Here is a 57671-nt window from a genome sequence, read left to right as displayed (position 1 = left end):
GCACAAGGCCTACAGCAAAACCCGCCACACCAAACAACAGGCTTTTGCCGCTGCCGCCCTTATTCAGCCGGAGTTGTTCGTCTCTGATTTTCAACTGTTTTTCAGTCAGCAGCAGCGTTTCTCCATAAAGCTTGTTTTGTTGTGCCATATAGCTGATCAATACGTCTTTTTCTTTTTGGATTCCGATACAGTCCTCCAGATTCGTTTCTACTTTATTTTCCCTGAGCCGATCATAATCCGCCAGGTCAATCAGCACTTTTCTGGCCACTTCTTTCGAGATCACGACACTATCTTTCGGAATAGCGGTTTGTGAGCTGGCGTGCCAGGCTGTCAGCATCATCAGTATTACCAATGTTAATTTTGATTTGTTCATAACGCATATTGTTTTCTTTTGCCTTAGCAACCTGATCATAAAGCGATTTTTCTTTTTCAGCTATCACGGCGATTTTCTTTTCTTTCAAAAACGCTATGCTGTCTAATCGCATTAAGTGCTGTTCCTTCAGCAGTTCCAATTCCTCCATCTGTTCATCGAGAACGGCATTGAGTTCTTTTTTCAAAAAATACATTCGAATGTTCAGTACTAAGATTATAACAACCAGAACACCCAAAGCATAGCATAGCACCTTATCTCTCATTTTCCTTGTTTTTTATATCCATTCCTTACGCTAACGATTTCAGAATCGCGATGAGTTCTTGCTGAGGATGCACATCAGACTTGTCCGGCCTGAAAGAAACATGTCCCCATATTCCGCTTTCGCCGCTCAATGCTCTTTTGTTACATTCAAACATAACATCGCCTTTATAGTCCAGCGGGATTTCATATCGTTTGCCCCAATATTCCAGAAGTTCCTTTAAAGAGTCGAGCTGCGCCGGCGTGTATTTCTCAAAATACTGATAGCCCCGAAATCCTTTTTCATAATACACCACGTTTTCTTTCTTTACTTCCTGGCCTGAAAAGGAATAATACCGGGCATTTTTACTGGTCAATCCGCCCCAACTGTCAAGCTCCACTCCTATAAATTCTTTATTTCGCTGGGTATTTGAGGCCGGAAGACCGAATAGTTTAAAATGTTCTTGCTTTATTCCCAAGTGATGTGCCCAATATTGAGAAGAATATAACTGGTGTATCCCGCCATCTCTAGCGATGATTATAGGTGTGGCAACACGTTCCGCAGTGGATTTCCACCATTCGATATCGCCCGCGACCGAGTCGCCAGAGACGGTATGATGCAGCACAATTCCTTTTTTTTTTGTCATTTCCCTGTAATATTGATTTTCAGGGAAATCATGACTTATTGTTTTCATCTGTTTTGCCTTTTTAAGTTATTTTTCATCCTCCTCTTCTTTCTCTTTTGGTGCCTTGTCCGTATTGATCCCGTATGTCTTTTCGATATAAGCTTTTACCGCTTTGTCAATCCAGCTTGGGAGATTTGTTGTGATCATTTTCAAGAATTTATCATAGCCATAGCCAAGGACAAAAAGCATCCCGGTGGAATACCATTTGTCATTGACATTCGCTTTATGCATCACATAACTCATTGTAAAGCCTACGATTATCACAATCAATAAGGTTACGATATGTTCCCAAGGCTGTTTTTTTTCTTTATTCTGAATCGAAATCAATACCCTCAACAGTCCTCCTGAGAATGCGACTGCCGTTCCTATAAATAAGATCTTGAAGTTTTCTAAATTCATTATTCTTTATTTATCAGGTACATATTGTCTAAAAAGCTTTTGCTTTTTTTAATGTTTTGACTCTCATCCAGATAAGCGATATCATCAATAAGATCATCAATATCTTTTTCCGGTTCATCAAATACCCCTTTCTTTCTCTTTGTTGCTTTCTTTTTTCTTTTCATAATTATTAGTATTATACTTGTAGTTAGTGGTTTATCTGGATGCTAATCTGAAAGGGAATGCTTCCGAATGAAGACAAAAAGGTCTCCTGCCCTTTAAGTCAATGCTTAAAAAGCCTGTCATTTTTTGCTTTATTTTTTATTCTCTGAAGACGCCACTATACAATAGTCATTGCATCAGGTTTCTTTAAATACTGGCTTACGGGCCTGTTTCCCAGATATTAATGTGTGGCGTTGTTTCTTTTTTTAGAAAAGTTCTTAACTGTTTACGATATCCGATGCATAACGGCATGGTAATCTTTTATACTGACAGTTGCATTTAAATAGTCTTTTACCGTAGTTCCGGGCTTTATTCCCAACCTAACTCGGGAAAATCCGGTTCGTTTTTGTCCTGATAGAACCAGAACAGGTTCCATCCTTTATCAAGGCTTACAATCCTAGTAATCATTTTCATCATCAGTAAGGATATTATATATGGTACGTTCTGACAGAAACAGCATCTCTGTCAATTCAGTCACAATCACCTTCATCTGCTTGCTCTGGTTATGCGTTACGTAGTTCGTAACAAATTCTTTTCGCTTTTCAATTAATTCTTTACTTCTTCTCATCGGTTTGTTTTAAAAATTGGTTGTTTTAAAAATTGATTAAAAAATAAATCCAGCATTTGTTGTAGCTTTTCTTTACGCAAATAGTTCTGCAAAAAAAATAAAAAACGCACAATACCGCACTATGTTCGTATTTTTATTTTGTATTTTTGCAGTTTCCAAAAAGGAAATAAAACACTGTAATATAAGAGCGTCACTTGATTATACCAATACTAGCAACACTGTTAAATGTTGCATATATTTCGTATATTTGCATTAATCTCGATACGCTACACGACAAATATGCGAATTATGTTCGTGTTTACAAAACAAAAAAGAGTACAATTTGCGTTTTATTTTGTTTAATATTTATAAAAATCTCATTATGAATTATTTAGAGTTTAAAGAAATTCGAAAAAACTTAAACATGAAGCAATCTGAGCTGTCAAAATCTATTGGAGTTGGAATTAGAGCGATACAGTATTGGGAAAAAGGCGAACGAAAAATTCCTGAAACGACTGCCTTTTTCATGAAAAGCCTGTTAGCTAAAAAACAGAAACCAACTAATGAAAATGGATCTCCGGTTATTTTTTCCGAATTAAAGGTCATGAATGTGCCGCTTGTAAACCAATATGCACAAGCCGGTTACCTTAACGGTTTTGCCGATGAAGAATACACGGAAAGCCTTCCTACCATTCCCTTCACTGACGACGTAGAACACCGGGGCGAGTACATGTGCTTCGAAGTTAAAGGCGACAGTATGGATAACGGATCCTACGAGAGCTACCTGGAAGGCGACATTTTATTATGCAGGAATATCAGACAGGATTTCTGGATGAGCAAACTGCATTATAACAAGTGGGACTTTGTGATTATCCACAAGGAAAAAGGTATTTTGGTAAAACGGATCATCAATCACGATGTGGAAAACGGAATTATTACGCTGCATTCCTTAAATGACTATTACAATGATTTTGAAATCCATCTTAAGGATGTTGCCAAACTGTTTAACATCATTAGTACAAGACGCAAAAACAACCGGCGATAACAACAATCGCTTCCTGACCATTTGATCATGGTTTCTTTAAATTCTCAAAAAAACAAACAGAAACGTAGGGCCGGAAGGCCCGACGTTTTCTTGCCACTAAACAACCTCAACCTGCTTATCACGCTCGATTACTTTAACCGATTAAGCATTTAGCCTATGCCTGTGGCATTATTTCACTATGTACAGAATAGCCATTAGCAAAATAATCCAAAGTTCCGTTTACTTCCAGATTATACACTGTAAAATTCCCGCTTATAAAGTCGTCCGTTTGTAATGGTTCCGTTAGATCTCCAGCTTTCATAAGCATAATGTCTCCACTCAGCTGGCCAATCTGAAATGACGGCAGAATCGCTCTGGTCTTTTCCGGTTCATACGATCGCCAGCCAGATGTTGTTCGTACCGGATGTGCCCCCGTTATAAAGTGTACCTCCTCATTCAATCGGTACAGATTAACCTCCGCCTTATAATTAACAGATCTGATAACCGTCACGGAGCCCTTATAGGATTTTAACCGATCCCCTTTTTTGATTTCTTCAATATTTTTCAAGCTTCCATTTTCCATGGTTATCTTGGTTCCCGGCAAGAAGGAAGTCCCTCCCCGCGGTGATACCGGCTCCTGAACCTGCACTATAACGGTATGCACTTCCGTTGAATGATACCAACCCGCACTGCTGCTCAAAAGCACATCAATCTTTCTTTCCCCGGCATCAAGCGGCCCGAAATCCATCTCATTTACAGATGTAGTATTGACCCGCTCACCATCCAGGTACCACTCATATTGTAAGTCCTGAATATTGCTTGGATTATTCGTCACAGCCCTAACATTCACAATATCATTGGTACTTGGTTCCGATGGCGTTACAATCAAATTTGTAATACTCACCTGCGTTTTCACATCAAACACAAGGGTAGCGGACCCTTCTAAATTATTAGAATCTTTAACCGTTAACTTCACCGTAAAGACTCCGGCATAAGGGAAAGTTGCTCCAACCGGATTGCTGGTACCTGAGATAATCACATTAGGATCATCGCACGACCATATATAACCGGAATCCGGAATTGTACCTGTTCCAGGCGTTACTTCTCTGTAAATTTTTGACTGGTGCCTCCCCGGTACATACAAGTCCGTAGGTATAGCACTAAGCGCCACCGTTGGAGGAGTATTATTATTTGTTGGTTGCGACACATACCAATTGGTAAGCGTTACCATCTGAGAACAGCCGTTTCCTGCTGTAACCAGGACATTTACCGGGTTTCTTCTAACTTTACCTTTAGCAAAGTATATATTTTTAACATTACCCGCATCATCCGGTTTAACAGAAACATAGCTTCCATTACCCAGGAAATCCCATTTATAATCATATTCCACTCCATTCTGATTCGAAACCTTAAACGTCACAACTGTTTGCGTTGAATCGCCTTCAGGATAATCAAATTTGACCGCATTGATTGTTACGGCAGGTATTGGTAAAACTCTGACCTTACAATTGGTTGGTTTTCCGTTTACTGTAAAACTGATCTCCTGATTCAGTAATGCCGGTTCAACCAAGTCCGGATCAAACAAATATTGTCCGTTGATCTTTGTAACACCTGCAAGGAGTACATTGCCAGCAGCTGCTTTTACTTCTCCATTTGGCGGATTTACGGTAAAAACCATCGGTTTTCCATTTTTACAAACGGTCTGAGACGGAAGGCTTAACGAAATAGGTGTTTTTGGTGTACAACAAATGTAAGGCAGGGCAAAATCGGCAATTACATAAGGATCACTTTCCGATTTGTAAACCACGACAAAAGTACCTCCTTTATGAACTCCATGTTTATGTTCCAATGCCGGGTTTTTCCCAACATAATCGGCAAAATCAGCCTTATAGAAATCCTTATTATTAAGTAGTTGTGTCAGAGATACCGACATTACTTCAAAGCCTAACTGCTTCGCGTTTTTTATTGTCTGAATCGCATCGATCACTTCATGATAATCACCTCCCTGATGTCCTTCGATAAGATAATAAGGCATTTTATCGATGTTGTAATCGAGCGGCATTTGCACGTTAAGCGCTGTTGAAAGATTCGATTTATTATAATTTAAATTCGTATCGAAAGCCCTGTTACTTGTTTTATCAAAATTCCAAAGGCGTAAAAATTCTTCCGAAGTTTCATAATAAAACGGAATGGATCGGTCTCCTAACGAACTTTTATTCATTGACGGCGTAATGACAACTCCGGTACCAATATTGGTCGGATTTCTAAACGCAAGGATCAATTGATTAAAGCGTTCGATTAATGTTCTAACCCTTAATGTCTTTTTTTCGCTGTCTAAAACAGGCGAATTATAAAAGTTATGTCTGGTATAATCGTATCCGGCTATTGGCAGCAATTTCCCAAGTATGACATGCTTTGGAAAAGAAGCTACATCGGGCAGCGATTTCGTAAAGGAACCCGGTAGTAATTTGACGATTTCGGCAAACGTTTCCACTAAGTCTTTAAGGACATCATAGGCATACTGAAAATTATTACTCTGATTGGCAAGCTGGTTTAGCGTACTCACAAAGTTGGCCCGATTGATCAACGGGATGTTCATTTTTTCCGAAATAAAATCAATATTCGAAAACATCCAACCGTAATCATTTTCCGTTACAATATTTTTATATGCCTGTTTTAATTGTTCCGGTGTTCCCAGTTGTGGTGTTAAAATAACACGTTTTAATTTTCTGGCTGTGGTTACGTTACCCGAGATCATACGTTCCGGAAAAACGTTATCCTTAGCCAGAATCCGGTCGGCACTACTATGTGTCGTAACCAACACTTTCAGGTTTCGAATTTGCTGGATTCCGTGATTATCACAATCCACACCGCGACATGGTTTTACTTCTTTTTCATAACTTTCAAGATAAAGCAGTAAGTATTTGTCATCAAAATCGCCAAGTGTTGCCAACGGCTGAAAATTTGTTGTAGCTTCTTCGGCTGTTGCCAGTTCCCAAAGTTGTACGTTCTGCACTCCTAAATTGGTATGAAAAGGCGGATACATTGCTTTACTATTGTCATAAACCCTCCAATGTGTGTATTCTTTATCGGATATGTTTATGTTTTTTAGTTCGCCCATATAGGCGTCGCCACTTAAATCCTGGATTTTGCTTTTCTTGTTTAACGTAAGCAAATCTCCATCTGTAGTGATTGCAACACCTTGCGAAAGCTTTATTTTGGTAAGCAGGTTATTTTCGTAAATCGGTTGTGGTTCTAAACCACACACAATCCCTACGCCTTCCAGCATAACCCGGGACAAGCGGTCCTGATCTTCAAAAAAATCCAGGAACTCGTTGAATTGCAAATCCTCTACTCTTTGCCCTTTACTAAATTTTCGGTATTGGGTTGCTATGTTATTTAATTGATAATTGTAATTCATTTTTAATAATTTAAATGGTTTAGCAGCTTTTCACAGGAAGCCATACTGCGGTTATTTTGCATTCCGTTACCGTATCAAGTCCCGCAGTATCTGTCCTGATTGTGTTCAAGCATGACGCGTTTTATAAATCCTTTAAAGATGTCATTACTTACAACTTTTGCATCCACACCCCGTATCTACATGAGCTGTTTTTTTCTCCAACGTTCCCAAATAGTCCTTGTATTTTGCTATAAAAGCATCGGCAGATTCAGTCATAATAATCCTATCTTCTACGGTATCAAAACAAAAAAGAACCTCTTCATTATTCATTACCATGATTTGTTTTATATCGATAACGGCATCGCTTGTAGTAAGCAAACTATCAACTTCAATGACAGTTCCGTCTTTTTCATATCGTTCGATCAGTTTCATATTATTTCTTTATTTCTCCTGTACAAGGGTTAATAGTCAAGAAGTTATTTTTCGGACAACCATTATAAATTACCGCACCATCTAATTTTAATGTAGTCCATGCTACACCGCTGTGACAAGAACTGTCTGCACAAACCAATGAGAACGAAATGAATCCGTCGTTAGGCTGGTTTGCCGCAACAATGGCCTGTGCCTCTGTTGCCGAAATGCTATAGGTCCACTTACGCGATCTTCCGGAAGTTTCTCCATCGCCATAAGCCTGTCCCGGCTGAAGTGCTGCACTACCATTATTTAAGTTCACAATGTTACTACCATTAGTGGCATTGCCAAGTGGTATCGAATTTGCCAATAACTTGAATCGGGCCGAGTTACAAGCGTGTCCACCCGGACAAGGTCCTTTGGTATCGTGATACTGAATCGTGACTTCCAGACCGGATAAACATTTCACGGTTGTTTGTCCTGTTATTACAATCGGTTTAAGATCATATTTTTTAGAACAACTGTTCGTGTTCGAAATTGTAATCGTTGGTCTGAAAGTATCTTCCTGACCTGCAACAAGCTTGTACGTATTCTTGATTTTACCATCTAATGGCACTGTACCCGAAGCTTTTTTACCATCGCCAAAATCCATCATATAGGTCAGATTTGCAAGCGCTCCGGTAACTGTAAATGTTACCTCTGCATCCGGAAGATCCGGAACTTCACCGTGAATCGGTTCAGAAGCGGTTACCGTTACATTTGGCAGTGCATGCACGATCATTTTTGCATCCACAGGATCGTCGTTAACGGTAAAGGTGATTGTTTTACCTAAATCGGCCGCTGCCACAAGGCCCGGATCGAAGAAATTCTGACCTGCAGTTTTACTAACGACTTTCACTTCCCGACCTGCAATATTCGCTTTGATGTCGCCATCCAAAGGAATAATCGTAAACGGAATCTTCGCATCATTCTGACATAATTTAGCCGTAGGCAATGCCATAAATACCGGATCTTTTTTGGAACAACACAGGTAAGGCAATGCAAAATCGGCTAAAACGGTATTGTGTTCTTCCGATCTGTAAATCAGATACAAAGTCCCGCCAACCGGTACACCGCCATCATGCTCCAATCCTGATTTCAGGTCAAGGAAATCGCCTAAAAATTCGGTGTCTACCTTTTCTTCTTTGGCCGTTTGTGTTACAATGGAAATCCCCGAATCAGCAATCGCTTTAAAATCGATCGTATTTAATAATTTCAATTGATTATCCAAGCCGGATATTGTTCGCAAGGTTTGCTGTGCATTAACCTGATTACTAATATCACTGGAAATAGCCACTAATTGTGCTCTCAGATCTTTGATTGATATGGTTGTCAACTCTGGTCCCACTGGCAAAACAGGTGTTTCTGGTACAGCCGTTACGTCGCCCGGTGTAACTACGGCAGCAATACCCGCAGCGGCAGCAGCGGCAGTAGCAACAGTAGCTGTAGCAGCAGTAGCCGTTGTAATGGTTCCGCTAAGCGCTCGGGAGGTACTTTTCTCCAGGGATAATCCGGAAACTTTAAATGCCAATCCATATCTATCCCTAAGGGCATTAATATTTTGCATTGCAATGGTATACGGCATCCCGACAAAGCCTTCAATTTTATAAAAATCGTTGTGGTCCATATTGTACAGCAACGGATTCCGAATAAAATCGTCGGTTGCCAGATTGGCTTTATGGTAACTTAAGTTATAGGTTTCCTTATAATTTTTCGTTTTTTCGAAATTCCATTTTTCTAACAGATCCAGATCTACATTATAATAAAACGGAATGGCTTTTTCACTTAGCGCAACACCTATGTTAGACGGTGTGATAACGATCGGCCCTTTAAACGATTGGAATTTTTTAAGTTTTAGCGTAAAACGGTTCGCCAATGAAATCAATTTTTCTTTGTTTTCATCTTCATGGGTATTGATTGGCGCACTATAAAAATCATGACGGTATGACGTATGATCTCCCTGATTTAGCGGAGCGCCAAGAGGTCCTAACAAAAGGTGCTTTTGAAACGCGTTAATATCCGGACAACATTCGGATTTAAGGTGCAATACCAATCCTTTGATCTCGTTGTATGTATCCACTAAATCTTTTAACAGGTCATAGCGATACTGATAATCGTATGAAGCCGTATTTAATGCCTGATCCAGTTTATCTCTCAGGTTTAATCCACCAAAGTCCATGGTAATATCAAACATATCCGCAATGAGATTAAAACTAAAATCCAAATCGGTAATCAGTGTACCACTCTGAATGGCATTCTGGAATTTTGTACGTAACGCCAATTCCGTTGTCACATTTCTATCCAGAATTACCCTTGGAACTTCAACGTTTCTTAACTGTTCATAAAGTAATTCGTAGTTATTGTACTGTTGATAAATACTGTCATATCCATTACTGTTAAGTGCATAGAAATCCATGTCGCTTCTGTTCGCCAAAAGCACTTTAAGATCAGACACCTGTTCTGCTCCATTATTGTCGCAATCGACATCCTGACAAGGTGATTCTTCATTAGAATAGCTTTCCAGATATAGAATTACGATTTTATTGCGCACTTCCTGTTGCAGCGCTGATACAGGACGAAAGGAATCGGCTATGGCTCCTTTTGCTATCAGATCCTCATAGTCGGCCTGGGTAAACAATTCCAATAGCGGCATTTGTGTATTTCCGCTATAGAAATGCGGATATTTGTAGGGATCCAAATAGGCTCTATAGTATGCATATTTTGTTTCGGCATCGTCTATTTTAACCTCTTTAGATTTAGATCCGGGAATATTTTTACGCAACGTAATCAGGTCTCCATCTGTGGTAACACCCACACCTTGCGAAATTGTAATAAATTGAAATTGCTGCTGATACTGCTGCTGGTCTGGGTTTACGACTGCGATTCGTGCCGCAGTATTCGCCATAAAGCCGGTTTCAAAACCGCAACCGACTCCAACACCATTTAGCCTGGTTCTTGATAAACGATCCTGATCTTCAAAATAATCAATAAATTCATTCAATTGCCCTTCGGTTAACGCCTGATTTACGTTGAACTTTCTATACTGGGTCGTGATATTATCTAATTTAGTGTTCATTCTTTTTCTGTTTTATATGTTTGATTGTCCTAGTATGATTTTTCCATCCAGACTGTCGTTATCGTCCACGGCACAGTCTAACAGCCTTCCCGGCTTATAGATATTATTTAAGTTGGTTAGTGCATCCAGTAACGCTTTGGTACTGCTTCCCAAACTGCTAATATTATTTCGTGCTTTATCGAGAAGGAATTTTTTATAGGTTCTTTCGAAATCCGACAGATCACCCATCGCGGTTTCGACCTCACCCTGTCTGTCACCAACCCAACAAATTTTTGCTAAAACGTGTGCCGGAAGTTCTTGTCGGATAACCGTTTCGGCATAACGTCTGAAATCATAATCTGAAAAACGATATGCATATCCGGAAAGCACTACGCTGACACGGTAGGAATACGGATCAAAAATATCGTTCTCACAACCATCTTCGCAGGTAGTCATAAAGGCATCCGGATCGGCAGCTCCAGAGCCGCCATCGCCATCATACATCACGATAAAAGTGTCTTCAATAGCCATACAACCGATACCGCCCATCAAATCATAATTTTTAACCGATGGTTTTAACAACATGTGTTCTACCAGGAAAAGCCCTTCTTCGGTGAAGCGATATTTGAAATAATCTACCAGATTAAGGATTCCCTCTTTTAAGGCATCCTGTGACGTATACGGATTTGTTTTCTTATGGGATGCGATAACTACAGCCGCTTCGGAATCGTCTACAATTTCCAGATAGAAATTTTCCATCTCCGATTTACGGATGATGATGTTTCCAATACGTTCGTTTCCATTAAAAGTGGTTTCCAGCTTGTTTTCAAGATCTTCCTGATCAATCTGAATGACCTGATAAACGGCTTCGTTTAACGTTTGTGTAGCGCCATACTCAATCTTGAAGCTTTTAACACCACTCAGAATAATGGCATTGTCGGCATCCTTAATACGCCATTTAAAGGCCGGGGCTCCGCTTTCTGTGATTTCGATAATCTGAACAGGCGAATTGGACACATTTCGGTGCTTGTAATCTTTCATTCCCAACAATCGCGCAATTCTTTTTTGTACTCCGGAAACGTTACTGGTATTCCACAAATCGGTATCGGCAGTCAGGGTATAATTATGCCCCAATCCTCTATCGGTACTCAATGTGCTGTACTCGCTCAGGAAAACTTCTTTGTTTCGCAATACAATTTCATCGGTAGACACTCCGTAAAGTGTTTTCATCAGGAAGGTATAATCGCTGAATGTTTCTGCAAACCGGGCAGTCAGGTGATCCAGAATCTTGTTTCTTCGTTCTACACTATTGTCCAGTTCTTCATATAAAGCATCGGTAAGCTTATCGTCGTCGTTAGTTACATAATTCTTTACCAGATTTTCAAAACCATTGATTCCTTTAAGCGCCTGTGTAAAATAGGTTCTTTTCAGCGTACCGTTAACACTCAATATTTCTTTTACTTTTTCAAGATGTTTGAAATAACTGGCCAGTACTTTATCGAAAAACAGCAAATACCCTTGTAACTGCTTGGCAAGCGCTTCTCTTTCCACACCCGGATTTCCAATAATTCCGGATGTTCCCACACCATAGGTATCCGGGAATTCATTTAAAATAGAGGCATAATTTCCCAAGTCATAGGCCGTTCCTGTAGGGATTTCCAATGTTTTGTTTAACCGCGCATCTACTCTAAGTGCTTCCTGCTCCTCACGGAATGTTTTCTGGTATTCGGCTACTTTTTTACGATTGATATTTAACGGTAGCGATCCTTTGGAATAGCTAAAAGAACTTAGATCACACAATACCGGTTTTTTTCCTTCTCCGATACAGATCACCCATTCATCACTTTGTTGTAAAGTACCGTCACATCCGGCGATAGAAATTTCTTTAATTTCCTGAACGCCTTCAACCTTCATAATCTCACTGATAATATCGGACAGCCGTACTTCTTTTCTTAGCTGACTGTTTTTAAGTTCTTCCGTATCGATAAAACCATTATCCAAAAGCGGTCCGTCAAAAATCTGATCGGTCGTATATCCTTTGTCCAGCATTTGCTTTAAGGAATAGAAGTGCACTTCCGGCGACAGGTAATTGTTAATGCTTCGCAACACTTTTGCGTGTACGAGTTCTTCGTCGGCTTTGTTTGTAACACCAATCCGGGCACAAACCGCAATACTTTGCGTTTCAACTTCCCTGATGTCTACTAAATCCTCACAAAGGCTTCTGTTTGCATGATAACGTTCCAGAATTTTTATTCTGGTGTTCGATCTGTCGCAAACATCGGTTGCGTCTTCTCCTTCAAGGTCATCACCATATTCTACATAAAGATCATAAAGTCCTTTTACGTCGAAGCTTTTTGTTTCAGTTACGCCTAAATCGTTCGGGTTTAACGCCAGTTTTGTTGACTTACAATCGGCATAAACCAATTCTACTCTAGGACGCCACCAGCAGTTTTTTACAGCTCTGCTACTGCCCGATTTTAAACCAACATCGATAAATAATTTTCGGTAATCCAGCTCATTCAATGGTCTTGACGGCAGAATTTCGGTAGCTTTAATAAATTGGTTTTCAATATTTTTATCCGGATCTTCAGAAGATAAAATATCTTCCGTATTAAGGTTCATTCGCATGCCCAGATCGGTAATGGCATAACTTAACACTTCCAAAGTAGTGATCCCAGGATCATGAGAATTATAATCTGTCCAGAGTTTACTACCCAGTTCTTCTATGTATTTAATACCTGTCTTTCGTAGAAACTGAAAATCTAACTGGTCTTCCGTTTCAACTTTTTTAGGTATACTAATATGACTATTTTCTGACATAATTATCTGTTTTTTATCTATTTGTTTTGTTTAAATACATACCTGTTTTGCAATAGTCACAGCATGTTGTTTTGCGGATACTAATATGGATTTCGGATCTACTTCGATTAAATATTTCGTCTGTATTTCACCATTAATCATTACCTGTAAACTGTCGATATAGTCAACATAATAAAGTTGCTCCAAATAATTAATCAACTGATTTACATTGAGTTTCATATTAAAAGAAACTACGTCAGAATCTCCGAAAGCCCAGGGCGATATAAATTTTTTAATATCTTCGTCCAGTTGCTTGCTATAAAATGCCTCATCATATTCGTTAAAGAATTTCGCTTCTATTTCTACAGTGGCTTCCTGATAGTTTGGATTGATAACATGGGTTTTAACATGCATTGAATTTAATCCATTAACATAGTTTTGAATCTTGTTCAAACTGGCACGACTTATTCGTGGCTGGTAAATGTCGAATGCATTTTTATTTTTGGTATTCGGAATCACAACCAGTGTCACATGACCAGGAGCCATAAATGATTTTTCGGAAGTATGGTTCAAACATTTCACCATAAAAACGTCTGGGAATTCCTGCAAAACAAGTTGCTCATAATCCCATTGTGTAATCGCTCTGTTTTTGTGTCGTAATCGTTCGCTAACACGTCTGTAGAAAGCCGCATCGGTTTCCTTATATTTTCCGTCGAAAGAATTATAGGGCTGACTTACCGATTTGATCTGCGGTACTCTTGTAATTAGTTTTGCGATGGTTCCCGCTTCCAGTCCGTGATCCAGGTGGGTCAAATCATTGTCCTGATTCTGAAAAGTAGCCAGAACAGCTTGTGTATAAATTCCCTGAATTTTACATACGGCGTCATAGCTTGTTTTTGTTTTAGCTCTGATCCATATCCCTTTTTTCTCAAATAAGGTTGTGTTTATATCAATATCCTTCGGAATCTTAAATTTCAGGATTCCGGATTCCAGGAATCGTTTCGTTTCGTTTGTCAGGATATTGTTTCTAAGACTTATCCATGTATTCTTAGAAAGAATATCCCATTCAATATTTTCATTGTTCTCAAAGGTATCGGCCAAAGTGTTTTCACTTCCTTCCAAAGCCTGGATTAGCAAGGATACCGTTTCACTTGGATTGGCATCCAGGCAGATAAACAATTCGCCTCCAGCTTCGTGAATCGGTACAATACTATTGGCGGACATTTCTTTTTCAACCTGACCAAATGCATCTTCATAAAACAATGTTACTTCTTTGTTCTTTGCTGATTTTACACTGTTTGCCAGAATACTTCGGCTCGGAGAAATGCTTTCAATGTTTAATGATTTTACATTCTTTGCCAGAATATTTTGGTTCGCAAAAGCGCTTTTTGTATTTAATGCTTTTACATTCTTTACCAGAATATTTCGGCCCGTATAAGCACTTTCTGAAGCCGAATAGTTCAATTCGACATTTTCGGTCACTGGGATATACGGTTCATTCGGGATCAGGATGTTTGTTTCGCCGCTGGTTAATGCCAGTGTGTATAATTTTGGATAGACATCCTGTAATGCCGATTGTTTTAAGGTTAATCGGATCGACTCGGAAGTTCCCGCAACAGGACTGGCGTTTTTGATCGAAAAATACGTTTGATAACCGGTTTCCGTTTTTTGGTACAACTGGATGTCTGTCGCTTTTATAGCCCATCCTTCTTTTTCTAAAAGAGAAGCATTCGCTTTAAAATGATCGTCCTGAACAACAACAGAACTCTTCATTTTAGCAGCGCTAAAAGTATTTTTCGAAACAACAACATTGGGCTTAATCGTATAGCCTTCATAAAGATCTTTTATCGATGTTGGTGTGTTTTTCCAATTGATTGTAATGGATGCTTTATCCCATTTTTTAGCAAACATCTCCGGATATTTAATATAAAAATTAGATCCTGTTACCGGTTGTCCTGTAAATGGGAAATAATCTTTTTCCGGATTTAGCGTACTGCTATCGTTTTCAATCAAAATGGATTTTACTCCTTTTACATCAACGGCAATGTCTACATTCTGGATTTCTTTTTCCGCCAGTGCCTCATAAAGTTCATAGTACTTGTTTCCTTCGATCATAAATCGTGCAATGGCAAAATTGGTCAGGAATGTTCCGCCCAATACTTCTTTATTGTAGTTTACTACGGCCGGGAAATTCTTCGTCAGCGTAAAGGATAACTGTAGACTTTTAGCATCGTTGTTAAGACATTTTATTGCACTACCAGACACCCATTCTTTTTCACCACTGTAAAACAATTTGATATTGTTTTCGATTTCATTAGGCTTTAAAGCCGCTAATCTTGAGGTTCCGTTATTTCGGAAGCTGATCGTAACGGTTACGGTACGTTCGCCTTCTTTTAAGCTTAGCAATGAGGAAGCGATTGAAAAGCCCAGTTTGGCGTTTTCAAGTTCTTTAAAGTCCGATTTTTCCGGCTTGGATTCGTCCGAATTGTATCCGAAAGGCCACCAATAATTACTGGTTTCCGTTAGTTTTTCGGCTATTCCGTCTAAGGTATTAACCGCACGGGCTATTTTTAGTTCTTTTTTTGTTTTATCGTTTAAAAAGCTTTTCAGTCCGACCACTTTTGCCTGGCTGGCAATAAGTTCTTTTTCGGTTTTAAAAACACGTTTTTTACCTGTTGCATCTTTTTTAGCGTCAAGTAAGGTACCTTCCGGTACTCTTTCCTGGATTGCTTTTTTGGCTAATTCGAAAATCACATAAACCTTATCCGATTTGGCATCTTGTTTTTCGATCTGAAGAATTTCATTGTAATAGAAATCCAGATGTCTTTGGGTAAGGTTATTAAGTGCCTTTTTCGAAAAATCCATCAACTTAATAAAGCAGATAAATAAAGTCAGGTGAGGCGTAAGACTTCCGTCTTTCTCAAATTGAGCGACAAGTTCTGTAACCTCTTTTTTCAGGCTTTTGTAAGCAACACTTTCCCTACGCGGAATGGAATAATCATCGGCACCTAAAAAAAAGCCTTCCCAGCTTCCGTTAGGTGTTGTTGCATCATTTTTATCAAAATAATTTACATGATTGGCAAAATTGTTTGCAAAGAGTAGCCAATCAAACAAATCGAAATCGTGCAATTCAAGATTACTGGGATCAAGTTCTGTTAAAAAGCGTTGCATTTGTGATTTTCCGTCACGATAATGCGAAAATGTATCTATTTTTTTCATTTGTTTATATTTAATTTTCTATGGTCAGCTGCAATACTTGATGTAAACTATTCTGGCAAAATCGAATCGGGTTACAGTAATTACAAGTCGTTTAGATTGCTGTGGCTTCTCCTTTATAGAAAGGGAAAACAACATTGCTTCTCGTATTGGTATTTCTTACTTCATAATCGATATGTATCAACACCTGTCCTTCCAGTTCTTCTGTAGTATCAATTTCAATACTGATAATATTGATCCGGGGTTCGTGGTACAAGATGGCGCGTTCAATAATACCTTTCATTTGTGTGATTAGTGTTAGTTCCAGGGGCTTAAAAAGCATTTCCTGTAAATCACAGCCATAGTTTGGAAACATGACACGTTCTCCTGGTCGCGTAGACAAAAGGATTATTAAACTGTTATTGATATCTTCAACATCAGTAGTCATCGTCACGCTTCCTTCTGCTTTATTAAACTCAGGCGGAAAGCTCCAACCTATTCCTAAAAAATCTGTATTTATTTTCATACTGTTCTTTATATTTTTTTTATTGTAATAGTTTATCGGTAATATGATGCCTTTGTTTACCGCGGTGTGGTTATGGATGTTTCAGTTTTCAGGCCAGGCCGAATACGGGTAGCAAAGCCATTACTGAGTTTAAATATCATTGTGCAGCATTATCCACCAATTAACACGGTGGGCAGACCAGCCGATATGACACCTCCATGTGCTGTGGTATCGCCTTGTCTTGCTGCCGGTTTTCCGCCTATTAAAACGGTCGATGATCCGGCGGCTATCGTATCGGGTGGACCGGTACAGATTGCTTTGTCGCCTACTCTTGCTGCGGGCATTCCGCCAATTAATACTGTCGGTTCGCCGGCCGGCAATATAGGTCCGCCTACATGAGGTACATTTCCGGTAACCATCGGGCAGGTATGCATATCTGTAATTCGTGCTGCTGGTTTCATATATTGTTATTTATAATTTTTTCAGATCGTAAGGCGTCGCTTCCTTTGCATTTCTTTTTTCGTCATCGCGATCCTTATCGCTTTTTAGTTGATTTTTACCTGAGAGCCTTTAACTACGGTTACTGCTCCTGAGGACACTTCCGAACCGGAGCTTCCTTCGGCTTTAAACTGTGCGCTGGCTTTCAGTTTTACATTGGTTCCTTCGATGCTGACATCTCCGGAGGCTTTAATTTTAATATCTCCCGCACTTTCCATCGTAATACCATCACTTTTAAAGGTGAGTATGTTCGAATGTTCATCTTCAATCTTTATAATATCGGCATCTTCGTCTAAAATCACTTTCTTACCAGCCGGTGTTTCAAGTGTGTAGGAAATTTTATCATCATTGAAAATCATTTTCATTTCACTTCGGGTCACGAATCCTTTTTCATGATTGTCATCGGTGGCTGTTATCGGTGCCGGTTTGGCACTGCTGTGCAACATTCCCAGTACTACGGCATCGTTCGGATCGTCGTTTATGAAACCAATAATAACCTCATCGCCAATTTCCGGTCTGAAAAAAGAGCCTCTGTTTTCTCCGGCATCAAGTGTTGCTACACGACACCAGATTCCTTCTTCTTCATTGTTAATAATTGGTATTTGTACCAGGATTCGATCTTCTCCATCCGGATCCGATTCCAATTGTGATACCACTCCAACATGCAAACCGCTAATGGCCGGCATGATTCCGGATCCCGGCATTTCGCTCACTTCATAGGTTTCTGAGAACCACGTTGGTGTTAATCCAAATTGTGCGGTCACCAACCAGTTTCCTTCTGCAACTTCATGGCGTACGCCTGTGACATAAATGGTACCGTTAAATCGGTTTCCTAAGCCTTCTAATTTTAATAAAACGCCTGGTTTTACTTTTGAAATCCCCTGAAACTTTACTGTTCCGCGTGTTTTCGCTAATTGCTGAAAAACGGCTTTGGCATCGCCCCAGTCCTGTAGTTCTTCCTGGGTTATCTTACCTCCGTGTCGCAACTGCAGGTCTTCAATTCCGAAAACAGCAGCCAGATCACCTGGCGAAAGGTCACCATTGAGTGCAATTGCAGGATCCTGCGCTTCTGCTTCTACGATTTCCTGATCGGTATAACTCCACGAAGTAGCCGTGATTTTACTAAACTGATTTCTGGCGTCGATTTCTCCGTCAAATTCATGAACAGAAGAACCAAAGGCTACGGTTTCTACCGTTTCGCCGCTCACTTTCGGTTTGGCTACTTTGATGGTGCCGTCGTCTACAAAACAAAGTTTCCCATTGGCCTGTGCCCGGGTTACCATAAAATCCCAATCGGAGGCACGGTATTGCACCAATTCCTTATGTGATTTTGCTGTAGCTTCAACATCGGCAGTAGCACCACTATTTCCGATCAGCTCTTCGATAATATCGCTGTCCTTACTTTCGTAGAAATACTTGCTTTTTCTTCCCAAAGTCATCTTGACGGCTTTGTCTTTACACTCCACAATCAGGTAAGTCGATCCGTTTTTAACTTTTAAGTTATGTTTTACCACAACTCCTTTAAAAAGGGTGTCTTCTTTGGAATGGTATCCAACCGTAATTTCAATTTCCTTTCCCGGAATCAGTAAATTTTCACTACTTAGTTTAAAATTCTGATCCGGAGCACTTCCATCTAAAATAACAATGCGGGCATGTGGAATCCTGTTCACTTCTTTTTCTACCACAATACTTTTTACGCCGTATTGAACGGGCAGTTCTGTGCCTCCGGACATCACTTTATAGGTTACCAGGTCGGGAGTTTTTGCTGTTTGTATGTAGCCGCTATTATTCATCTTATGATATTTTTGCTATAGGTGGAAAGAATAATTCTTGTCCGGGAGTTAATTGCCTGAAATCGATAATACCGTTTACTTTGGCGACTTCTAAATAGTATTTGGAATCGCCATAAATTCTTTCGGTCATCAAAGGCAGTGTGTCACCATCTACTACCGTTCGTTTATGGGTAAGATCGGGCGAGTTTAGTTTATCTGTTTTTGCAGCGAGTTCCGGGCTAATGGATTCTGTAAATTTTGCTTTTCCGATTGCCCGTAACGGTTTTCCTTCATTATTGAATAATTTATATTCGATGGTAAACTCCGACAGAAATCCCAGAAATTCAAAATCACCCCAGTTTATAATAACATTATAGGGTTTGTGAATCCTTCCTTCAAGTTGCCCTGTAGCCTTATAAAAATCTTTTATCTGTTTTGACACTGCAGCCGCTGCGAATGCTGATCCCTGACCCGCTTTTTGCGCCGCGCTACTAAGTGCTTTAGTTACGGCATTTGCTTCTGATACTCCTGTGCCATCAAAAAGAAAATCTAATTGTAAATCAGACGGAACCGAATTGGTATATTTCAAATCTGCTTTAGAAGTACCCATTGCCTGATCTGAAGCAAAATTTGATTTATAGGTCATGGAAAAACCCGCAGGATTGATAAACGCTTTAAAAGCCCCCATTAAGATCCTGGTTTCATAGTTTGAATCTTTATAGGTTCCAATCGTTAATTTTTGAATTGATCCTCCCATTATCTTTCTTTTTTACGTTGTTCAATAGTTACTATTTGTTCTACGCTTTCGCTGATTGCCCGCATGATTCCTTCCTTGTCTACCGATGTGGCAGTTGTTGTACCGGATGCATTTTCGTCCACATTTATCTTAATATGGAGTTCTTTTATTTCTATTGGCATTTCGTTTGCTTTTAATGGATTAGTAAACGCTTTAAATACTGACAATAAGCACTTTAAAGCGCTATTTATTAAAAAACCAAACACATAAAGCGTCCGTTCAGGTTGATTTTAACAATCAAACTGTCGCCTTTTTTTAAAAGATTTAGTTAAGATTTTACCTTTAACTAATACACTTTATGTGTTTAGTTTTGCTATTCAAATTACAAGCTTAGACCGCTTGCTTAAGGTATTGTGTAATATCTATATTTGAGTTCTATTGTTTCAATAGCCAGTTTGCTTTCTTCGGCGTTAAATTCGGACACATCCCATTTTACCGGATATGCGCCTACAACATTCCAAGACATCGATGGTGCTGTTGAATCTGTTCCACCTGAAAGCGTAATGACTAAATCTTTGGGGGCGAACTCGAATCGTTCCATGGCAGCTCTACACCATTCAATCAATCCGGAGTCTTCTACAAGCCCACGCTTTAAAACTAAATTAGGGTATTTTGGACGCAGTGGAAGTTGATGAACAAATCGGTTCTCACCTCCTTCTGCATACTCCTCAGTTCCAATTTCTGTAGATAATCCAGATACAGATTGAAATCTGGAGTCAATACCCTCTGATGCTACTCCGCTAACTGTAAACGAAAAGCTTGTTGGAGGATATAAGCCTGCCATGACTAGTTATTTTCAATAGTTAATCCTTCGTGAGCGATCTCTAAAGTTTCAATAGCAACTTCACTTGCATCGGCTTTCAAATCGGTAGCCTGTAATTTAACAGGGAATGCGTTTTTCACTTTCCAGGTAATTGCCGGTGCTCCGGTTTCGTCTAAAAGTGAAATCGTAACCGAACGACGCTCTACTGTATTCAGGTTGATGGTGTTTAACCAGGTAAAGTACTCGTTATCTCCTTTGAAAGAACCACGTTTTAATGTGATGTTTGAGAATTTTCTAAGTCCCGGCATTTTGATTTTACTGAAGTCCGGGCTGGCTCCGTGTCTGTATTCCGTAACGTCTGTTTCAACTTGCATTCCGGTAACTTCCGTGAAACCTAATTTTGTTCCACCCCAATCAACTTCGAAGGAAAACTTTGCTAATGGATATTCATTCATAATTTTTGTATTTAATTGTTATCTATTTTTTATGCTTCTTGTAATTTGTGTGAAAAGCGTAACACGATAAATTCTGCAGGACGAACTGCCGCCATACCGATTTCAACGATCATTCTACCTTCTAAAATATCCTGAGCCGACATAGTTTCGTTTAAACCAACGCTCACGTAGTAGGCTTGTTCCGGAGTACTTCCGGCTAAGGCACCACTCATCCATTGCTGGTTAAGGAAATTTTCGATCATCGCTTTTACACGTGTCCATGTTTTAGCATCGTTAGCATCAAATACAAAACGTTCTGTAGCGTTTTTAACTGATTCTTCAACCATGTTAAAGAAACGACGTACGGATACATATCTCCATTCGTTGCTGTTTCCGTCTAAAGTTCTGGCACCCCAAACTAAAGTACCTTTACCGGTGAATGTACGGATTGCATTGATTGATTTTCCAGCTTTAGCATCAACGTTTAAGCTTTCCTGTTGTTTATGAGAAATTTTCTCAACCGGAGCAACTACATAGTTAAGACCAATGTTTGCCGGTGCTTTCCATACTCCGGAAGTACTGTCAACTTTTGCATAAACTCCGGCCATTGTTGAAGACGGTGCCAAAACAACACGTTTTGCAGCAATATCTTTTTTCGCCGAGTTGTAACAAGCCGAGTTGTATGTTTTTAAAGCGTCCAATTTTGTTGGAGCTCCTACAACAGCTTCTAAAGTATTTCCTACTGTTTTTTTGTAGCTGGTAATAGCAATATCTGCATCATTATAGCTATATGTCAAAATTGTTTCCAAGTTCGGGTGGTAGGCAGCTCCATATTTTAAACCGGTTGCTTCCACTCCTTCTCTGAAGGCATCAACACCACCAATAGTATCCATAATCACAAAACGGTCACCCATTTTTTCTGCATGGTTTAATGAACTCTTGTATAATGAGTGTGCATTAGGTACTGTTAAAGCTTCTGCATCCGGATACACGATTAGTGTTGGCTCATCTTCTTTTTCTAATAATTCCAACGCTGCTACTAACTTATCGAAATCTACTGCATTTACACCTGTAGTATAACCCCCTACAGAAACGATATAACAAGGACCACCGCCATTTGCAAAATACATTTGCAATGCATAGTACATTTTGAATTTGCTAATTTTAGCTTCATCAATTGTAACAGTAGCCACATCGTCTGCAATGCTAATTTTAAAAGTGTCTTTTTCTAAATCGGCGCCTCCAAAAAGTGTAACATACTCCATTAAGGAAGAAATTCTTGTTGGCTCATCTTTTGGTCCTTTTTGAGTATATCCAATAAAAGCCGGAATAGCTGTTTCTACTTGTGCCACTGATGGTGGGAATTTTACAATTTCCTCTACGTAAACCCCTGGTGTTTTGTAATTCATGTGTTTTAATTTAAAAGTTATTTATTAATTGTTTTCGATTGTTAATCCTTCGTGAGCGATTTCTAAAGTTTCAATAGCCACTTCACTTGCATCGGCTTTCAAATCGGTAGCCTGTAATTTAACAGGGAATGCGTTTTTCACTTTCCAGGTAATTGCCGGTGCTCCCGTTTCGTCTAAAAGTGAAATTGTAACCGAACGACGCTCTACTGTATTCAGGTTGATACTGTTTAACCAGGTAAAATACTCGTTGTCTCCTTTGAAAGAACCACGTTTTAACGTGATGTTCGAGAATTTTCTAAGTCCGGGCATTTTGATTTTACTGAAGTCCGGGCTGGCTCCGTGTCTGTATTCCGTAACGTCAGTTTCAATCTGCATTCCGGTAACCTCCGTGAAACCTAATTTTGTTCCACCCCAATCAACTTCGAAGGAAAACTTCGCTAATGGATATTCATTCATAATTTGCTGTATTTAATTGTTATCTATTTTTTATGATTCTTGTATTTTGTGTGAAAAGTTCAACACAATAAATTCTGCAGGGCGAACTGCCGCCATACCAATTTCAATATTCATTCTGCCTTCCAGTACATCTTGCGCCGTTGTTGTTTCTTTACCAACGATAACGTAATAGGCTTGTTCCGGAGTTGTTCCCGCTAAGGCACCACTCATCCATAACTGGTTCAGGTAGTTTTCGATCATGGCTTTCGCTTTTACCCAGGTATTCGCATCATTGGTTTCAAAAACGAATCGCTGCATTGCATTTTGAACTGATTTTTCGATCATATCAAAAAGACGACGAACCGAGATATATTTCCATTCGGTGTTTTCCGAGTCGAAAGTTCTTGCCCCCCAAACCAGATTTCCTTTACCGGTGAACGTACGGATTGCATTAACCGATTTTCCGCTTGGATTTACGTTTAAGCTTTCCTGCTCTTTGTCTGAAATTTTTTCGGTTGGAGCGATTACATAGTTAAGTCCCAAATTCGCCGGTGATTTCCAAACCCCTTGTGTACCATCAACTTTAGCATATACTCCAGCCATAGTTGAAGACGGAGGTAATACCACGTTTAGTTCAGCGATTACTTTTTTAATCTGATTGTATAAAGCGGAATTTGTCGTTTTTAACGCATCCAGTTTTAATCCGTTTGCATCGCCTTTTTTATCTTCAGCTCCTTCTACCGCAGTTTTCAAGGCAGCTAGAATTCCAATAATAGCTTCATCATCAGCTGTTCCGCTTTTCAAGTACTGTAAATACGTTTGAGCATCCACCAACGAAACTTTACTATCGGCCGTAACATTTACATTTTCTACGATAGCAATAGCACTCTTTATAATATCGATAAGCTCTTTTGTATCAGCAGGTTCCTCAGGAGTTGCATCTTCCAGTTCCGCCGAAGCCAGGCTGCTTAATGCACCCAAATCGGCCGCAGCATCAGCGAAGAAATTCCCCGGAGCATTGGCTAACTGCAATCCGGCATGATCGATTACAGCTTTTTCATCGAAACTGTAGTTCAATACGGTCTTCAAATGTGGAAAATAGGCTGCAGCATGCATTGTCGTCGCGATTTTGTGACGAAGATATCCAACCGTATCAAGAGGCGAATCAGCACCAGCAACCGGTTCTTTCGTTTTTGATTCACCACGGAATGTATCCATGATCAGGAATCTGTTTTTTAAGTCATCAGCCTGAACTAATGCATCCTGATAAATTGCATAAAATTCTTCCTGCTGTGTTAATGATGTTGCATCAGGAAAAACAACAATTGTTGATTCTTCCTGCAAAGCAGAAGCATCCAGACCTAACTTCAGATCACTTTTGTTTACACCGCCGTCATAACCGCCTACAGAAACGATATAACACGGACCACCACCATTTGCAAAATACATTTGCAGGGAATAGTACATTAGGAACTTTACATTCGGTTTTACAAGGGTCAAGCCTTGGTCTTCAGTATCTTTTAATTGGATACTTTCTTTTTTCGCTTTTCCAAAGTACGTTTCATAGTCCATCAAAGAACTAATCTTTGTAGGCACCATTTTCAAGGTCTTTTTGTTTTTGTCAAGCGCTGTTTCAGTATAGCCGATAAATGACGGTACTGCCGTTTCTACCTGAGCTACAGATGGTGGAAATTTTGGGATTTCCTCTATAAAAACGCCCGGAGTTTTAAATTCTGACATGTTTTAAAAATTTAGGTTAATAATAATTTTCTTAGATTTTTTTTTCTTTTCTTAGGATATCGATATCTTCGATTACTTCCGGATAGGTTTCTCCGGTTTTTTGGATTTTCACAATGCTTATTTTGTATAAAGCAGACGGAATTACTTTACCACCAAGCAATCCCCATACATAACTTAGCTGATCAAAAGGAAGCGGGTGTAATTGTAATTTAACACTGAATCCCTTTGTTTCATTAACAAATGTTTTCTGAGTATGGAAGGTTTCAATAACTTTAGAAATATTTCGAAGTGCGATTTCATAATTGTCACGGTTTGCCGCAACCATTACATACAGGTTCAGATAAGCTGTCGGATTCTTTTTCTTATACCCCTTAGGTATAGAAGATCCCTCAGGATAAATGGGTTCATACCTTGATGTATTTTTTAATACCGATTCTTCTTCTGCGCTCAACAATGTAATGACCACCTTATTGCCAATCGCTGTCGCATCATTATCTTCTTTTGCTATACTATCAATTACGATGTCTACCGGTTCCTGAACCGGATACTCCGGATCCGGAAGATTTAGTTCATGATCCAGCGTGTCACTTAATGCTTTTAATACTTTATAAATCATAATTTTCTATTGTTGATTATCACGATGCAAACATACAATCACCCCTTTCGAAAAAACGAATATTTTGCCCCCTCAAAACTGTCTTTGCAGTAAGTCGTTTTTCCGGGCAATTGTGGAATCCAATAAAAAACAATTCATAACACACTGATATAACGCTATTTAAAAACGATCATATTACCTGAAATTTCATACTCTTTTAAGGTGCTGATCCCGCAACAAGCCAGCCATTAAAAAGGCAATTCGCACCAATAAAAATCAAAAAACTCTTTTCGCAATATTCAAACAGAAAAAAACAAGGGCAATATTAACAATACAAACAAAACAAAGAGTCTGCAAATTCCATTAATGAACCATTTTATACAAACTTCATCGCACTTAAGTCAAAAAACAAGCTCGTTTACCTCCTCTTTTCAAAAAAAAGAACACCCGAACCGACGGTTATCGTTTCTCCCTGTATTCATGCCTATTGCAAAAGATTCAGCCTTAGTACAACCCCCTGTTTCAAATTCCAATCTACTGCAAAGACAGAATCCAGACGACTAATAACTAGCCTGATGCAATCACTTCTAATAATTTTGGCAGTATAATTTTAATACTAAACCCGATGAATTTTAAAAATCTTTTCCACAAACGCAATGAGATTGCGGATGGTCATTTTAATGAGTTTCGTTCCAAAATCGGATTCGCAAATGAAAGCGACGAGCATATTTTTTCGAAAAGGGAAACCATCTGTAATGCCTGCCCTTTAAAAAACGGCAACAGCTGTGACACGCAACGATGGATCCATCCCTTGACTTTTGAAGTTTCAAATATGCCTCAGGAAGGTTTTATAAGAGGCTGTGGCTGCAGGCTAAGTGCCAAGCAAAAGTCAAAATACAGCCGTTGTCCGGCCGACTTTTGGGGAGGAGAATTTGAATAATTACAAGTAGCTGATTTATAAAATAAATTTACTGTGGAACAAACCCATATTATACATAAAGTTGTCATTGAAGTTTCGGTTAACAACAGGAAAAAGGCGTATGAGATAAAAGACGATATCAGTAGCTTTTTGACTATGACTGTTTTTCCAAAACTCGAAAAGCATCTTAACACTGTACAAGCCCGAATACCGGCTCATACCTTACAGATTTCACGATTGGTTGTCGAGATCAATCCTCGTGAATCATCATTAAATACCACATTAAAAAACGACATTATAACATCGTTCAAGAAAGAACTTGGTGAAATAATAAAAAAAGGATCGGGTCAGCATCTAAATCAGCGACAAAATCAAAGCTCAAATGAGCGTTACATCCAACAATACAGCAAAACTCAGCGTAACGACCAAAACCAGAATCAGCCTGAAGGACAACATCAAGGTTATGAGCAAAGTCAGAGCGATGCACAAGGTCGGAACGACCGGCAAAACCAAAGTCCTGGACAAAACCAAAACCAAAATCACGGGCAAAACCAAAACCAAAATCAAAGTCACGGGCAAATTCAGAACCAGAACCAAGCTCAGAACCAAAATCAAAACCAGAATCAGGATCAGGATCAGCGCCCAAACCAAGGTCATAGCCAAAGTTCTCGTAACGGACAAAATCAGCGTAATGAACAAAATCAGCATCCCAGCCAAAATCCGCGCTACGGGCAAAATCATGACCAAAATCCGCATTATGGTTATGATCATGGCTACGACCAAAATCAATATCATGATCCAAATCAGTATTATGATGCTACAGAAAATCCCGAAATCCATTTTCTGGGAGAAACCGAAAAATTGCTACTCACCTTTATTCATTTTATAGAAAAAGGTACTATGCCCTGGTGGAATGCCAATAAAACATCGGCCGCTATTTTTGAATCCGTCCCATTCAAAAAAATTATTTCCGAAAAAGCTTTTGCAGCCAAAATTGTAGCCAGCCTGAAAAAACCAAAAGTACGGGAACGCATTGTCAATCAGTTTACCGATGCCCAGATAGCACAAATCTGTTTGGCCGTTATTAAAGCCAAAGGTTTGAAAATAGCACTAAAAGGTACCGAGATAAAACCACTTTCCGGATCGTCTTTTGCCGACAGAAAAGCGTTATGGTTTTTAATTTTTAATATTTTAACGGTTTCCTTTCCCGATTCTGATTCTGACGATTATCAGAAATACATAATCGAACAGGCTGTTAAAACCATTCCCTATTTGCAACTGGCTAAAAGTGAAGATACCGAAGAACAGCTCTGGGACAAAATAATGACTCTTTTTCCGGCTATTAAGCAACGTGATGTTAATACAATCCGAAATAAAAACAACCACACCGGTAAAAAGGTACCAAAAAATAAGGAAAACACGCGTGAAAAAGGTATTCTGGAAAAAGATTCGCGAAAAGTAAACCGAAACCAAATCGACACCAATACTTTCAATACCGATATACAGGACGATAACACCACCGATACGGTAAATGGTTATCAGGTGGAGAATGCCGGACTGGTACTTATTCATCCTTTTATCGGCAATCTTTTTAAAAATTGTAATCTGATCGATCCGGAAACCAAAAAGCTTACCGATCCGGAAACCGGCATTCATCTGTTACATTATATTGCTACCGGAAAAACGAACCAGCCCGAAAGCAATATGTTATTTGAGAAATTTTTATGTAATGTTCCTTTGCACCAGAGTATCAACCGGCATGTAAAACTTTCACGAAAGCACAAAGCTGAAGCGGCAAAAGTAATCGGAGCCGTGCAGCAAAACTGGAGTTCGATGACAACAGCATCAGTAGCATTGCTGCAACATGAATTTTTTCAGCGTCCGGGAAAATTAGTCATCGCCAATCTGACATTGACCGTTGAACGGAAGACGCAGGACATTTTAATGGACAAACTATCCTGGGGAATTGGTATGATCAGATTGCCCTGGCAAAACGAGTTTATTTTCGTCAATTGGTAATCTTATTGTTTGATTTCCTTTTCAAAAATGCATGCTGCTTCCGTACAGATTATCCCCATGAATACCCGCATTTGATTAAAATCTTTATCAACCGGTTTGAGTTCAGCTTGCTGTGAACAAAAAAGTATCAAACAATGTTTGGCACTTTTTTGTTTTAACACAAATCCAATCGATTCCTGATGACTACTAACGCTCTTTGACATAACTACAGTTTCTGAGAAAACCGATAAAACACCTTATACAATTTCCAGGGATTAAAAAACGAAATCACATCCTTGTCATCGATTTCCAGAAACTGATAATCCGAACGGGCTTCCAGTGCCTTCGGGTAAATATACCAGGAAGCACCGCCATCAAAAGAAATATAGGTAAAGCCATTATCGTTGTCCAACAGGTAAATCTGTTTTTCTTTTTCAATCGCCACCACACCGTGGCTCCAGGGATTTTTAGTGACCTCATTTTTCACTCTTAGTGTTCCCGAACCGTTTTTAAACAACAACTCATGTTTGTTGATTAAGTGGAAATTTTGATAGTCAACAGTATCCGCTTCCTTTTGCACTTTGATTACAGGGCGCGGCGCATATACCTTTTGTTCTGTTTTAAACTCCCATCCGTCATTCACCCTGTTAATAACGGCCTGGGAAAACGGTTTTCCATAGCCGGGGTTATTTTCATAATTCCAGGTACCGAGCAGCATCACATCTTTTACAGCAAACTGATAATGGTTGTGTCTTTCTATATAGTTGTCAAATTCATAATAATCATCAGGTGTTTTTAGCGAATCGACCACCTGCATATTTTTCAGCAGATAGTAGGTTATCTGTTTTATATTGTAATTTCTCGTTTTGTGCTTTACCTCTTTTCTATTGTAACTCAAAGCGTAGTCTTTGTCTAAAAACTCGATATGCTCAAAATCGTATTTGTTAAACAGCTTTGTTACAGACCGGTTTTCCTGCCACGTCCTGCCTTCGTCATCAGATTGGTAAATACATTCTGTGGGCGGTATGTAATGTTGGGTCTGGTCTGTCTTTTCCGTAAACCACACACGCTGATAAATAGCCGTATTAAAAGTATCCTTATATAGGTAACCGCTGCTTAAAAAATGTGACTTGTTTTCTGGAAACCAATGCCTGATGGTGTTTTCCCTTTTATTGTAAACCGAAAACAGGTATTTCCAGTTACTCTCATTCAGGGAATCCTTACTATAGCGCACCCTTCCAAAGTAAACATCCTTATCCTTTGTAGGATACAACGCATCATCCCAATACGGTTCTTTATAAGGTAAAGCCGGGTTTTCAAACTTTGCAGGTTCAACCCGTTTGTCCACGGTAAAATACCCCTGTGTAAAATTACGGACAATCCTGTCTTCTATTTTTTCACTTAATGCGGACCTGTTTTTAAATTTTGCACGTGGTAACGCTATGGAATCATACAGTGTTTTCGGGATAATAAAATGTCTTTGGTTGAGGTTTACCACTTTGACATTGCCGTCTGCCAGCGGCAAATTGTCCAGTAATGCTTTTGCCCAGACAGGAAAATAATAACGTCCGGCTATAAATTGCAGCGTGTAGTCAGAATCCGGTTTGGCTTTTACCACCTCTTTCCTATTATTAAATATCATGTTCTCAAAAATTCTGCTTCCCGAACCGGTAGTCTGGTTAAGATACATCGTGTCCTTTTTATGGATTATTTTAATTTCTAACGGATAATTGGCTTCATGAATATCCTGAGGCAGGCGAAGAGAAAAATCATTGATCCGTATATAATGATCAAAACGCATGGTTTTATTTGGAACAACAGCTTTTAGGGAATCGTTCGGAATATTGGGCGCCTTATACCGTATACTGTCAACAATTATACTGTACTCTTTATTCTTTTTGAAGGAGATTTCGTTTCCCTTCTTATCTAAAATGGTATAATAATAGCGCATGGTGAAATCCCGCCATCCCGGTTGTGCGGTAACAACATTGGAAAGCATGATAAGCAATAAAGGTAAAAGGTATCGGAACGGCATAAGTTAGTTTCTTTATTTTTTCAGATAACTAAGATAGCCGGAACCCATTTGTGATTATTCCGGACTTGGTAAACGATTGTTTTCACTTGGTAAAAGCATCCCTTCATTATGCTTTTATACGTTATCCGGAAGAAGTCCGCTTTATGCCATTAATCTTTAAAAAACAACCCTCATTATAAAAAATCCTAAAAAGCTTTTTTTCGCAACTTAAACAGCTAAAAATCAAAATATACCTTTTTTGTAACAAAAACAATAGAAAAATTACTTTTTTGTGAATTTTAACAATGAGCTAAATTATCAAAGCATTTTTGAATTATATTTAAAAAATTATTAATACCAACTTCACAATAAATTAAAATTATGAAAAAAATTACGTTTTTAATTTTTATGTCATTATTGAGTTTTGTGGGCTTTTCCCAGACTTTCCCTGAAGGTTTTGAGGGAGCTTCTGCCTTGCCAACAGGCTGGCTGATCCTCGATAATGGCGTAGGAATGGGACCATCAAACACCAATTTATGGCTTCGAAGCGGCCCTAACTCGGCTACTTCACCGCCTCACAACGGGCAATATGCCTATTCTGTTGAGCGGGTAAACATCGGAATCGGTAATACCGAAGAAGACTGGTTGATTACTCCCTCAGTTACTGTTCCTGCAAACGGACAGTTACGTTTTTATGCACAGCACGGCCGTGCCGGAGATCAGGGATCTAAATTACAGGTCCGTATTTCAACCGGCAGCGTTCAGAATAACATGAGCAGCTATACCATAACGGCTGCCGATTTAACCGAATCACAAATATCTTCAACGGCAGGAACTTATGTAGAACAGGTAATCAACCTTTCTTCATTGAACCTTGCCAACCAGGATGTCTATATCGCTTTTGTAAGGGTTTATACCCAGCCTACAGCAGCTGTGGGCGGTGACCGTTTTGTAATTGACGATATTAACTTAGTACAGCAATGTCTGGATCCTACAAATGGTATTGCAAATGCCATTACAACCACAACGGCTTCTTTATCTTGGACTAATCCAAGTGGTTCTACCAATTGGGAAATTGAAGTAGTGCCTTCTGCTTCTCCTTTAACAGGAGTGGGAACGGCAATAACAACAAATCCTTATACAGCACAAAATTTAACGCCGGGTACGGTTTACCAGTACCGCGTTCGTTCCAAATGTACCGGAGATGTATACAGTAACTGGGCAGGACCTTTTTACTTTACGACCGTATCTTTAGGACAAACCTGCGGTGCCCCGATCGTTATTGGCGGACTGCCGTATTCTACAACGGATAACACGGCGAACTACGGGAACAACATCACCAGCAGCCAGGGAACAACCGGCTGTGGTACCACAACAAACTACCTGACCGGTAACGATGTCGTATATGCCTATACGGCCACAACTACCGGAATGATTGATATTTCCATGACGCCTACGGATACTTATTCCGGTATTTTTGTTTATGACAATTGTGCCAACATAGGAACCAGCTGTTTGGCGGGTGTAGGGAACTCGAATTCCAATATCCGGAATATTACAAACTTTGCGGTAACTGCCGGAACGACCTATTATTTTGTGATCTCAACCAATGCTACACCGGTGAGTGTAGGATACACCCTGGTGATTCAGCAAATCAACTGTCCGCCGCCAACAGCTTTAGCGGTAGGAGCCTTAAACATGACTTCTGTCGATCTAAGCTGGGGGAATCCTTCCGGAGCAACAGAATGGCAGGTAGCAGTGCTGCTTCCGGGAGCCGGAGTACCAGCCGGAGCCGGAACAACGGTTACAGCCATTCCTTATACAACCACTACTACATTAGCCGGGGCAGCTTTAACACCGGGAACAGCTTATGAATATTATGTAAGAGCAAAATGTCCGGACGGATCGTTCAGCCAATGGTCCGGGCCAAAACCATTCCAGACACCGCTTTGTAACAATGCCTGTAACTTTAATTTCGTTATGACGGATACTTATGGTGACGGCTGGAACGGTAATACGATCAGCATCAAACAAAACGGAGTGGTTGTAGGAACATTAACAGGACCAACAGCTGCCGACGGAACAAACCCGGCAACAGCTCAGGTTGCTTTATGTGCAGGCGTTCCGTTTGAAGTATACTGGAATGCCGGAGGAAGTTATCCAACAGAAGTTGGTCTTACGGTTATAACACCTTTTGGAATTACCCTTTATACCAAACCACCGGGAACCGGTTCTCAGGACAGTTTGTTATACACCGGACCAACGGATTGTACTCCGCCAACATGTCCGCAGCCAACAGCGGTAAATATAAGTGCCATCACAACAACATCTGCTCAGGTTTCCTGGACAGAGGCAGGAACAGCTACCACATGGGAAGTGATTGCCGTACCGGCAGGTTCACCGGCACCGGGAGCGAATCCGGGTGGCATAATCACGGTAACCACTACCCCATCAACATTACTATCACCACTACCTACAGACACTGCTTTTGATGTTTATGTAAGAGCCGTTTGTAGCACCACCGATTCCAGTTACTGGACAGGACCAACCAACTTTAAAACCCTGCCGGACTATTGCGGCGGCGATCATTTTTATGATACCGGAGGCCTGAATGGTGATTATGAGAACAATGCTAACGTTACAACCACCATTTGCCCTGCTGTTGCCGGTCAGATCGTAACGGTAGAATTCAACGATTTCAACATTGAAACAAACTATGACTATTTAGCAGTATATCAAGGTACCGGAACAGGCGGAACTTTATTGGGTACTTACACCGGAAACTTATCCGGATCGGACTTACCGGGGCCTTTTGAATCTACACCGGGAGGCTGTTTAACCTTTGTATTTACTTCCGATGGAAGCGGTGTTCGTCCGGGATGGGATGCGACCGTTACCTGCGCACCAGTACCTACCTGTCCGAGACCGTCTAATATAACGTTTACAAACATTACGCAAACTTCAGCCATAATTGACTGGACAGAAAACGGATCGGCAACACAATGGGAAATCGTTATACTTCCTACCAACTCACCGGCACCGGGAACCAACCCGCCAAACGTGATTGCGACCAGTGTGAAACCGTATGCGATACCAACAAATACGTTAACGCCTTCAACAACATACGATGTTTATATAAGATCACTTTGCAGCACAACAGATATCAGCAACTGGTCATTCCGAAAATCATTCACCACAAAACCAGTTAACGATGAATGTAGCGCCGCAACCGTAGTTTCTGTAAACGGAACTTCAGCCTGTACGCTCACCACTCCGGGAACACTGATTGGAGCGACCGGCTCGACAAATCCAAGCACTTGCGGCGGAACAGCCGATGATGATGTCTGGTATCAGTTTACCGCTACCAGTACCACACATTCTATAAAATTATTGAATGTAACAGGAAGCACCACCGATTTAATGCATACGCTTTACTCCGGTACACAATGCAGCAACTTAACAGAAATATATTGCAGTGATCCGAATACAAGTATTGCCAGCGATTTAATCATCGGTCAGGTCTATACAATACGTGTATATTCATACACTTCAACTCCGGGACAAACCAGTTCTTTCGATGTTTGTGTGGCCACTCCGGCACCGCCTATCGCTACGAACAACACACAGCATACAGTACCACAATTGGTACAGGATGTTTTAATCGGATCAACCTGTGCTCAGGTAACCAACATCACATGGTCTACAGGAACAAATTTTGGCAGCAGCAATGGTATTGCATACTTTACCAAAAACGGTTCTGAATTCCCATTCGATAGCGGAATCGTTTTATCTACAGGTGATGCTTTAAAAGCAAAAGGTCCAAACACTTCCAGCCTGGGTGACGGAACATACGCCTGGTTGGGTGATACACAGTTATTCAATTATATCCAGGCACTTGGTTTTGACACAGATTTAACGTCATACAACAATGCAACTGTTCTGGAATTTGATTTCGTTCCGATAACCAACCAGTTAAGCTTTGATTTCTTATTTGCTTCTGAAGAATACGGAACATACCAATGTGATTATTCCGATGCTTTTGCCTTCTTCTTAACGGATAATGCCGGAAATACAACTAACCTGGCGCTTGTTCCGGGAACAAACGACCCTATTTCGGTTACCCGAATCAGAGATGCAGCATACAACCCTATCGGAGGAACATGTCCGTCTGTAAACCCTCAGTATTTCGGATCGTTTAACGGCGGAGCCAACCAGGAAGATGCGGCTATTAATTTTAACGGCCAGACGGTTGTAATGACAGCACAATCTCCGGTTACACCAAATACGCAATACCATATCAAATTAGTAATTGCGGATAGAAATGATACTTCTTTTGATTCTGCAGTATTCTTAAAAGCTGGAAGTTTCAATATCGGTAATTTAGATTTAGGAGACGACTTACTTATCTCTGACGGTACCGCTATCTGTTATGGTGATTCTTACACTATTGCTACAGGTCTTAACGCTAATGACTTTACATTCACCTGGTCTACAGGCGGAAATGTCATTCCAGGTGCAACCGGACCTTCATTAGTAGTAACTCAGGATGGTGATTATACTGTTGCTGCACAATACAACGGTACAACATGTTCTCAGACAGATACGCTATCTGTTGAGTTTTATGCGCCTATTGCTGTTGGTACGCCAAATGATTTAACAGTATGTGATGCTTCCGGTTATGCTACATTTGATTTAACATCAAACAACGGTATTATTTTAGGAAGTTTGGTTCCGGCTGATCATACGATCACATTCTATACTTCATCCGCGGATGCAGAGAATGAAACGAACCCGATAACAGCTCCTACTACATTTACCAATACAATACAGTACCACCAAACCATATATGTTAGAGTAGAAAACAATGCCAGCGGTTGTCACGTGGTTACGGAATTCGATTTAATCATTCAGGATTTAACACCGCAGTTCACGCTAACTTCGAATCAGACAATTTGTAGCAACCAAACGGCTCAGCTTGTAGTTACTCCTACAAATTACAACCCTGCAGATGTTGTTTATTCATGGACTCATGATGGCGATCCTTTAACCGACACAACTGGTACAATAACTGTTTCACAGCAAGGAACCTATGTGGTTACGATTAACCATTCCGGCTGTACAGCAACAGGAACGGTTACCGTTACCGTTAACCCGGGTGTTCAGCCAACGTTTGCCCAGATCGCACCGTTCTGTACCAACGCTACAGTACCGGTATTACCGACAACTTCTCTGGAAGGTGTAACCGGAACCTGGTCACCGGCTGTGGTGAGCAGCACCGCAACGGGAACCTATACCTTTACCCCGACAACAGGACAATGCGGAAGCCCGGCTACGATGACCATCACCGTTATCCCGGCTACTCAGCCTACCTTTACACCGGTAGCAGCAATATGCCCTGGCGATACCGCACCGGTATTACCGACAACTTCTCTGGAAGGCGTAACAGGAACCTGGTCACCGGCTGTGGTGAGCAACACTGCAACAGGCACCTATACCTTTACCCCAACAACAGGACAATGTGCTCAAAACGCAACATTAACCGTAACGGTTCAGGGAGCCTTTACCTATGAGATCTTCGGAGACTGTATCGGTAATGAATTTGTACTGAACGTACAAAACGCTGATGGCGCGCTGGATCTGAGCAATGCCCACTTCCAGTGGTACAATAGCACCGGAGCTCCGGTAGGTAACGATAACGTTAGCTTTAATGTAACCAACTATTATACTTCCTCAGGTACGACTCCTGTGCTTCCGGCACAGTTCAGCGTAAAAGTAACCACGGCAGCCGGCTGCTCGTTAGAGAAATCCTATACGGTAGAACAGATCTACTGTCAGATCCAGAGAGGTATCTCTCCAAACGGCGACGGACTGAACGATACTTTTGACCTGACCGGATTTAATGTTGAAAAACTAGGCATCTTCAACCGTTATGGAACAGAAGTCTTCAAACACGGAGCGGGTTACACCAATCAGTGGTTCGGACAATCCAATGGCGGAAATGAACTACCAGACGGTACTTACTTCTATGTTATAGAATTAAAAGGCAGCGAGACTAAAACAGGTTGGATTTATATCAACAGAGAGAAATAAGTAGTAACTATTTTAATAAAGCAGCTGTTCACCTTATTGTGAACAGCGCTTTATTCCACAAAAATTACACCAATGAAGAAAATATATTTGACCGCCTTTTTAGCCTTTATCGGTTTATATGAGGCCTCAGCACAACAAGATCCGCATTATACACAATACATGTATAATATGAACGTCATCAACCCTGCTTATGCAGGTTCTAAAGAAAGCCTTTCCGGAGGATTGCTATACCGTAAACAATGGGTAGATCTGGACGGAGCTCCTTCAACGGCAACCTTCGCGGCCAGCAGCCCGGTGGGTAAGAATGTCGGATTGGGACTTTCGGTGATCTCCGATAAGATAGGACCGGTAAAAGAAAACAACGTATATGCCGATTTCTCCTATACCCTGAACCTGGGCGGAGAACACAAACTGGCTTTAGGGATCAAGGCCGGAGCAACCTTTCATAAGATCGGATTGTTCGACCAGATCGGTAACGGGTTCGTGCCCGATGCCAATGACCCGGCATTTGCTCAAAACACCAGCCGTACCTTCTTTAACGTAGGAAGCGGGATCTTCTATTATACCAATAAGTATTACATGGCCCTTTCGGTTCCCAATATGCTAAGCAATACCTACCTGGATTATGACGGAAAGAAATTCGGTTCCGACAAACAACATTACTTCTTAACTGGGGGATATGTATTTGATTTGAACGAAAACCTGAAATTCAAACCGTTCTTCTTAGTTAAGTCGGCTTTCGATGCACCGGTATCCCTGGATGTGTCTACCAACTTCCTGTTTTATGATAAATTCGAAATCGGAGCTACCTATCGTTTGGATGATTCCTTCGGAGCAATGGTTAATTATGCTATCACTCCGGGACTTCGAATCGGATATGCTTACGACCATATCGTATCCGACCTGAAAGTAACCACACCTTCTTCTCACGAAGTGATCCTTCTTTTTGATGTGAACTTCTCTAAGAAAGTGTCCCGATCTCCAAGATATTTCTAATATAAAAGCGACCTAAGACATGAAGAATTTATATATCACTTTAAGTTTTGTGATCGCCAGTTCGACACTATCGGCACAAAACAAAGACACCAAAAACGCAGACAGACTCTTTAACCGTTTTGAGTATGTGGACGCGGCAAGCGAATACCTCAAACTGGTAGACAAAGGAAAAGCAGACGGTTATGTATACAAACAACTGGCCGATAGCTACTACAATGTATTCAACGCTGCCGAAGCCAGTAAATGGTATGCCAAGGCCCTGACCGAAAAACAGGATGCCGAGACCTATTACCGCTATGCACAGATGCTTAAAGCAGACGGAAAATATGAAGAAGCGAACAAACAGCTGCAGAAGTTTGCCAATATGGCACCAAACGATCAGCGTGCGGTAGCTTTCAAACAAAACCCGAACTATCTGCCTAAGCTGAATGAAAAAGCAAAATCCTTCGACATCAAATCATTGGATATTAACAGCGACAAGTCCGATTTCGGAGCCATGTTAAGCAACGACAATACCCTGTATTTTGCCTCGGCCCGTAATACCTCCCGTAAAACCTACGGTTGGAACGAACAGCCTTACCTGGACCTGTACAGTGCGGTATACAACGCCGATGGTACTTTCAGCCAGCCAACAGCTGTGGAAGGGGTAAACACCAAGTTCCATGACGGACCGGCAAGCATCAGTGCAGACGGAAACACCATGTACCTGGCCAGTGAGAGTTTTAACGAAGGCTTGTTTGAAAAAGACAAGGCTCAGAAGTTAAAGTTCGGACAGGTGGCACTTTTCAAATCGGTTAAAGCCGATGGAAAATGGAGCAAACCAACGCCGCTGCCTTTTAACAGCAAAGACTACTCGACCAGCAATCCGAGTTTAAGCAAAGATGGCAAAACATTATACTTCTCTTCCAACATGCCCGGATCTGTAGGGGGTGTGGATATCTGGAAAGTAAGTGTGAATGCCGATGGCTCTTTCGGAACTCCGGAGAACTTAGGCAAGAAGATCAATACCGAAGGAAACGAGAGTTTCCCGTTTATTACCGATGAGAACAAATTGTATTTCTCTTCCGATGCCCGTCAGGGATTCGGAGGCATGGATGTTTATGTGATCGATCTTAACAAAGGAACCGAGGCTGCCAATGTGGGCAAACCGGTAAACTCTGAAAAAGACGATTTCGCATTCAGCTTCAATACCGCTAAAAACATCGGGTTTGTATCCAGTAACCGTGGCGGGGTAGACAACATCTACAGTGCCACTCCGGTATGTGGGGTGGAAGTGGTTTCTTTAGTGAGAGATGCTAAAACAGGTTCTAAATTATCAGGAGCCCGCGTAGCGATCTTAGACGAGAAGAACAACATCATCGCTACCAAAACAACGGCGGCAGACGGAACAGTATCTTACGATGTGGAGTGTGACAAAGCCTACACCCTTCAGGTAGCCAAAGACGGTTATGAGAGCAATAACTTCCCGGTGAGTAAAACAAGAGGCGGTATTGTTAATATCAATGCCGACTTACAGCCGATCGATGTAATTGTAACCGAAACCGAGATCATCCTGAATGATATTTACTTCGAATACGACAAGAGCAACATCACCCAACAAGGGGCTTTTGAGTTAGACAAACTGGTTCAGGTAATGAAAAACAACCCGGCTATGGTGATCATGGTGAAATCCCATACCGATAGCAGAGGTAGCGATCAGTACAACATGAACCTGTCCGACAGAAGAGCAAAATCAACCGTTCAGTACATTATCTCTAAAGGAATCGCGAAAGACAAAATATCCGGTAAAGGATATGGTGAAAGCGAGCCGAAAGTAAACTGTGGCGAAAATTGCACCGAAGAGGAATATGCGAAAAACAGAAGATCTGAATTCTTAATTGTTAAGAAATAAAGAATATAACAATTTAACAATAACTAAAGAGCAACCCTACAGGTTGCTCTTTTTTTGTGAATTTTAACATACAATGTTAAGTAATTGCTAATTTTATTTTATATTTGGGGATTAAACTTATCAAAAAATCATAGAATTAATTATGAAAAAAATTACTTTATTAATTTTTATGTCATTATTGAGTTTTGTGGGCTATTCACAGGTTTTTCCTGAAGGCTTTGAAGGTGTTTTTCCACCAACAAGTGCATCAGGAACGTGGGCAGTTACTCATAATGGCGTAGGAACAGGACCATCAGATACAAATTTATGGGTCCGCAGCGGGCCAAATTCAGCCACTTCTCCTCCTCACACAGGACAATATGCTGCCTCTGTAGAAAGGATCAATGTTGGGATGGGAGTTACCGAAGAAGATTGGTTAATTTCCCCGAAGGTAACTGTTCCGGCTAATGGTCAGTTACGTTTTTATGCACAACAAGGACGTGCCGGAGATCAGGGATCAAAACTACAGATCCGTGTATCTACAATTGTTACTGCAGGAACACAAACAACTCTTGCGAACTTTACTACACAAATAGTGGAGTTAACAGAGCCTCAAATATCTCCTAATGCAGGAGTATATGCTGAACAGGTGATTAACTTAACACCGCTTGTAGCAGCAAATCAGGAGGTATACATTGCTTTTGTAAGAGTGTATACACAACCTACAGCTGCTGTAGGAGGTGACAGATTTATCATTGACGATATTAATTTAGTTCAACAATGTTTAGATCCTACTAATGGTGTTGCAAACGCGATTACGACTTCTACCGCTACTTTATCATGGACCAACCCAAGTGGTTCTACCAACTGGGAAATTGAAGTAGTACCTTCTGCTTCTCCATTAACAGGCGTAGGAACAGCAATAACAACAAATCCATATAATGCAATCAATTTAACGCCTGGAACTGTTTACCAGTACCGCGTGCGTTCGAAATGTACAGGAGGTCCTACTGATGTATTCAGTAACTGGGCCGGACCTTTTTACTTTACAACCAATTCATTAGGTCAGACCTGTGCTGCCCCGATTGTAATTAACAGCTTACCGTACTCTACTACGGACAATACCGCTAACTACGGAAACCATATAACAACCAGTCAGGGTACTACAGGTTGTGGTACAACTACAAATTATATGACCGGTAATGATGTAGTATATGCTTATACTGCTGCCACTACAGGAATCATCGATATTTCAATGACACCTACTGCAACCTATTCGGGTATTTTCGTTTACAACAACTGTGCGAATATCGGAACAAGCTGTTTAGCAGGTGTGGGTAACTCCGGTACTACTGTTCGTAACATTACGAACTTTGCAGTAACCGCAGGTACAACTTACTATTTTGTTATTTCAACAAATTCAACTCCTGTATCTACAGGATATACTTTAGTTATCCAACAGGTAAACTGTGCACCTCCGGGAGCTTTGGCAGTTTCAGGAATAACAATGACTCAGGCTAACCTGAGCTGGTCAAACCCTTCTTCTGCTACAGAATGGCAGGTTGTGGTTCAGGCATTAGGAGCAGGAATCCCAACCGGAACAGGAACAACTGTTACCGGTACACCGGCTTATACAGCTACTACAACTGTTACAGGAACTCCTTTGGCTTCCGGAACAGATTACGAATATTATGTAAGAGCGAAATGTGCTGACGGATCATTCAGTCAATGGTCCGGACCTAAGCCTTTTAAAACGTTACCAAACTATTGTGGAGGAGATCATTTCTTCGATACAGGAGGACTTAACGGTGACTATGCTAACAATGAAAATGTAACGACAACGATCTGCCCGGTTAACCCTACAGATATGGTTACCGTAACATTTAACAATTTCAACACGGAATCCGGTTATGATTTCCTAAGAGTTTACCAGGGAACAGGAACAGCAGGAACGTTATTAGGAACCTATTCAGGAGCTTTAACAGGTGCTAACTTACCAGGACCTTTTGAATCGGCTCCGGGTGCTTGTTTAACATTTGTATTTACTTCAGACGGAAGTGGAATTCGTCCGGGATGGGATGCTACCGTAACTTGTGCGGCACCTCCAACATGTCCGAAGCCAACTACCGTAAATGTTACCAATCCGACAATGAACTCGGCTCAGGTTTCATGGGTTGAAACAGGAACAGCTACAAGCTGGGAAGTTATGGCAGTACCGGCAGGAACTCCATCTCCAAACACAAACCCTATTCCGGGAACGGCTATTACTGCAATTACCAATACTCCATCTCCGTATGTACTGAACGGTTTAAGTTCGGCTACAAGCTATGACTTCTATGTAAGAGCTATTTGTAGTCCAACAGATAAGAGTACATGGTCAGGACCAAGAACGACAAAAACATTACCAAACTACTGTGCCGGAGATCATTTTTATGATACAGGAGGCGCCAGTGGTGACTATTCAAACGGTGAAAACGTAACTACTGTTATTTGCCCAGTAAATCCAACGGATATTGTTACCGTACAATTCAACAGTTTTAATACTGAAGCAAATTACGACTTCTTAAGAGTTTATGAAGGAAACGGAACAACAGGAACGTTATTAGGAACATTTACCGGTGATTTAACAGCTAACTTGCCTGGTCCTTTTGAATCGGCAACTCCGGGAGCATGTTTAACATTCGTGTTTACTTCCGATGGAAGTGCTGTTCGTGCCGGATGGGACGCTACAGTAACCTGCGGACCAGTACCAACATGTCCTAAGCCTAAAAACTTAACGGCTACAGGTATTACTCAAACTACTGCCAACCTTGGATGGACAGAAATGGGAACTGCAACACAATGGGAAGTTATTGTACTTCCTGCCGGTTCACCTGCACCACTACCAGGAGCAACAGGAACTATTGTTAACACACCTCCGCCATATACTTACGGACCGTTAACACCTGGTACTCAGTTTGATTTCTACGTAAGAGCTATTTGTAGCGCAAGTGATATCAGCGCATGGTCTATTAAAGGAACTTTTGCTACTTTAATTGCGAATGACGAATGTGCCAACGCTATTCACGTACCGGTAAATGAAGACTCTCTTTGCGGACAAACCACTCCGGGAACGCTTATTGGCGCAACAGCCTCTACAACACCGAATACCTGTACAGGCGGTACGCCGGATGACGACGTATGGTTTGAATTTACAGCTACTCATACACAGCACTATATTGCATTATTAAATACAACATCGACAGGATTAAACGCTGCAAACTTATACCACACGGTATATCAGGGTGACCAGTGCGGAAACTTAACACAATTATATTGTAGTGATCCAAACAACAGTTTGGCAAACAACTTAGTTCCGGGACAAACCTATAAAATCCGTGTGTACAGTAATGCTTCAGGACCACAAAACATTACATTTAATCTTTGTGTAGGAACTGTTATTACTTGTGCCGATGCTCAGGCATTCTGTGCAAACAACACGTCTCCATCAATTACTTTCCCAGGATCTATCGGGGTACCGAACTTAGGAAACGTAGCTTGTTTGAGCACAACTCCAAATCCAACCTGGTACTTCTTACAAGTACAACAATCCGGTAACTTAAACTTCCAGATTTCACAAACAAGTACAACCGGAGCTGGAATTGACGTTGACTTTATCGCTTACGGACCATTTGCTTCACCTACAGCTGCCTGTACAAATTTAGGTTCAAACGTAGGTTGTAGTTATAGTACTGCCTCTGTTGAAAACTTCAGTATCAACAATGCAGTTGCAGGACAATACTATATGGTTATGATCACGAACTTTAATGGTAGTGCCGGTAATATTACATTTGCTCAAACGAACCAGGGACAACCAGGAGCAGGATCGACAAACTGTGATATCGTTTGTACGGTAGACTTAGGTCCTGATAAGATTCTTTGTGGGGCAACATCTTACACTTTAGATTCCGGTATTGTTAACGCAACAACCTATACATGGTCTAAAGGAGGATTTGTTATTCCTGGAGCAACCGGTCAGACATTAACCGTTACAGAATCCGGAGAATATACTGTTGTAGTTACAAAACCATCATGTTCAAACAATCCAACGGATAGCGTTAACATCACTTTCGGACCTTCTGTTACAGCTACTTCGCCTCCAGACTATAAAGTGTGTGACGATGTGAGTAACGACGGAATTGCCGATTTTGATTTAAGTACATTAACAAGTCAGGTTTTAGCAGGTTTAAATACTTCATTTACCTATAATGTATCTTACCATGCAACTTTAGCTGATGCTAACGGTAATATTGCGCCAATCAGCTCAACAACGCCGTTTACAAGTGCTTCACAAACTATCTATATTAGAGTGGAAGGTGCTAATGCTGCAACTTGTTTTGGTGTGGTTCCTGTTAATCTGGTTGTAAAACCATCTCCAACAACAACTATGCCTGCAACATATTCAACATGTGGTACACCTGTAACTATTGTGGGAACACCTACAAATTACAATGTAGCTGATGCAACATATGTATGGTCACTTGGCGGAAACGTTATTGCTGGTGAAACATCAAATCAAATAACCGTTTCTCAAGCAGGTACCTATACTTTAGAAGTTACCTTAAACGGATGTGTGAACACAGTACAAACTGTATTAACAAACGACAACGTTACAGTAACGGCACCAAACGATGCTACTGCATGTAACTCTTATACATTACCTGCTTTAACAATTGGTAATTACTATACTGGATCTGGTGGAACCGGAACAATGCTAAATGCAGGTGATCTGATTACTACTACGCAAACAATTTATGTATACTTACAGTCTGCTACAAATCCAAGTTGTACTGCTGAAGATAGTTTTGATGTAACCATCACAACAACAATCACAGCTCCGGTAATACCAAATCAAACAGTATGTAACAGCTACCTATTACAGCCGTTACCATCTTATGCAAATTATTACACTGGAACAGGCGGTACCGGAACTATGCTAACAGCTGGTTCATCAGTAACAACTTCGCAGACTATTTATGTTTATGCTAAATCTGGTACAGCTCCAAACTTCTGTACAGACGAAAGCAGCTTCATAGTAACAATACAAACTGCAACCGCTGATGCTCCTGCAAACACTTCTGCTTGTGGAACGTATGTATTACCAGCATTGTCTGCTAATAACAACTACTACACCGGAACAGGTGGAACAGGAACAATGTATGTAGCTGGCAACAATATTAATACTACAACTACATTATATGTATACACGCAAACATCAGCCGGATGTACTGCTGAGAATAGCTTCACTATCACGATCTACAACGCGCCTCAGGCGGCAACATTACCAAATGTTACTGTAGAATGTGGAGGCTTTACATTACCAGCATTACCAGCAGGAAACGTTTATTACACCGGACCTAATGCAACTGGAAGCCAATTAACTGCCGGAAGCATTGTTTCCATAACTCAAACAATCTACATTTATGCAGTGACAGGTTCTGGCGCTACAATCTGTAGTGATGAAAGTAGTTTTGAAGTTACAACTTCATGTATAATCCCTAAAGGTATTTCACCAAACGGCGACGGACTGAATGACACATTTGATCTATCTACTTTTGATGTTGAGAAATTAAGCATCTTCAACCGTTATGGAACAGAAGTCTTCAAACACGGAGCGGGTTACACCAATCAGTGGTTCGGACAATCCAATGGCGGAAATGAACTACCAGACGGTACTTACTTCTATGTTATAGAATTAAAAGGCAGCGAGACTAAAACAGGTTGGATTTATATCAACAGAGAGAAATAAGTAGTAACTATTTTAATAAAGCAGCTGTTCACCTTATTGTGAACAGCGCTTTATTCCACAAAAATTACACCAATGAAGAAAATATATTTGACCGCCTTTTTAGCCTTTATCGGTTTATATGAGGCCTCAGCACAACAAGATCCGCATTATACACAATACATGTATAATATGAACGTCATCAACCCTGCTTATGCAGGTTCTAAAGAAAGCCTTTCCGGAGGATTGCTATACCGTAAACAATGGGTAGATCTGGACGGAGCTCCTTCAACGGCAACCTTCGCGGCCAGCAGCCCGGTGGGTAAGAATGTCGGATTGGGACTTTCGGTGATCTCCGATAAGATAGGACCGGTAAAAGAAAACAACGTATATGCCGATTTCTCCTATACCCTGAACCTGGGCGGAGAACACAAACTGGCTTTAGGGATCAAGGCCGGAGCAACCTTTCATAAGATCGGATTGTTCGACCAGATCGGTAACGGGTTCGTGCCCGATGCCAATGACCCGGCATTTGCTCAAAACACCAGCCGTACCTTCTTTAACGTAGGAAGCGGGATCTTCTATTATACCAATAAGTATTACATGGCCCTTTCGGTTCCCAATATGCTAAGCAATACCTACCTGGATTATGACGGAAAGAAATTCGGTTCCGACAAACAACATTACTTCTTAACTGGGGGATATGTATTTGATTTGAACGAAAACCTGAAATTCAAACCGTTCTTCTTAGTTAAGTCGGCTTTCGATGCACCGGTATCCCTGGATGTGTCTACCAACTTCCTGTTTTATGATAAATTCGAAATCGGAGCTACCTATCGTTTGGATGATTCCTTCGGAGCAATGGTTAATTATGCTATCACTCCGGGACTTCGAATCGGATATGCTTACGACCATATCGTATCCGACCTGAAAGTAACCACACCTTCTTCTCACGAAGTGATCCTTCTTTTTGATGTGAACTTCTCTAAGAAAGTGTCCCGATCTCCAAGATATTTCTAATATAAAAGCGACCTAAGACATGAAGAATTTATATATCACTTTAAGTTTTGTGATCGCCAGTTCGACACTATCGGCACAAAACAAAGACACCAAAAACGCAGACAGACTCTTTAACCGTTTTGAGTATGTGGACGCGGCAAGCGAATACCTCAAACTGGTAGACAAAGGAAAAGCAGACGGTTATGTATACAAACAACTGGCCGATAGCTACTACAATGTATTCAACGCTGCCGAAGCCAGTAAATGGTATGCCAAGGCCCTGACCGAAAAACAGGATGCCGAGACCTATTACCGCTATGCACAGATGCTTAAAGCAGACGGAAAATATGAAGAAGCGAACAAACAGCTGCAGAAGTTTGCCAATATGGCACCAAACGATCAGCGTGCGGTAGCTTTCAAACAAAACCCGAACTATCTGCCTAAGCTGAATGAAAAAGCAAAATCCTTCGACATCAAATCATTGGATATTAACAGCGACAAGTCCGATTTCGGAGCCATGTTAAGCAACGACAATACCCTGTATTTTGCCTCGGCCCGTAATACCTCCCGTAAAACCTACGGTTGGAACGAACAGCCTTACCTGGACCTGTACAGTGCGGTATACAACGCCGATGGTACTTTCAGCCAGCCAACAGCTGTGGAAGGGGTAAACACCAAGTTCCATGACGGACCGGCAAGCATCAGTGCAGACGGAAACACCATGTACCTGGCCAGTGAGAGTTTTAACGAAGGCTTGTTTGAAAAAGACAAGGCTCAGAAGTTAAAGTTCGGACAGGTGGCACTTTTCAAATCGGTTAAAGCCGATGGAAAATGGAGCAAACCAACGCCGCTGCCTTTTAACAGCAAAGACTACTCGACCAGCAATCCGAGTTTAAGCAAAGATGGCAAAACATTATACTTCTCTTCCAACATGCCCGGATCTGTAGGGGGTGTGGATATCTGGAAAGTAAGTGTGAATGCCGATGGCTCTTTCGGAACTCCGGAGAACTTAGGCAAGAAGATCAATACCGAAGGAAACGAGAGTTTCCCGTTTATTACCGATGAGAACAAATTGTATTTCTCTTCCGATGCCCGTCAGGGATTCGGAGGCATGGATGTTTATGTGATCGATCTTAACAAAGGAACCGAGGCTGCCAATGTGGGCAAACCGGTAAACTCTGAAAAAGACGATTTCGCATTCAGCTTCAATACCGCTAAAAACATCGGGTTTGTATCCAGTAACCGTGGCGGGGTAGACAACATCTACAGTGCCACTCCGGTATGTGGGGTGGAAGTGGTTTCTTTAGTGAGAGATGCTAAAACAGGTTCTAAATTATCAGGAGCCCGCGTAGCGATCTTAGACGAGAAGAACAACATCATCGCTACCAAAACAACGGCGGCAGACGGAACAGTATCTTACGATGTGGAGTGTGACAAAGCCTACACCCTTCAGGTAGCCAAAGACGGTTATGAGAGCAATAACTTCCCGGTGAGTAAAACAAGAGGCGGTATTGTTAATATCAATGCCGACTTACAGCCGATCGATGTAATTGTAACCGAAACCGAGATCATCCTGAATGATATTTACTTCGAATACGACAAGAGCAACATCACCCAACAAGGGGCTTTTGAGTTAGACAAACTGGTTCAGGTAATGAAAAACAACCCGGCTATGGTGATCATGGTGAAATCCCATACCGATAGCAGAGGTAGCGATCAGTACAACATGAACCTGTCCGACAGAAGAGCAAAATCAACCGTTCAGTACATTATCTCTAAAGGAATCGCGAAAGACAAAATATCCGGTAAAGGATATGGCGAAAGCGAGCCGAAAGTGAACTGTGGCGAGAATTGCACCGAAGAGGAATATGCGAAAAACAGAAGATCTGAATTCTTAATTGTTAAGAAATAAGATTCCTTCTTCATCAAATAAGAAAAGGGCGGTCAGATGACCGCCCTTTTTGTTTGCGTTAACCGCAAAAAAAAGCCCCGATAAATCGGGGCTTTTTTTATATTATGATACTGCTTTTAATCGCTGTAAAAGGTTTTTATCTAAAGAATGCTCTGCATAGGCTTTATCGATATGCAAGGTTTTCTCGTCTGAGCTTGGCAAATCATACATCGCATCTGTCAGTATGGCTTCACAAAGAGAACGCAGTCCTCTTGCTCCCAATTTGTATTCTAAAGCTTTATCTACAATAAAATCCAAAGCTTCATCAGCAACAGAGAATTCCACATCATCCATAGCAAACAGCTTTTTATATTGCTTTACTAAGGCGTTTTTAGGTTCTGTTAAGATCGCTCTTAAGGTTTCTCTATCCAACGGATCCATGTGTGTTAAAACCGGTAAACGTCCGATAATTTCCGGAATCAGTCCGAAGTCTTTAATATCCTTTGGTATGATATACTGCAACAGATTTTCTTTATCAATCTGATCGGCACTTTTTGAAGAGCTATACCCTACTGCCTGGCGGTTTAATCGTTTTGAAATTACTCTTTCAATACCGTCAAATGCCCCTCCGGCAATAAAAAGGATATTTTGTGTATTTACCTCAACAAATTTCTGATCCGGGTGCTTTCTTCCACCTTTAGGCGGAACATTTACCACAGTTCCTTCCAGCAGCTTCAATAAGGCCTGTTGTACGCCTTCTCCCGAAACATCTCTGGTAATGGAAGGATTATCACTTTTTCGTGCAATCTTATCAATCTCGTCAATAAAAACAATTCCTCTTTCTGCTTTTGCCACATCATAATCGGCTGCCTGCAGTAAACGGGTCAGGATGCTTTCAACATCTTCCCCAACATAACCCGCTTCGGTTAAAACAGTAGCATCCACAATAGCCAACGGAACGTTTAACATTTTGGCAATGGTTTTTGCCACTAATGTTTTCCCGGTTCCGGTTTGACCTACCATAATGATATTACTCTTTTCGATTTCAACCTCATCATCCGCCTGCTTTTGCAACAAACGCTTGTAGTGATTATAAACCGCTACAGACAAGACTTTTTTAGTCTGGTCCTGACCAATAACATACTGGTCCAAAAAGGCGCGGATTTCCTTTGGCTTACTCAAAACCAAATCGGCCAGTAATCCGGAATTCTCGCTTTGTTTTAACTCTTCTAAAACAATTCCATGCGCCTGCTCAATACATCTGTCACAGATGTGGGCATTGATGCCGGCGATTAATAAATTTGTTTCTGGCTTTTTTCTTCCACAAAAAGAACACTCTAATACTTCTTTAGCCATTTTTATATACTTAAATAGAAAGATGCCTTTCTGCAAGGCACCTTTAACTAAAATTATCCTCTCATTAATACTTCATCAATCATACCGTAGTCTTTTGCTTCCTGAGCAATCATCCAATAGTCACGGTCACTGTCATGATGTACTTTATCCATCGGTTGTTTGGCATGCTTAGAGATAATCTCATACAATTCCGTTTTTAATTTCAAAATCTCTCTGGTTGTGATTTCGATATCGGAAGCCTGTCCCTGAGCACCTCCTAACGGCTGGTGGATCATGACTCTTGAGTGTGGTAAAGCAGAACGCTTTCCGTCTGCTCCTGCACATAATAAAACAGCTCCCATAGAAGCGGCAATACCCGTACAGATCGTGGCTACATCCGGTTTGATAAACTGCATGGTATCGTAAATCCCTAATCCGGCATAAACACCTCCTCCCGGAGAGTTAATATAGATACTGATATCTTTGGAAGCATCAACGCTTTCCAGGAATAACAGCTGTGCCTGAATGATGTTTGCAACATAATCGTCAATTCCGGTACCCAGAAAAATAATTCTGTCCATCATTAAACGGGAAAACACATCCATAGAAGCAACATTCAATTGACGTTCTTCTATGATATAAGGGGTCATACTACTTACAATTTTATCATAGTACATACTGTTTATACCGTGATGTTTAGTAGCATATTTTTCAAATTCTTTTCCGTAATTCATAGTAATTATTTTTGTTTATAATTAAAAAAGAACGTCAGACTTTTTTAGTCTGACGTTCAAATATACTTATTTTTTACGAAAGATTATTCTCCGTACATTTCTTTAATAAAGTCTTGGTAAGAAACTTCTTTAACTTTCGCTGTAACCTTTTCTTTGAAAAGATTTAACAGCTTTTCGCTCATTACCTGCTCAGAAAGACGTTTCACTTCTTCCTGGTTAGACAATACTCTGGCAACGATATTTTCAACATCTGCATCAGAAGGATCCATTTGTCCGAATTGTGCCATTTGCTTCTTGATCAGATCAGAAGTGAATGCTTTTAAATCTTCAAAAGTGATTTGTAAGTTGTTTTGAACCAAAACTTTACTTTCGATCAACTGGTAACGTAATCCGTTTTCCGATTTAGTGTATTCTTCTTCTGCCTGCTCCGGTGATAACGGGTTCTCTCCTACTGTTTGAATCCATTTTTTAAGGAAATCAGCCGGTAATTCAAATTTTGTATTCTCAATTAAGAATTCTGTTACATCATTAAGGAATTTCTGATCTGCCTGAGTTGCAAATTGTTTTTCAGCATCCTCTTTGATTTTCTCTTTTAATTGCTCAACAGAAGTTACTTTTCCTTCCCCGAATAATTTATCGAATAATTCCTGTGTTAATTCTGCTTTCTCAGTAGTGTTTACTTCTTCGATTGTGAAGTTAACTTCAATATCCAAACCGTGAACGTCATCGTGAGACACTTTCAGATAATCCATTAATTTGTGATCGTCATCAAATAAACCTTTAGTGCTTAATGCAATTACATCACCTGCTTTTTTACCGATAAATTTCTTGATCGTTTTTTTGTCTTTGAAAATATCAAGGGTAATATTCACAGAATTGTTAATTCCTTTTTCTTCATTTGAAAAAGTTCCTCTTAAATCATCTCCTTCTTCAACTTTCTCTTTAGAAACTAATTTACCGTATTGTTTTTGGATACGCTCCACTTGCTCATCAAGCATTGGCTCATCCACAACGATATTGAATTTTGTGATTTTGTTTTTGGCACCCAAGTCAACTGTAAAGTCTGGCGCAAGACCTAATTCGAATTCGAATTTGTAGTCTTCAGTATCCCAGTCAAAATCTTCTGTAACTTTAGGTAACGGGTTTCCAAGAATATCTAACTTCTCTTCAACCAAATAATTATTTAATGAATTTTGCAACAATTTATTTACTTCATCAAGAAGAACCGCTTTTCCATATTGTTTTTGAATCAAACTCATTGGTACAGCTCCTTTTCTAAATCCAGGAATACTAGCATTTTTGCGATAATCTGCTAAAACTTTTTCAACCTGACCAGCATAATCTTCTTTAGTAACTTCAACCGTTACAATCGCATTTAATGCATCAACATTGTTTCTTGTAATATTCATTATTCTATTTTTTTACATACTAAAATTGGGTTGCAAAATTATATATTTTTTACAACCCAACCAAGTTTTTAACTTATTGTATCTCAATAAGCTAAAATTTTATCCTATAATTTTACTTTATCTGTTTTAGTCTTTGACAAAAATATTCAATATCCACTGGCAAACCGACAGTACAATACTAAAAAGCAGGGCACTGATAAATGATTTCACTTCGAAGCCATCGATAAGATAATCACAGATCAGAATAATTACCGCGTTTATAACCAGCAAAAACAATCCCAATGTGATTACCGTGACCGGCAGGGTAAAAAACACCAGTATCGGCTTAAAAAATGTGTTTAACAATCCCAATACCACCGCCACTATAAGCGCTGTTTTAATGCTGTCTACAGTTATACCCGGTAAAAAGTTTGCAATCACCACCACCAATATAGTGGTAATCAAAAGTCTAATCAGTAAATTCATACTATCGCGTTTTATTTAATGTTATAAAAATACAAAAAAAGCGCTGAAAATTCAGCGCTTTTAGATACTATAGTAAATCACTTTTTAATTTGATGTCAGAATAGTAGCACCAGGATATGTTCCTGCACTTACTAAAGGTAACTTCGCATTATAATGTGAATTAATCACTTTCAGTACTTCGTTTGCAATAACGGCATATCCTCTTGCATTAGGGTGCACCCCGTCTAAAGAGAACAATACTGTATTTACGGTAGCGGTACTAAAATAGTTTGCCGTATAAATTTGTCCGTCTTCCACACGCAATCCGCTAACCAATTGGTTCATGATTGCGTTCATATCGGCAACTGCCAGGTTTTTAGATTGTGCAGCAGCAACAATAATAGCGTTGAAATCGGATGTAGCAGCAGCAATAGCCGCTTTTTCAGATGGAATCAGTACGTGTTTATCTTCTAACGGATAGGTAATACCGTATTTATCCAGTGGTGCAGGAACACCGGCCGGAGCAGTTCCGATAGCCGTTCTTGTGGTTAACAATACCAAATCGTCTTTTGTAGTTTGTCTTGCCTGACCGAAAACCTGACCATAGAAGGCCGCTGTAGCAGCTCCCAACGATGGCGTGAACGCAGCCGTTAGCTGTGCCGAAAGGTTTGGCAATGTTTCATCTTTTATTAATAACGGATTCGCTCCGGTAGCGGTTAACAGGTTAATTCTTGTACCCGCTCCAAAAGCCGTTAAGGCTTGTTTTAACGGACTGTACAATAATGTGTTCAGCTGCTGAACAGCACCTGCTCCGGTTGGATCCGGCGCACTGGCCAATGCAGCCGCAGTTATCGGGTTATAAGGTACTGTTGTAAAGAACGGAATAGCCGTAACCGATGGAATAGTCGCTACAACTCCTTTGGCTCCACCCGCCGTTAACTGCGCAATGATACCGTTATAGGAAGCTGAGAATACTGCTGATGGTGTAATATCGGCAGCACCGGTTCCTGAAGTTGTTCCAACACCTCCGTTAGTTGCATATCCCAATACATCGTTATTACCAATCCAGTTGGTAAAGAATGTCGGGTTTTTAGTCATTGCATCACCAATAACTGTAGAAGCCGGTGTAATGGCATGACGTACAAAATAAGGATTTGCAGTACCCGCCGCTAAATTGGCGATATTACCATATCCAGGCAACATTAAGTGAAATGTTTTCGCACCCGGAACTCCCATATTATTATATGCTTTTGCCTGTAAAGTAGACGGACTCACATTGATGGATGATGTTCCCGCAATATTCTGAGGACCACCCACAGCCGTATTGATAATTAATCTCGTAGGGAATGCGTTTGCAACAGCACTTGGAAACGGAGCACCATTGATCAATAGTCCGCCAAGATTGTTCACATCTTCTTCATAAGAAGGCTGTGTAAATTCGCCACCGCCCACAACAGCAAACTGATGTGCTAAAATGTTCGGGAAAGAATATTGCTGCCCGACTCTTGAAACGGTTCCGTCCATATATCCGGAAGTCAACGAGTTTCCAATAGCCACATAAGAACTGAAATTGGCATCACCAGCAGAATAACTCTGATTGCTTACTTCGTTCTCAAATTCAGGATCACAAGACATTAGCCCTAACGAAGCTAAAACTGCAAAGTATATATATTTATTTTTCATTTTTATCCTATTAAAAAGTTAGAAGCTGTATGTTATACCTAAACCTGGTGAAAATACAGAAGATTTATATGTTCCGCCGAAACTAACATTGTTATCAGCTCCTTCTGTATAATGATCGTAGCTGTTATTAACTTCATCAAAATGCAGGTAAAGGAACGAAACATCAACACCGAATTTTTTACCGATCTGGTACGTTAAACCTCCGGTATAGCCCATAGAACTGTTTCTTGGTGTTTCCGGTGCAAAATAACCGTCCTGAACCGGGCTTTCATCATGGTACCAACCGGCTCTGAAAGTGAACTTTTCATTGGCTTTATATTGTGCTCCCACTCTGTAAGTCGTCGCATCTTTATAATTTCTCGGATTAACAGAAGTCGGTGCTCCGTTTGCAAACTCAACAACCAAAGCTTTATAAGCGCTCCACATGGCTCTGTTGATATCAAAAGCCAATAAAAATTTATCAGTAACCTGGTAAGACAATCCAGCGGTTAACTCAGCCGGTAAAGGTAAATCGGCATTAAACTTTGTATTGTAAAGCGTTCCCTGCAGAAAAGTAGGAATCTCATTAAAGGTAGCATCACCATCTCTGGCTTCCATTACGATTTTAGAACGATAGTTCACCCCTAATCGCATTTTTTTAGTTGGATTAAACATAAAACCAACGTTATAACCCCATCCTGATATTCCTTTAGCATCTAAAGTAACATCCGGGCGGTTCCCGTTTGCATCTGTGATATTATCCCCTCTGAAAAGGTTTCTGTTAAATTCAACAGATCCGTTTACATAAATAGGTCCACCACCAACACTAAAATATTCATTTACTTTTAAGGAAATTGTAGGCTGCACATAAATTGATTTCAAATCAATTTTATTAACCAAATGAGCACCTTCCCAATCTTTATCCCAGGCTACTTCACTTCCGTAAGGAGAGTAAACCGCAACTCCGGCAGTAAGCCAGTCTGTTATTCTATAAGAAGCATAAACATTGAAAGGCGTTCCCGTATTTGTAGTTGAAGCTTTCCAGTTATAAGTCTCATTTTGAAATTTCGTTTTTGCAGTAAGAATATTAGCGCCAACGGACAAATTGAATCGATCTTTCAAAAATGACATTCCCGCAGGATTAAAGAACATTACCTCTGCACTATTCACAACGGCAACTCCTGTATGTCCCATTGCCAATTGTTTCTGACCTTGAAGACTCACACGATATCCACCTGCAAATGCACTCGATGAAGCCAAGGCTAACAATGTTAAAGATAGCAGTTTTCTCATAAGTTAAAAATGTGTTAGTTTTATTTGTTTATATTCAAATCTTGAATATATCAAATTTATAACAAAATATGGATTTTACAATTTTTTTAAGAAAAATATTATGCACTCATAATATTTCTTTGCTTAAATTGTGAACCTTATAAATTTAACCTTTTATAAATGATTTTACTGCTGTAAAAAATGCTGCCGGATTTTCGGCATGCAGCCAGTGTCCTGTATTTTCAATTGTTTCTACCTGTGCTTTCGGAAAGTGATGACGGATCCCTTCAAAATCTTCATCCTTAATATAACCGGATTTCCCGCCTCTTAAAAAAAGAACCGGCCGATCAAAATGATTACCCTGCGGCAGTGCCTCTCCGATCACTTCCTGGTTTTTTATAAAAACATCCAGATTGAAGCGGAACGCCAGCTGACCGGGTTCTTTCCAATACAGATTTTTAAGCAGAAACTGCCGGGTTCCGAGATCGTCAATATATTGCCCTAAAATTGTTTCCACTTCGCCTCTGCCTGGTTTCGTTGTAAAGTCAACCGCATTCAGTCCCGCCAAAATTTCCTGGTGATGCGGGGCATACCGCCGGGGACCGATATCTGCCACGATAAGCTTGTCTACCATTTCCGGATGTGTGGTTGCAAAAAGCATAACCACTTTCCCGCCCATGGAATGTCCCAGCAAATCAATTTTGGTTAACTGGTGCTCGCGGCAATATTCATAAATATCATCTGCCATAACAGCATAACTAAACACATCCGAATGAAAACTCTTTCCATGATTTCGCATATCCAGCAAATGCACCTGATAGCCTTCCTGTGCAAACTGTGTTCCCAGAGATTTCCAGTTATCGGACATTCCCAGAAAACCGTGAACAATTAAAAGCGGTTTCCCTTCTCCTTCTATTCTTGAATACAATGCCATTATTTCATTCTTTGTAAGTACATATTAACCACATTCTCCAATCCCAGATACAGGGATTCCGAAATTAAGGCATGTCCGATGGAAACCTCTAACAATCCGGGAATGTTTTCTTTAAAAAACTTGATATTGTCCAGACTCAGATCGTGTCCGGCATTAACACCAAGCTGCAGTTCGTTTGCCAGCGTTGCCGCAGCCACATACGGTTCAATACCTTTTTTATTCCCCAAACCATATTCGTGGGCAAATGCTTCCGTGTACAACTCGATCCTGTCGGCTCCGGTTTCTTTCGCTCCTTCAATCATTCCCAATACCGGATCTACGAAAACAGACGTACGGATTCCGTTTTGCTTAAATTCCTGAATGATCTCCTGTAAAAAGCTTTTGTGTTTCAGCGTGTCCCAACCGGCATTGGACGTCAGGGCATCATCAGCATCCGGTACTAAAGTTACCTGCGTTGGTTTTGTTTCCAGCACCAGATCCATAAACTTCTTCACCGGATTCCCTTCAATATTATATTCTGTATATACAACCGGAACCAGATCCCTTGCATCCTGGTAACGGATATGTCTTTCATCTGGCCGGGGATGTATCGTGATTCCCTGTCCTCCGAATTTTTGAATATCTTTTGCTACTTGTATCAAATCCGGCACATTACCGCCGCGTGAATTGCGTAAAGTCGCTATTTTATTGATATTTACAGAGAGTTTTGTCATAATCAAACTATTTTCTCACAAAAATACAAAGTATAATTAAGCTATAATATCCTAATTTTTGATTATTTTGCATTCGATTAAAGAAAAGAATATCATGACTGAAATCGCTGACTACATCATTAAAGAAATCAACCCCCTTAAAATAGACGAAACCATTGAGACGGCTCAGGATTTATTTCTTGAATTCCCGTACAGTCACTTTCCTGTTGTTGAAAACGACACCTACATAGGGTGCATTGGTGCTCATGATGTGGAATTATTAGACCACGACCGGAAAATTGGCGAATTCCGTTATACCTTTGAACGTTTTTTCGTCAGAAAAGACACGATATGGCTGGATGTACTGGAAGTTTTCGCTAAAAACGAAGCAAACCTGGTTCCGGTTCTGGATGAAGACAACAATTATTTAGGGTATTATGAAATGGACGACATTATCCGTTTCTTCCATGAAACGCCTTTTTTAAGAGAAGAAGGCGGCATACTGATTGTTGAAAAAGGAACAGCCGATTACAGCATGAGCGAAATCACGCAGATCATCGAAACCAACAATGCCCGGATCCTGGGTCTTTTTATTTCGAAAGCCGATTTAGACAAAGTGCAGGTTACGATTAAAATAAGCCTTGGAGGCCTTAATGAAATTATACAGACATTTCGTCGTTATAATTATGAAATTGTTTCCGAACATCAGGAAGATGCCTATCTGAATAATTTAAAAGACCGTTCCGATTATCTGGACAAATACTTAAACATATAACGTTTTCAATCAACATAAAGCGTATGAAACTAGCACTTTACGGACAATACTACCAGAAAAACACCGAAGAAATTATCAATAAAGTATTTGATGTTTTTAAAAACTACGAAACAGAGGTGGTTTTTGAAGCGAATTTTCATACCATTCTATTGGAAAAAGGAATCCTGGATAAAGCCTACCCTACCTTTTCCAACCACACCCAGCTGGACAGTACTTTTGATTTTTTCATCAGTATTGGTGGTGACGGAACGATGCTGAGAGCCGCAACTTTTGTAAAAAGCAAAAACATTCCGATTGTAGGTATCAATGCCGGACGCCTTGGTTTTTTGGCAAACGTACAACAGGATGCCATCGGGAACCTGTTACCGCTTTTATTTGAAGGCAATTACAAAATTTCACAACGGGCACTTTTAAGCCTGGAATGCTATCCGGAAGAGTGCAATATTTACGACCTGAATTTTGCCTTAAACGAGATAACCGTATCCCGGAAAGACACCACCTCAATGATCACGATTGAAACCTGTCTGAACGGAGAATACCTGACGTCCTATTGGGCCGAC

The 57671-nt window shown here is 40.5% G+C and carries 41 protein-coding genes (2 of these 41 cut by a window edge); 11 read left to right on the top strand and 30 right to left on the bottom strand.

Going from position 1 to position 57671, the window contains the following annotated elements; all coding sequences use genetic code 11:
* The 5 genes in view from HW120_RS05810 to HW120_RS05790 are tightly spaced (at most 25 nt apart) and all read right to left on the bottom strand, a layout consistent with a single transcriptional unit that may run on beyond the window.
* Window positions 1-373, bottom strand: partial view of a hypothetical protein gene (locus tag HW120_RS05810; protein ID WP_177731899.1) — the 5' portion only. The gene continues 23 nt to the left of window position 1, outside the view; 373 of the gene's 396 nt are visible here — the first part of the coding sequence; its start codon is at window positions 371-373; the stop codon falls past the left edge of the window.
* A complete protein-coding gene (locus tag HW120_RS05805) occupies window positions 288-635 on the bottom strand; it encodes a hypothetical protein (RefSeq protein ID WP_177731896.1) in 348 nt (115 codons plus the stop codon). The genes HW120_RS05810 and HW120_RS05805 overlap by 86 nt, the downstream gene beginning before the upstream one ends.
* Window positions 636-660: 25 nt before the next feature.
* Window positions 661-1305 carry an N-acetylmuramoyl-L-alanine amidase gene (locus tag HW120_RS05800; protein WP_177731893.1) on the bottom strand — a complete coding sequence of 215 codons (645 nt, stop codon included), beginning with the start codon at window positions 1303-1305 and terminating at the stop codon, window positions 661-663.
* An 18-nt stretch (window positions 1306-1323) separates the two neighbouring features.
* Window positions 1324-1695, bottom strand: a complete 372-nt coding sequence (locus HW120_RS05795) for a hypothetical protein (RefSeq protein WP_177731890.1) — start codon at window positions 1693-1695, stop codon at window positions 1324-1326.
* The gene (locus HW120_RS05790; protein WP_177731887.1) at window positions 1695-1859 is read right to left on the bottom strand and encodes a hypothetical protein; all 165 of its coding nucleotides are present in this window, start codon (window positions 1857-1859) and stop codon (window positions 1695-1697) included. Before HW120_RS05790 ends, HW120_RS05795 begins: the two co-directional genes overlap by 1 nt.
* 966 nt (window positions 1860-2825) lie before the next feature.
* On the opposite strand from HW120_RS05790, the gene HW120_RS05785 reads away from it, so the two are divergent.
* Complete coding sequence (locus tag HW120_RS05785; RefSeq protein WP_262888437.1) at window positions 2826-3488, top strand: LexA family transcriptional regulator; 663 nt, start codon at window positions 2826-2828, stop codon at window positions 3486-3488.
* Window positions 3489-3642: 154 nt separating this feature from the next.
* On the opposite strand, the gene HW120_RS05780 is transcribed toward HW120_RS05785, so the two are convergent.
* From HW120_RS05780 to HW120_RS05705, 16 genes are all read right to left on the bottom strand, one after another.
* Window positions 3643-6888 (bottom strand): Hint domain-containing protein, encoded by a 3246-nt coding sequence (locus tag HW120_RS05780; protein ID WP_177731881.1) that lies wholly within the window; start codon window positions 6886-6888, stop codon window positions 3643-3645.
* Between the two features lie 144 nt (window positions 6889-7032).
* Entirely contained in the window at window positions 7033-7299 is a 267-nt protein-coding gene (locus HW120_RS05775; RefSeq protein WP_177731877.1) for a hypothetical protein, read from the bottom strand.
* Between the two features lies 1 nt (window position 7300).
* Window positions 7301-10393: a hypothetical protein gene (locus HW120_RS05770; RefSeq protein WP_177731874.1), complete on the bottom strand. Its 3093-nt coding sequence runs from the start codon at window positions 10391-10393 to the stop codon at window positions 7301-7303.
* Window positions 10394-10405: 12 nt separating this feature from the next.
* Window positions 10406-13192: a hypothetical protein gene (locus HW120_RS05765; protein ID WP_177731871.1), complete on the bottom strand. Its 2787-nt coding sequence runs from the start codon at window positions 13190-13192 to the stop codon at window positions 10406-10408.
* A 30-nt stretch (window positions 13193-13222) separates the two neighbouring features.
* Window positions 13223-16390: a baseplate J/gp47 family protein gene (locus tag HW120_RS05760; protein ID WP_177731868.1), complete on the bottom strand. Its 3168-nt coding sequence runs from the start codon at window positions 16388-16390 to the stop codon at window positions 13223-13225.
* Window positions 16391-16481: 91 nt separating this feature from the next.
* Entirely contained in the window at window positions 16482-16892 is a 411-nt protein-coding gene (locus tag HW120_RS05755; RefSeq protein ID WP_177731865.1) for a GPW/gp25 family protein, read from the bottom strand.
* A gap of 149 nt (window positions 16893-17041) precedes the next feature.
* Window positions 17042-17332 carry a PAAR domain-containing protein gene (locus tag HW120_RS05750; RefSeq protein ID WP_177731862.1) on the bottom strand — a complete coding sequence of 97 codons (291 nt, stop codon included), beginning with the start codon at window positions 17330-17332 and terminating at the stop codon, window positions 17042-17044.
* Between the two features lie 84 nt (window positions 17333-17416).
* Window positions 17417-19162 carry a type VI secretion system tip protein VgrG gene (gene vgrG, locus HW120_RS05745; protein WP_177731859.1) on the bottom strand — a complete coding sequence of 582 codons (1746 nt, stop codon included), beginning with the start codon at window positions 19160-19162 and terminating at the stop codon, window positions 17417-17419.
* A gap of 1 nt (window position 19163) precedes the next feature.
* Window positions 19164-19898 (bottom strand): CIS tube protein, encoded by a 735-nt coding sequence (locus HW120_RS05740; RefSeq protein WP_177731856.1) that lies wholly within the window; start codon window positions 19896-19898, stop codon window positions 19164-19166.
* Window positions 19898-20059, bottom strand: a complete 162-nt coding sequence (locus HW120_RS05735; protein ID WP_177731853.1) for a DUF5908 family protein — start codon at window positions 20057-20059, stop codon at window positions 19898-19900. Before HW120_RS05735 ends, HW120_RS05740 begins: the two co-directional genes overlap by 1 nt.
* Before the next feature lie 221 nt (window positions 20060-20280).
* Window positions 20281-20721 carry a phage tail protein gene (locus HW120_RS05730; RefSeq protein ID WP_177731850.1) on the bottom strand — a complete coding sequence of 147 codons (441 nt, stop codon included), beginning with the start codon at window positions 20719-20721 and terminating at the stop codon, window positions 20281-20283.
* A 2-nt stretch (window positions 20722-20723) separates the two neighbouring features.
* Window positions 20724-21155, bottom strand: coding sequence for a phage tail protein (locus HW120_RS05725; RefSeq protein ID WP_177731847.1), 432 nt, complete (start codon window positions 21153-21155; stop codon window positions 20724-20726).
* 29 nt (window positions 21156-21184) lie between these two features.
* Complete coding sequence (locus HW120_RS05720; RefSeq protein WP_177731844.1) at window positions 21185-22543, bottom strand: phage tail sheath family protein; 1359 nt, start codon at window positions 22541-22543, stop codon at window positions 21185-21187.
* Between the two features lie 24 nt (window positions 22544-22567).
* Window positions 22568-22999 carry a phage tail protein gene (locus HW120_RS05715; protein ID WP_177731842.1) on the bottom strand — a complete coding sequence of 144 codons (432 nt, stop codon included), beginning with the start codon at window positions 22997-22999 and terminating at the stop codon, window positions 22568-22570.
* Window positions 23000-23029: 30 nt separating this feature from the next.
* Window positions 23030-24718, bottom strand: a complete 1689-nt coding sequence (locus tag HW120_RS05710) for a phage tail sheath family protein (RefSeq protein ID WP_177731838.1) — start codon at window positions 24716-24718, stop codon at window positions 23030-23032.
* A gap of 31 nt (window positions 24719-24749) precedes the next feature.
* Window positions 24750-25334 (bottom strand): DUF4255 domain-containing protein, encoded by a 585-nt coding sequence (locus HW120_RS05705; RefSeq protein ID WP_177731836.1) that lies wholly within the window; start codon window positions 25332-25334, stop codon window positions 24750-24752.
* 604 nt (window positions 25335-25938) lie between these two features.
* Between HW120_RS05705 and HW120_RS05700 the strand changes: the two genes are divergently transcribed.
* Together HW120_RS05700 and HW120_RS17840 are read left to right on the top strand one after the other, a co-directional pair.
* Window positions 25939-26253 carry a hypothetical protein gene (locus HW120_RS05700; RefSeq protein ID WP_177731833.1) on the top strand — a complete coding sequence of 105 codons (315 nt, stop codon included), beginning with the start codon at window positions 25939-25941 and terminating at the stop codon, window positions 26251-26253.
* Between the two features lie 33 nt (window positions 26254-26286).
* The gene (locus tag HW120_RS17840) at window positions 26287-28251 is read left to right on the top strand and encodes a contractile injection system tape measure protein (RefSeq protein ID WP_394353037.1); all 1965 of its coding nucleotides are present in this window, start codon (window positions 26287-26289) and stop codon (window positions 28249-28251) included.
* 205 nt (window positions 28252-28456) lie between these two features.
* Here the strand turns inward: HW120_RS17840 and HW120_RS05685 are convergent, their stop codons facing one another.
* Window positions 28457-30265 carry a hypothetical protein gene (locus HW120_RS05685; RefSeq protein WP_177731822.1) on the bottom strand — a complete coding sequence of 603 codons (1809 nt, stop codon included), beginning with the start codon at window positions 30263-30265 and terminating at the stop codon, window positions 28457-28459.
* Between the two features lie 360 nt (window positions 30266-30625).
* On the opposite strand from HW120_RS05685, the gene HW120_RS05680 reads away from it, so the two are divergent.
* The 6 genes from HW120_RS05680 (at window position 30626) to HW120_RS05655 (ending at window position 47875) form a co-directional block, all read left to right on the top strand.
* Window positions 30626-36334: a choice-of-anchor L domain-containing protein gene (locus tag HW120_RS05680; protein WP_177731819.1), complete on the top strand. Its 5709-nt coding sequence runs from the start codon at window positions 30626-30628 to the stop codon at window positions 36332-36334.
* 72 nt (window positions 36335-36406) lie between these two features.
* Window positions 36407-37330: a PorP/SprF family type IX secretion system membrane protein gene (locus tag HW120_RS05675; RefSeq protein WP_177731041.1), complete on the top strand. Its 924-nt coding sequence runs from the start codon at window positions 36407-36409 to the stop codon at window positions 37328-37330.
* Between the two features lie 19 nt (window positions 37331-37349).
* Entirely contained in the window at window positions 37350-39221 is a 1872-nt protein-coding gene (locus HW120_RS05670) for an OmpA family protein (RefSeq protein ID WP_177731814.1), read from the top strand.
* Window positions 39222-39363: 142 nt separating this feature from the next.
* On the top strand, window positions 39364-44988 hold the full coding sequence (locus tag HW120_RS05665; protein WP_177731817.1) for a fibronectin type III domain-containing protein: 5625 nt from the start codon (window positions 39364-39366) through the stop codon (window positions 44986-44988).
* Between the two features lie 72 nt (window positions 44989-45060).
* Window positions 45061-45984, top strand: a complete 924-nt coding sequence (locus HW120_RS05660; protein ID WP_177731041.1) for a PorP/SprF family type IX secretion system membrane protein — start codon at window positions 45061-45063, stop codon at window positions 45982-45984.
* Between the two features lie 19 nt (window positions 45985-46003).
* Entirely contained in the window at window positions 46004-47875 is a 1872-nt protein-coding gene (locus HW120_RS05655) for an OmpA family protein (protein ID WP_177731814.1), read from the top strand.
* 102 nt (window positions 47876-47977) lie between these two features.
* Here HW120_RS05655 and clpX read toward each other — a convergent pair whose 3' ends face one another.
* The 8 genes from clpX to HW120_RS05615 form a co-directional block, all read right to left on the bottom strand.
* Window positions 47978-49210, bottom strand: coding sequence for an ATP-dependent Clp protease ATP-binding subunit ClpX (gene clpX / locus HW120_RS05650; protein ID WP_177731811.1), 1233 nt, complete (start codon window positions 49208-49210; stop codon window positions 47978-47980).
* A 53-nt stretch (window positions 49211-49263) separates the two neighbouring features.
* Window positions 49264-49923: an ATP-dependent Clp endopeptidase proteolytic subunit ClpP gene (clpP, locus tag HW120_RS05645; RefSeq protein WP_177731808.1), complete on the bottom strand. Its 660-nt coding sequence runs from the start codon at window positions 49921-49923 to the stop codon at window positions 49264-49266.
* Window positions 49924-50006: 83 nt separating this feature from the next.
* On the bottom strand, window positions 50007-51332 hold the full coding sequence (tig, locus tag HW120_RS05640; RefSeq protein WP_177731805.1) for a trigger factor: 1326 nt from the start codon (window positions 51330-51332) through the stop codon (window positions 50007-50009).
* Window positions 51333-51458: 126 nt separating this feature from the next.
* Window positions 51459-51797: a phage holin family protein gene (locus HW120_RS05635; protein WP_177731802.1), complete on the bottom strand. Its 339-nt coding sequence runs from the start codon at window positions 51795-51797 to the stop codon at window positions 51459-51461.
* Window positions 51798-51881: 84 nt separating this feature from the next.
* Entirely contained in the window at window positions 51882-53459 is a 1578-nt protein-coding gene (locus HW120_RS05630; RefSeq protein ID WP_177731799.1) for an SGNH/GDSL hydrolase family protein, read from the bottom strand.
* 18 nt (window positions 53460-53477) lie between these two features.
* Entirely contained in the window at window positions 53478-54731 is a 1254-nt protein-coding gene (locus tag HW120_RS05625; RefSeq protein ID WP_177731796.1) for an OmpP1/FadL family transporter, read from the bottom strand.
* Between the two features lie 145 nt (window positions 54732-54876).
* Window positions 54877-55644, bottom strand: coding sequence for an alpha/beta fold hydrolase (locus tag HW120_RS05620; RefSeq protein ID WP_177731793.1), 768 nt, complete (start codon window positions 55642-55644; stop codon window positions 54877-54879).
* The gene (locus HW120_RS05615; RefSeq protein WP_177731790.1) at window positions 55644-56357 is read right to left on the bottom strand and encodes a pyridoxine 5'-phosphate synthase; all 714 of its coding nucleotides are present in this window, start codon (window positions 56355-56357) and stop codon (window positions 55644-55646) included. Before HW120_RS05615 ends, HW120_RS05620 begins: the two co-directional genes overlap by 1 nt.
* 94 nt (window positions 56358-56451) lie before the next feature.
* On the opposite strand from HW120_RS05615, the gene HW120_RS05610 reads away from it, so the two are divergent.
* Window positions 56452-57111, top strand: a complete 660-nt coding sequence (locus tag HW120_RS05610) for a CBS domain-containing protein (protein ID WP_177731788.1) — start codon at window positions 56452-56454, stop codon at window positions 57109-57111.
* Between the two features lie 23 nt (window positions 57112-57134).
* Window positions 57135-57671, top strand: partial view of an NAD kinase gene (locus tag HW120_RS05605; protein ID WP_177731784.1) — the 5' portion only. It continues 348 nt past the right edge of the window; only the first 537 of its 885 coding nucleotides appear in the window; its start codon is at window positions 57135-57137; its stop codon lies off the right edge, out of view.

This window comes from Flavobacterium inviolabile, assembly GCF_013389455.1.
Taxonomy (GTDB): domain Bacteria; phylum Bacteroidota; class Bacteroidia; order Flavobacteriales; family Flavobacteriaceae; genus Flavobacterium; species Flavobacterium inviolabile.
The sequence above is the reverse complement of the archived record's forward strand: the minus strand, read 5'-3'. Positions and strand labels throughout refer to the sequence as shown.

Excerpts from the sequence above, each read along its gene's own strand:
- HW120_RS05700 (WP_177731833.1), top strand. The coding sequence starts at position 25,939 with ATGAATTTTAAAAATCTTTTCCACAAACGCAATGAGATTGCGGATGGT.
- HW120_RS05750 (WP_177731862.1), bottom strand. The coding sequence starts at position 17,332 with ATGAAACCAGCAGCACGAATTACAGATATGCATACCTGCCCGATGGTT.
- HW120_RS05755 (WP_177731865.1), bottom strand. The coding sequence starts at position 16,892 with ATGAAAATAAATACAGATTTTTTAGGAATAGGTTGGAGCTTTCCGCCT.
- HW120_RS05795 (WP_177731890.1), bottom strand. The coding sequence starts at position 1,695 with ATGAATTTAGAAAACTTCAAGATCTTATTTATAGGAACGGCAGTCGCA.
- HW120_RS05615 (WP_177731790.1), bottom strand. The coding sequence starts at position 56,357 with ATGACAAAACTCTCTGTAAATATCAATAAAATAGCGACTTTACGCAAT.
- HW120_RS05685 (WP_177731822.1), bottom strand. The coding sequence starts at position 30,265 with ATGCCGTTCCGATACCTTTTACCTTTATTGCTTATCATGCTTTCCAAT.
- HW120_RS05710 (WP_177731838.1), bottom strand. The coding sequence starts at position 24,718 with ATGTCAGAATTTAAAACTCCGGGCGTTTTTATAGAGGAAATCCCAAAA.
- HW120_RS05800 (WP_177731893.1), bottom strand. The coding sequence starts at position 1,305 with ATGAAAACAATAAGTCATGATTTCCCTGAAAATCAATATTACAGGGAA.
- HW120_RS05730 (WP_177731850.1), bottom strand. The coding sequence starts at position 20,721 with ATGGCAGGCTTATATCCTCCAACAAGCTTTTCGTTTACAGTTAGCGGA.
- HW120_RS05670 (WP_177731814.1), top strand. The coding sequence starts at position 37,350 with ATGAAGAATTTATATATCACTTTAAGTTTTGTGATCGCCAGTTCGACA.
- HW120_RS05765 (WP_177731871.1), bottom strand. The coding sequence starts at position 13,192 with ATGTCAGAAAATAGTCATATTAGTATACCTAAAAAAGTTGAAACGGAA.
- HW120_RS05735 (WP_177731853.1), bottom strand. The coding sequence starts at position 20,059 with ATGCCAATAGAAATAAAAGAACTCCATATTAAGATAAATGTGGACGAA.
- tig (WP_177731805.1), bottom strand. The coding sequence starts at position 51,332 with ATGAATATTACAAGAAACAATGTTGATGCATTAAATGCGATTGTAACG.
- HW120_RS05625 (WP_177731796.1), bottom strand. The coding sequence starts at position 54,731 with ATGAGAAAACTGCTATCTTTAACATTGTTAGCCTTGGCTTCATCGAGT.
- HW120_RS05665 (WP_177731817.1), top strand. The coding sequence starts at position 39,364 with ATGAAAAAAATTACTTTATTAATTTTTATGTCATTATTGAGTTTTGTG.
- HW120_RS05760 (WP_177731868.1), bottom strand. The coding sequence starts at position 16,390 with ATGAAAAAAATAGATACATTTTCGCATTATCGTGACGGAAAATCACAA.
- HW120_RS05780 (WP_177731881.1), bottom strand. The coding sequence starts at position 6,888 with ATGAATTACAATTATCAATTAAATAACATAGCAACCCAATACCGAAAA.
- HW120_RS05775 (WP_177731877.1), bottom strand. The coding sequence starts at position 7,299 with ATGAAACTGATCGAACGATATGAAAAAGACGGAACTGTCATTGAAGTT.
- HW120_RS05705 (WP_177731836.1), bottom strand. The coding sequence starts at position 25,334 with ATGATTTATAAAGTATTAAAAGCATTAAGTGACACGCTGGATCATGAA.
- HW120_RS05660 (WP_177731041.1), top strand. The coding sequence starts at position 45,061 with ATGAAGAAAATATATTTGACCGCCTTTTTAGCCTTTATCGGTTTATAT.
- HW120_RS05720 (WP_177731844.1), bottom strand. The coding sequence starts at position 22,543 with ATGAATTACAAAACACCAGGGGTTTACGTAGAGGAAATTGTAAAATTC.
- HW120_RS05635 (WP_177731802.1), bottom strand. The coding sequence starts at position 51,797 with ATGAATTTACTGATTAGACTTTTGATTACCACTATATTGGTGGTGGTG.
- HW120_RS05805 (WP_177731896.1), bottom strand. The coding sequence starts at position 635 with ATGAGAGATAAGGTGCTATGCTATGCTTTGGGTGTTCTGGTTGTTATA.
- clpX (WP_177731811.1), bottom strand. The coding sequence starts at position 49,210 with ATGGCTAAAGAAGTATTAGAGTGTTCTTTTTGTGGAAGAAAAAAGCCA.
- HW120_RS05740 (WP_177731856.1), bottom strand. The coding sequence starts at position 19,898 with ATGGGAGGATCAATTCAAAAATTAACGATTGGAACCTATAAAGATTCA.
- HW120_RS05675 (WP_177731041.1), top strand. The coding sequence starts at position 36,407 with ATGAAGAAAATATATTTGACCGCCTTTTTAGCCTTTATCGGTTTATAT.
- HW120_RS05630 (WP_177731799.1), bottom strand. The coding sequence starts at position 53,459 with ATGAAAAATAAATATATATACTTTGCAGTTTTAGCTTCGTTAGGGCTA.
- HW120_RS05770 (WP_177731874.1), bottom strand. The coding sequence starts at position 10,393 with ATGAACACTAAATTAGATAATATCACGACCCAGTATAGAAAGTTCAAC.
- HW120_RS05790 (WP_177731887.1), bottom strand. The coding sequence starts at position 1,859 with ATGAAAAGAAAAAAGAAAGCAACAAAGAGAAAGAAAGGGGTATTTGAT.
- clpP (WP_177731808.1), bottom strand. The coding sequence starts at position 49,923 with ATGAATTACGGAAAAGAATTTGAAAAATATGCTACTAAACATCACGGT.
- HW120_RS05620 (WP_177731793.1), bottom strand. The coding sequence starts at position 55,644 with ATGGCATTGTATTCAAGAATAGAAGGAGAAGGGAAACCGCTTTTAATT.
- HW120_RS05725 (WP_177731847.1), bottom strand. The coding sequence starts at position 21,155 with ATGAATGAATATCCATTAGCAAAGTTTTCCTTCGAAGTTGATTGGGGT.
- vgrG (WP_177731859.1), bottom strand. The coding sequence starts at position 19,162 with ATGAATAATAGCGGCTACATACAAACAGCAAAAACTCCCGACCTGGTA.
- HW120_RS05610 (WP_177731788.1), top strand. The coding sequence starts at position 56,452 with ATGACTGAAATCGCTGACTACATCATTAAAGAAATCAACCCCCTTAAA.
- HW120_RS05715 (WP_177731842.1), bottom strand. The coding sequence starts at position 22,999 with ATGAATGAATATCCATTAGCGAAGTTTTCCTTCGAAGTTGATTGGGGT.
- HW120_RS05680 (WP_177731819.1), top strand. The coding sequence starts at position 30,626 with ATGAAAAAAATTACGTTTTTAATTTTTATGTCATTATTGAGTTTTGTG.
- HW120_RS05785 (WP_262888437.1), top strand. The coding sequence starts at position 2,826 with ATGAATTATTTAGAGTTTAAAGAAATTCGAAAAAACTTAAACATGAAG.
- HW120_RS05655 (WP_177731814.1), top strand. The coding sequence starts at position 46,004 with ATGAAGAATTTATATATCACTTTAAGTTTTGTGATCGCCAGTTCGACA.